Origin of the sequence: [Acidovorax] ebreus TPSY (genome assembly GCF_000022305.1) — a bacterium.
Classification (GTDB): domain Bacteria; phylum Pseudomonadota; class Gammaproteobacteria; order Burkholderiales; family Burkholderiaceae_C; genus Diaphorobacter; species Diaphorobacter nitroreducens.
Genome location: NC_011992.1, coordinates 3,702,996 through 3,758,881, shown reverse-complemented (window position 1 = coordinate 3,758,881; position 55,886 = coordinate 3,702,996). Strand labels below are relative to the sequence as shown.

Annotated in this window: 51 protein-coding genes (2 of these 51 cut by a window edge); 31 read left to right on the top strand and 20 right to left on the bottom strand. The window is 68.2% G+C overall.

What is annotated here, in order from left to right:
* The 16 genes from DTPSY_RS17575 to DTPSY_RS17500 all read left to right on the top strand — a co-directional run.
* Positions 1 to 1,385, top strand: partial view of a conjugal transfer protein TraG gene (locus tag DTPSY_RS17575; RefSeq protein ID WP_015914712.1) — the 3' portion only. It extends 619 nt beyond the left edge of the window; the window shows 1,385 of its 2,004 coding nt (coding positions 620-2,004); its start codon lies off the left edge, out of view; the stop codon is at positions 1,383 to 1,385.
* Positions 1,382 to 1,846: a ribbon-helix-helix protein, CopG family gene (locus DTPSY_RS17570; RefSeq protein ID WP_015914711.1), complete on the top strand. Its 465-nt coding sequence runs from the start codon at positions 1,382 to 1,384 to the stop codon at positions 1,844 to 1,846. The genes DTPSY_RS17575 and DTPSY_RS17570 overlap by 4 nt, the downstream gene beginning before the upstream one ends.
* Positions 1,843 to 2,877: a P-type conjugative transfer ATPase TrbB gene (gene trbB, locus DTPSY_RS17565; protein WP_015914710.1), complete on the top strand. Its 1,035-nt coding sequence runs from the start codon at positions 1,843 to 1,845 to the stop codon at positions 2,875 to 2,877. The genes DTPSY_RS17570 and trbB overlap by 4 nt, the downstream gene beginning before the upstream one ends.
* Positions 2,874 to 3,260 carry a TrbC/VirB2 family type IV secretion system protein gene (locus DTPSY_RS17560; RefSeq protein WP_015914709.1) on the top strand — a complete coding sequence of 129 codons (387 nt, stop codon included), beginning with the start codon at positions 2,874 to 2,876 and terminating at the stop codon, positions 3,258 to 3,260. Before trbB ends, DTPSY_RS17560 begins: the two co-directional genes overlap by 4 nt.
* Positions 3,257 to 3,529 (top strand): VirB3 family type IV secretion system protein, encoded by a 273-nt coding sequence (locus DTPSY_RS17555; RefSeq protein WP_015914708.1) that lies wholly within the window; start codon positions 3,257 to 3,259, stop codon positions 3,527 to 3,529. Before DTPSY_RS17560 ends, DTPSY_RS17555 begins: the two co-directional genes overlap by 4 nt.
* A 14-nt stretch (positions 3,530 to 3,543) precedes the next feature.
* Positions 3,544 to 6,015: a conjugal transfer protein TrbE gene (gene trbE, locus DTPSY_RS17550; RefSeq protein WP_015914707.1), complete on the top strand. Its 2,472-nt coding sequence runs from the start codon at positions 3,544 to 3,546 to the stop codon at positions 6,013 to 6,015.
* Entirely contained in the window at positions 6,012 to 6,767 is a 756-nt protein-coding gene (gene trbJ / locus DTPSY_RS17545; protein WP_015914706.1) for a P-type conjugative transfer protein TrbJ, read from the top strand. Before trbE ends, trbJ begins: the two co-directional genes overlap by 4 nt.
* Before the next feature lie 11 nt (positions 6,768 to 6,778).
* Positions 6,779 to 7,087, top strand: a complete 309-nt coding sequence (locus tag DTPSY_RS17540) for a hypothetical protein (RefSeq protein WP_015914705.1) — start codon at positions 6,779 to 6,781, stop codon at positions 7,085 to 7,087.
* Positions 7,084 to 8,436: a P-type conjugative transfer protein TrbL gene (trbL, locus tag DTPSY_RS17535; protein WP_015914704.1), complete on the top strand. Its 1,353-nt coding sequence runs from the start codon at positions 7,084 to 7,086 to the stop codon at positions 8,434 to 8,436. Before DTPSY_RS17540 ends, trbL begins: the two co-directional genes overlap by 4 nt.
* An 18-nt stretch (positions 8,437 to 8,454) precedes the next feature.
* Entirely contained in the window at positions 8,455 to 9,159 is a 705-nt protein-coding gene (gene trbF / locus DTPSY_RS17530; RefSeq protein ID WP_013519646.1) for a conjugal transfer protein TrbF, read from the top strand.
* The gene (gene trbG, locus DTPSY_RS17525; protein WP_015914703.1) at positions 9,156 to 10,148 is read left to right on the top strand and encodes a P-type conjugative transfer protein TrbG; all 993 of its coding nucleotides are present in this window, start codon (positions 9,156 to 9,158) and stop codon (positions 10,146 to 10,148) included. Before trbF ends, trbG begins: the two co-directional genes overlap by 4 nt.
* A 2-nt stretch (positions 10,149 to 10,150) precedes the next feature.
* A complete protein-coding gene (locus DTPSY_RS17520) occupies positions 10,151 to 11,422 on the top strand; it encodes a TraB/TrbI/VirB10 family type IV secretion system protein (RefSeq protein WP_015914702.1) in 1,272 nt (423 codons plus the stop codon).
* Entirely contained in the window at positions 11,419 to 11,664 is a 246-nt protein-coding gene (locus DTPSY_RS17515) for a DUF2274 domain-containing protein (RefSeq protein WP_015914701.1), read from the top strand. The genes DTPSY_RS17520 and DTPSY_RS17515 overlap by 4 nt, the downstream gene beginning before the upstream one ends.
* A 339-nt stretch (positions 11,665 to 12,003) precedes the next feature.
* The gene (mnmE, locus tag DTPSY_RS17510; RefSeq protein WP_015914700.1) at positions 12,004 to 13,407 is read left to right on the top strand and encodes a tRNA uridine-5-carboxymethylaminomethyl(34) synthesis GTPase MnmE; all 1,404 of its coding nucleotides are present in this window, start codon (positions 12,004 to 12,006) and stop codon (positions 13,405 to 13,407) included.
* Positions 13,408 to 13,494: 87 nt separating this feature from the next.
* Complete coding sequence (locus tag DTPSY_RS17505) at positions 13,495 to 13,986, top strand: Crp/Fnr family transcriptional regulator (RefSeq protein ID WP_041839105.1); 492 nt, start codon at positions 13,495 to 13,497, stop codon at positions 13,984 to 13,986.
* A 137-nt stretch (positions 13,987 to 14,123) separates the two neighbouring features.
* Positions 14,124 to 14,960: a hypothetical protein gene (locus DTPSY_RS17500; protein WP_015914698.1), complete on the top strand. Its 837-nt coding sequence runs from the start codon at positions 14,124 to 14,126 to the stop codon at positions 14,958 to 14,960.
* A gap of 35 nt (positions 14,961 to 14,995) precedes the next feature.
* On the opposite strand, the gene DTPSY_RS17495 is transcribed toward DTPSY_RS17500, so the two are convergent.
* Both DTPSY_RS17495 and DTPSY_RS17490 read right to left on the bottom strand, forming a co-directional pair.
* A complete protein-coding gene (locus tag DTPSY_RS17495; protein WP_015914697.1) occupies positions 14,996 to 15,550 on the bottom strand; it encodes an adenine phosphoribosyltransferase in 555 nt (184 codons plus the stop codon).
* Between the two features lie 70 nt (positions 15,551 to 15,620).
* Positions 15,621 to 17,606 carry a monovalent cation:proton antiporter family protein gene (locus DTPSY_RS17490; RefSeq protein ID WP_015914696.1) on the bottom strand — a complete coding sequence of 662 codons (1,986 nt, stop codon included), beginning with the start codon at positions 17,604 to 17,606 and terminating at the stop codon, positions 15,621 to 15,623.
* Between the two features lie 48 nt (positions 17,607 to 17,654).
* Between DTPSY_RS17490 and DTPSY_RS17485 the strand changes: the two genes are divergently transcribed.
* Genes DTPSY_RS17485 through DTPSY_RS17470 form a run of 4 tightly spaced genes read left to right on the top strand, consistent with a single transcriptional unit; the run spans position 17,655 to position 20,669 of the window.
* Positions 17,655 to 18,656, top strand: coding sequence for a KpsF/GutQ family sugar-phosphate isomerase (locus DTPSY_RS17485; RefSeq protein WP_015914695.1), 1,002 nt, complete (start codon positions 17,655 to 17,657; stop codon positions 18,654 to 18,656).
* Positions 18,656 to 19,234 carry a KdsC family phosphatase gene (locus tag DTPSY_RS17480; RefSeq protein WP_015914694.1) on the top strand — a complete coding sequence of 193 codons (579 nt, stop codon included), beginning with the start codon at positions 18,656 to 18,658 and terminating at the stop codon, positions 19,232 to 19,234. The genes DTPSY_RS17485 and DTPSY_RS17480 overlap by 1 nt, the downstream gene beginning before the upstream one ends.
* A complete protein-coding gene (gene lptC, locus DTPSY_RS17475) occupies positions 19,231 to 19,851 on the top strand; it encodes an LPS export ABC transporter periplasmic protein LptC (protein ID WP_015914693.1) in 621 nt (206 codons plus the stop codon). The genes DTPSY_RS17480 and lptC overlap by 4 nt, the downstream gene beginning before the upstream one ends.
* A 5-nt stretch (positions 19,852 to 19,856) precedes the next feature.
* Positions 19,857 to 20,669: an SDR family oxidoreductase gene (locus DTPSY_RS17470; RefSeq protein ID WP_015914692.1), complete on the top strand. Its 813-nt coding sequence runs from the start codon at positions 19,857 to 19,859 to the stop codon at positions 20,667 to 20,669.
* A 73-nt stretch (positions 20,670 to 20,742) separates the two neighbouring features.
* On the opposite strand, the gene rbp (DTPSY_RS17465) is transcribed toward DTPSY_RS17470, so the two are convergent.
* Together rbp (DTPSY_RS17465) and rbp (DTPSY_RS17460) are read right to left on the bottom strand one after the other, a co-directional pair.
* Entirely contained in the window at positions 20,743 to 21,210 is a 468-nt protein-coding gene (gene rbp, locus DTPSY_RS17465; RefSeq protein ID WP_015914691.1) for an RNA-binding regulator, read from the bottom strand.
* A 240-nt stretch (positions 21,211 to 21,450) separates the two neighbouring features.
* Positions 21,451 to 21,816, bottom strand: coding sequence for an RNA-binding regulator (gene rbp / locus DTPSY_RS17460; RefSeq protein ID WP_015914690.1), 366 nt, complete (start codon positions 21,814 to 21,816; stop codon positions 21,451 to 21,453).
* Between the two features lie 479 nt (positions 21,817 to 22,295).
* On the opposite strand from rbp (DTPSY_RS17460), the gene DTPSY_RS17455 reads away from it, so the two are divergent.
* From DTPSY_RS17455 to DTPSY_RS17425, 7 genes are all read left to right on the top strand, one after another.
* The gene (locus DTPSY_RS17455) at positions 22,296 to 22,874 is read left to right on the top strand and encodes a TMEM165/GDT1 family protein (RefSeq protein WP_015914689.1); all 579 of its coding nucleotides are present in this window, start codon (positions 22,296 to 22,298) and stop codon (positions 22,872 to 22,874) included.
* A 136-nt stretch (positions 22,875 to 23,010) separates the two neighbouring features.
* Positions 23,011 to 24,150 carry a homoserine O-succinyltransferase MetX gene (gene metX / locus DTPSY_RS17450; protein WP_015914688.1) on the top strand — a complete coding sequence of 380 codons (1,140 nt, stop codon included), beginning with the start codon at positions 23,011 to 23,013 and terminating at the stop codon, positions 24,148 to 24,150.
* Positions 24,147 to 24,731, top strand: a complete 585-nt coding sequence (gene metW, locus DTPSY_RS17445) for a methionine biosynthesis protein MetW (RefSeq protein WP_011807201.1) — start codon at positions 24,147 to 24,149, stop codon at positions 24,729 to 24,731. The genes metX and metW overlap by 4 nt, the downstream gene beginning before the upstream one ends.
* Positions 24,732 to 24,986: 255 nt before the next feature.
* Positions 24,987 to 27,011 (top strand): methyl-accepting chemotaxis protein, encoded by a 2,025-nt coding sequence (locus tag DTPSY_RS17440; RefSeq protein ID WP_015914687.1) that lies wholly within the window; start codon positions 24,987 to 24,989, stop codon positions 27,009 to 27,011.
* An 80-nt stretch (positions 27,012 to 27,091) separates the two neighbouring features.
* Positions 27,092 to 28,279: a GGDEF domain-containing protein gene (locus tag DTPSY_RS17435; protein WP_015914686.1), complete on the top strand. Its 1,188-nt coding sequence runs from the start codon at positions 27,092 to 27,094 to the stop codon at positions 28,277 to 28,279.
* Between the two features lie 82 nt (positions 28,280 to 28,361).
* On the top strand, positions 28,362 to 29,825 hold the full coding sequence (locus tag DTPSY_RS17430; protein ID WP_015914685.1) for a M20 family metallopeptidase: 1,464 nt from the start codon (positions 28,362 to 28,364) through the stop codon (positions 29,823 to 29,825).
* Positions 29,826 to 29,839: 14 nt separating this feature from the next.
* The gene (locus tag DTPSY_RS17425; protein WP_015914684.1) at positions 29,840 to 30,715 is read left to right on the top strand and encodes an alpha/beta hydrolase; all 876 of its coding nucleotides are present in this window, start codon (positions 29,840 to 29,842) and stop codon (positions 30,713 to 30,715) included.
* A gap of 67 nt (positions 30,716 to 30,782) precedes the next feature.
* Here the strand turns inward: DTPSY_RS17425 and DTPSY_RS17420 are convergent, their stop codons facing one another.
* From DTPSY_RS17420 to DTPSY_RS17395, 6 genes are all read right to left on the bottom strand, one after another.
* Complete coding sequence (locus DTPSY_RS17420; protein WP_238526553.1) at positions 30,783 to 32,084, bottom strand: GGDEF domain-containing protein; 1,302 nt, start codon at positions 32,082 to 32,084, stop codon at positions 30,783 to 30,785.
* Positions 32,085 to 32,433: 349 nt separating this feature from the next.
* Positions 32,434 to 35,268 carry an ATP-binding protein gene (locus DTPSY_RS17415; RefSeq protein WP_015914682.1) on the bottom strand — a complete coding sequence of 945 codons (2,835 nt, stop codon included), beginning with the start codon at positions 35,266 to 35,268 and terminating at the stop codon, positions 32,434 to 32,436.
* A gap of 5 nt (positions 35,269 to 35,273) precedes the next feature.
* Positions 35,274 to 35,996, bottom strand: a complete 723-nt coding sequence (locus DTPSY_RS17410; RefSeq protein WP_015914681.1) for a hypothetical protein — start codon at positions 35,994 to 35,996, stop codon at positions 35,274 to 35,276.
* Positions 35,989 to 37,416 (bottom strand): efflux RND transporter periplasmic adaptor subunit, encoded by a 1,428-nt coding sequence (locus tag DTPSY_RS17405; RefSeq protein WP_015914680.1) that lies wholly within the window; start codon positions 37,414 to 37,416, stop codon positions 35,989 to 35,991. The genes DTPSY_RS17410 and DTPSY_RS17405 overlap by 8 nt, the downstream gene beginning before the upstream one ends.
* The gene (locus DTPSY_RS17400; protein ID WP_015914679.1) at positions 37,416 to 38,144 is read right to left on the bottom strand and encodes a 16S rRNA (uracil(1498)-N(3))-methyltransferase; all 729 of its coding nucleotides are present in this window, start codon (positions 38,142 to 38,144) and stop codon (positions 37,416 to 37,418) included. The genes DTPSY_RS17405 and DTPSY_RS17400 overlap by 1 nt, the downstream gene beginning before the upstream one ends.
* Positions 38,145 to 38,211: 67 nt before the next feature.
* Positions 38,212 to 39,375 carry an aminoglycoside phosphotransferase family protein gene (locus DTPSY_RS17395; RefSeq protein WP_015914678.1) on the bottom strand — a complete coding sequence of 388 codons (1,164 nt, stop codon included), beginning with the start codon at positions 39,373 to 39,375 and terminating at the stop codon, positions 38,212 to 38,214.
* Positions 39,376 to 39,461: 86 nt separating this feature from the next.
* Between DTPSY_RS17395 and DTPSY_RS17390 the strand changes: the two genes are divergently transcribed.
* The 3 genes from DTPSY_RS17390 (at position 39,462) to rsmA (ending at position 44,134) form a co-directional block, all read left to right on the top strand.
* Positions 39,462 to 41,915: an LPS-assembly protein LptD gene (locus tag DTPSY_RS17390; protein ID WP_041838914.1), complete on the top strand. Its 2,454-nt coding sequence runs from the start codon at positions 39,462 to 39,464 to the stop codon at positions 41,913 to 41,915.
* A 63-nt stretch (positions 41,916 to 41,978) separates the two neighbouring features.
* Entirely contained in the window at positions 41,979 to 43,376 is a 1,398-nt protein-coding gene (locus tag DTPSY_RS17385; RefSeq protein WP_434060546.1) for a peptidylprolyl isomerase, read from the top strand.
* A complete protein-coding gene (gene rsmA, locus DTPSY_RS17380) occupies positions 43,373 to 44,134 on the top strand; it encodes a 16S rRNA (adenine(1518)-N(6)/adenine(1519)-N(6))-dimethyltransferase RsmA (RefSeq protein ID WP_015914675.1) in 762 nt (253 codons plus the stop codon). The genes DTPSY_RS17385 and rsmA overlap by 4 nt, the downstream gene beginning before the upstream one ends.
* A gap of 294 nt (positions 44,135 to 44,428) precedes the next feature.
* Here the strand turns inward: rsmA and DTPSY_RS17375 are convergent, their stop codons facing one another.
* The 10 genes from DTPSY_RS17375 to DTPSY_RS17330 form a co-directional block, all read right to left on the bottom strand.
* Positions 44,429 to 44,854: a barstar family protein gene (locus DTPSY_RS17375; RefSeq protein WP_011807186.1), complete on the bottom strand. Its 426-nt coding sequence runs from the start codon at positions 44,852 to 44,854 to the stop codon at positions 44,429 to 44,431.
* Between the two features lie 139 nt (positions 44,855 to 44,993).
* Complete coding sequence (locus tag DTPSY_RS17370) at positions 44,994 to 45,398, bottom strand: guanyl-specific ribonuclease (RefSeq protein ID WP_011807185.1); 405 nt, start codon at positions 45,396 to 45,398, stop codon at positions 44,994 to 44,996.
* A 154-nt stretch (positions 45,399 to 45,552) separates the two neighbouring features.
* Positions 45,553 to 47,862, bottom strand: a complete 2,310-nt coding sequence (locus DTPSY_RS17365; RefSeq protein ID WP_015914674.1) for an NADP-dependent malic enzyme — start codon at positions 47,860 to 47,862, stop codon at positions 45,553 to 45,555.
* Positions 47,863 to 48,028: 166 nt separating this feature from the next.
* Positions 48,029 to 49,495 carry a M81 family metallopeptidase gene (locus DTPSY_RS17360; RefSeq protein ID WP_015914673.1) on the bottom strand — a complete coding sequence of 489 codons (1,467 nt, stop codon included), beginning with the start codon at positions 49,493 to 49,495 and terminating at the stop codon, positions 48,029 to 48,031.
* Positions 49,492 to 50,748, bottom strand: coding sequence for a Zn-dependent hydrolase (locus tag DTPSY_RS17355; RefSeq protein WP_015914672.1), 1,257 nt, complete (start codon positions 50,746 to 50,748; stop codon positions 49,492 to 49,494). The genes DTPSY_RS17360 and DTPSY_RS17355 overlap by 4 nt, the downstream gene beginning before the upstream one ends.
* 80 nt (positions 50,749 to 50,828) lie before the next feature.
* Positions 50,829 to 51,536, bottom strand: coding sequence for an ABC transporter ATP-binding protein (locus tag DTPSY_RS17350; RefSeq protein WP_015914671.1), 708 nt, complete (start codon positions 51,534 to 51,536; stop codon positions 50,829 to 50,831).
* On the bottom strand, positions 51,533 to 52,312 hold the full coding sequence (locus DTPSY_RS17345) for an ABC transporter ATP-binding protein (protein ID WP_015914670.1): 780 nt from the start codon (positions 52,310 to 52,312) through the stop codon (positions 51,533 to 51,535). Before DTPSY_RS17345 ends, DTPSY_RS17350 begins: the two co-directional genes overlap by 4 nt.
* Positions 52,309 to 53,316: a branched-chain amino acid ABC transporter permease gene (locus DTPSY_RS17340; RefSeq protein ID WP_015914669.1), complete on the bottom strand. Its 1,008-nt coding sequence runs from the start codon at positions 53,314 to 53,316 to the stop codon at positions 52,309 to 52,311. Before DTPSY_RS17340 ends, DTPSY_RS17345 begins: the two co-directional genes overlap by 4 nt.
* A 2-nt stretch (positions 53,317 to 53,318) precedes the next feature.
* Complete coding sequence (locus DTPSY_RS17335) at positions 53,319 to 54,179, bottom strand: branched-chain amino acid ABC transporter permease (RefSeq protein ID WP_015914668.1); 861 nt, start codon at positions 54,177 to 54,179, stop codon at positions 53,319 to 53,321.
* Positions 54,180 to 54,262: 83 nt separating this feature from the next.
* Positions 54,263 to 55,468, bottom strand: a complete 1,206-nt coding sequence (locus DTPSY_RS17330) for an ABC transporter substrate-binding protein (protein WP_015914667.1) — start codon at positions 55,466 to 55,468, stop codon at positions 54,263 to 54,265.
* Positions 55,469 to 55,714: 246 nt separating this feature from the next.
* On the opposite strand from DTPSY_RS17330, the gene DTPSY_RS17325 reads away from it, so the two are divergent.
* On the top strand, positions 55,715 to 55,886 hold the 5' portion of the coding sequence (locus tag DTPSY_RS17325; RefSeq protein ID WP_041839103.1) for a FadR/GntR family transcriptional regulator. 701 nt of this gene lie beyond the right edge of the window; the window shows 172 of its 873 coding nt (coding positions 1-172); the start codon lies at positions 55,715 to 55,717; its stop codon lies off the right edge, out of view.

Here is a 55,886-nt window from a genome sequence, read left to right as displayed (position 1 = left end):
CAGCCTACAACCCGCTGCTGGAAGTCCGCCGTGGCGCGCATGAAGTGCGCGACGTTCAGAACATCGCGGACATCCTGGTCGATCCCGAAGGCGCGCTGGAGCGACGCAATCACTGGGAAAAGACTTCGCACGCGCTGCTGGTCGGCGCAATCCTGCATGTGCTCTACGCGGGCGAGGACAAGACGCTGCGCGGTGTCGCCAACTTCCTCAGTGACCCTGCCTGCCCGTTCGAGCTGACCCTGCACCGGATGATGACCACGCCGCATCTCGGCGATGGCCCGCATCCGGTCGTGGCCTCGGCGGCGCGTGAGGTACTGAACAAATCGGACAACGAACGCTCCGGCGTGCTGTCCACGGCCATGTCGTTCTTGGGCCTGTACCGCGACCCCACGGTGGCCGAAGTCACCTCGCGCTGCGATTGGCGCATCGCTGACCTGATCGCGGCCGAGCATCCGGTGTCGCTGTACCTGGTGGTGCCGCCTTCGGACATTTCGCGGACGAAGCCGCTGATTCGCCTGATCCTCAACCAGATCGGGCGGCGGCTGACGGAATCGCTTGATGGCTCCGACGGCATCGCGCGCCGCCACAAGCTACTGCTGATGCTCGACGAGTTCCCGGCCTTGGGGCGCCTGGACTTCTTCGAGACGGCGCTGGCCTTCATGGCGGGCTACGGCATCCGCAGCTTCCTCATCGCGCAGTCGCTCAACCAGATTGACAAGGCCTACGGCCCGAACCATTCGATCCTGGACAACTGCCACGTGCGCGTGACCTTCGCCACCAATGACGAGCGCACCGCCAAGCGCATTTCCGAGACGCTGGGCACCGCGACCGAGCTGCGCGCGCAACGCAACTACGCGGGCCACCGACTCGCGCCGTGGCTGGGCCACCTGATGGTGTCGCGGCAGGAGACGGCCCGGCCGCTCCTGACGCCCGGCGAAGTCATGCAGCTCCCGCCTGACGAGGCGGTGGTGATGGTGTCCAGCGTGGCCCCCATCAAGGCCAGGAAGCTGCGCTACTACGCAGACAGCAATTTCAAACGCCGCGTGTTGCCGCCGCCCGTGCTCACGGCCGGGCGCTATGCCGACGTGCCGCCATCGCGGCCCGACGACTGGAGCGGGCTGGCGATTCCCGCCGTGCCCGCCACACCGGCCACTGCGTCCACTGACGGCCTGGGCAGCGCCGACGACGACGGCGGCCCGCGCCGTCAGCCTGAGCTTTCCGAGGCCGTCGCCTACGACCCCGAGCAGACCACGCCCGCGGCCGACCTCGCGTTGCTCGATGACGACGACGACCTGCCGCTCCCCCTTCCTCGCCAGCTTGATCCGGCCATGCAGCGCACGGCCCGGCTGGCTTCTCTCGACCCCAACGACGGAATCGAGCTATGAGCCAGCACCGCTTGAATCTCTTCATCCAGCCCGAGCACGCCAAGCGGCTCGACGAGCTGGCCGCCAAGAAAGGCGTATCGAAATCCAGCATCGTCGCGGCGGCGCTCGCATCGTGGCTGTCGCCCGATGCCGCCGACCAGCGCGAAGCGGCGATTGCCAAGCGGCTGGATCGCCTGTCGCGCCACGCCGAGCGCATGGAGCGCGACCAGAACATCCAGATCGAAACGCTGGCGCTGTTCATCCGCTACTTCCTCACGGTGAGCACACCCGTGCCCGAGGCCCATCAGGACGCCGCGCGTGCCCAGGGCAAGGCGCGGTTTGAGCAGTTCGTGGAGCAGTTGGGCCGTCACCTGCTGCGCGGGCGCAGCCTGGTGCGCGACGTGGTGGAGGAACTGCACCCCGACCCGATGCGGATGGATGACGCGGCGGCAGTTGCCGAAGCGCAGGAGCGTGCCTCATGAGCGCCGCGCCTTCGTCCTTTGCCACCTCGCTCGACCGCCGCATTCAGATGCTGCGCACGGCGATGGGGCCGTTGATCGCCGCCGCGCTCGAAGACCCGGACGTGGTGGAAGTGATGCTCAATCCCGACCGGACGTTATGGGTGGATCGCCTGTCCTCGGGCCGCGCGCCGATGGGCGTGGAGCTGTCCGAAGCAGACGGCGAGCGAATCATCCGCCTTGTGGCCGCCCACGTTGGCGCAGAAGTACATCGCGGCCAGCCGTTGCTGTCCGCCGAGTTGCCCGAGACGGGCGAACGCTTCGAGGGCATCTTGCCGCCGGCTGCGCCGGGGCCGGCCTTCGCGCTGCGCAAGCGCGCCATCGGCGTGATTCCGCTGGAGCGGTACGTCATCGACGGAATGATGACCAGCGCGCAGGCGGGCTTTCTCGTTCGCGCTGTGCGCGAGCGCCAGAACGTGCTGATCGCCGGCGCTACCAGCAGCGGCAAGACCACGCTCGCCAATGCGCTGCTGGCCGAGATTGCCGCCACGGGCGACCGCGTGCTGGTGCTCGAAGACACGGTGGAACTGCAATGCGCGGCCCGCGACCACGTGCCGCTGCGCACGCGGGCGGGCGTGGTGTCGATGACCGAGCTGGTGCGCTCATCCATGCGCCTGCGCCCGGATCGCGTTGTCGTCGGCGAAGTGCGCGGCGCTGAAGCGCTGGATCTCATCAAGGTGTGGGGCACCGGCCATCCGGGCGGCATCGCCACGATCCACGCCGGCTCCGCGCTGGGCGCACTGCTGCGCCTGGAGCAACTGATTCTCGAAGTGGCGGTGAACCCGCCCCGTGCGCTGATCGCGGAAGCGGTCAATGTGGTGATCCACATCGCCGGGCGCGGACGCAAGCGCCGCATCGAGAGCATCGCCCGCGTCGTCGGCTTCGACGGTGCGGGCTACCGACTGGCGGATGCGATGGACGCGCCGTTTCCCGAGCTGCTGCCGCAGTCCGACCTTTCTTCCTTGTCCCCTGACCACTCTGGAGAACTGCCATGACGCACGTTGATGCTTTCCGTATTTCTGTATATCCGCTTTCCCGCCGCTCCAGCCCCGCACGGCTGGATGGCTTGGCTCGCCCGGCCATGCAAGGCTTGATGCTCGCTGCCTTCATGCTGCTGCTTGCGGGCACTGCGCAGGCCGCCGGCTCCTCGATGCCCTGGGAAGGCCCGCTGCAATCCATCCTCGAATCCATCCAGGGGCCGGTGGCGCGCATCGTCGCGGTCATCATCATCATCGCCACGGGCCTCGCGCTCGCGTTCGGTGACACGTCGGGCGGCTTTCGCAAGCTGATCCAGATCGTGTTTGGCCTGTCCATCGCGTTCGCGGCTTCGAGTTTCTTCCTGTCGTTCTTCAGCTTCTCGGGCGGGGCCGTCGTATGAGCGGCCCGGACACCTTCGCGGCCGGGTTCGAGGTGCCGCTGCATCGCTCACTGACCGAGCCGATCCTGCTGGGCGGTGCGCCGCGCACCGTGGCGATCGCCAATGGCACGCTGGCCGCCGCTGTCGGCCTGGGCCTGCAACTGTGGATTCCCGGTGTCGTGCTCTGGATCGTCGGCCATTCGCTGGCGATGTGGGGCGCGCGCGTCGATCCGCAGTTCATGGCCGTGTTCGCGCGGCACATCAAGCACCGCCCGTTGCTGGACGTGTAGGGGAGGACGCCGCGATGCTGAACCTCGCCGAATACCGCCAGCGCCCGGCCTTGCTCGCCGACTGGCTGCCCTGGGCCGGGCTGGTGGCGCCGGGCGTCGTCTTGAACAAGGACGGCAGTTTCCAGCGCACGGCGCGCTTTCGTGGCCCCGACCTCGACAGCGCGACGCAGGGCGAGCTGATCGCCACGTCGGCGCGCTTGAACAACGCGCTGCGTCGCCTGGGTTCGGGTTGGGCGCTGTTCATCGAAGCCGAGCGCCGGTCTGCCGCCGACTACCCGCACTCCGATTTCCCCGAACCGCTGTCCTGGCTGGTCGATGAAGAACGCCGCGCCGCCTTCGAGGATTCGGGCAACCACTTCGAGAGCGGCTATCACCTGACGCTGGCCTACCTGCCGTCCGAGGAATCCCGTGCCCGCGCCGCGGGCCTGCTGTATGAAAACCGGCCGACCGAAGGCGTGGATTGGCGCGAACGGCTGCACGCCTTCGTCGCTGAAACGGATCGCATCTTCGACCTGCTCGATGGCGTGATGCCGGAGATCGCATGGCTTGATGACAGCCAGACGTTGACCTACCTGCATTCGACCATCTCGACGCGCCGCTACCGCGTCGGCGTTCCCGAAGTGCCGTTCCACATCGACGCGCTGCTGACGGACTCCGCACTGGTCGGCGGCCTGGCGCCCATGCTGGGTGACCAGCACCTGCGCGTGGTGTCGGTGCGCGGTTTCCCGACTTCGACCTGGCCGGGGATTCTGGACGACCTCAACCGCCTGGGCTTCGCGTATCGCTGGAGTACGCGCTTTCTGTGCCTCGACAAAGCCGAGGCGGAAAAAGAACTCGCCCGCCTGCGCCGCCAGTGGTTTGCGAAAAGGAAGAACGTCATCGCGCTGCTGCGCGAGACGATCTTCCAGCAGGAAAGCCCGCTGGTCGATACCGACGCCAACAACAAGGCCGCCGACGCCGATGCTGCCTTGCAGGAACTGGGCAGCGATCAAGTCGCCTTCGGCTACCTGACGGCGACCGTCACCGTCATGGACGCGGACGCCGCCGTGGCCGACGAGAAGCTGCGGATGGTGGAGCGTGTGATTCAGGGCCGGGGTTTCGTGACGATCCCCGAAGCGCTCAACGCCGTGGATGCGTGGCTGTCCTCGCTCCCCGGCAATGCATACGCCAACGTGCGCCAGCCCATCGTCTCGACGCTGAATCTGGCGCACATGATGCCGGTGTCGGCGGTATGGGCCGGGCCGGAGAAGAACGATCACCTCGACGGCCCGCCGCTGATCGTGACGCGCACCGATGGCGCCACGCCGTTCCGACTGGTGACGCACATCGGCGACGTGGGCAACACTCTGGTGGTTGGCCCCATCGGCATGGGCAAGTCGGTGCTGCTGGCGACGATGGCGATGCAGTTCCGCCGCTATCGCGGCTCGCGCATCTTCGCCTTCGACATGGGGCGCTCGATCCGTGCGGCCATCCTGGGAATGGGCGGCGAGCACTACGACCTGGGCGCGGATGACGAGATCGCCTTCCAGCCGCTGGCTCGCATCGACCGCGAGGGCTACCGCACCTGGGCCAGCGAATGGGTGGAAGGCCGCCTGCTGCACGAAGGCGCGGCCGTCGGCCCCGACGAGAAGGCGGCCATCTGGTCTGCGTTGGGGAGCCTGGCCAGCGCGCCGGTGGAGCAGCGCACGCTCACGGGCCTGACGGCCTTGCTGCAATCGAATACCTTGCGCCAGGCACTCGCGCCCTACGTCCTGGGCGGTGCGCACGGCAGGCTGCTGGATGCCGACCACGACCGCCTCGGCACGGCCGACGTGCAGGCGTTCGAGATGGAGGAGCTGATGCACAGCAAGGCCGCTGTGCTCGCGGTGCTGCGCTATCTGTTCGCGCGCTTCGAGGAGCGGCTGGATGGTGCGCCCACGTTGCTGATCCTTGATGAAGCGTGGCTGTTCCTCGATGACCCGGTATTCGCGGCGCGCATCCGCCAGTGGCTCAAGACGCTGCGCAAGAAGAACGTCAGCGTCATCTTCGCTACGCAGTCGCTCGCGGACGTGAAGGACTCGGCCATCGCACCCGCAATCATCGAAAGCTGCGCGAGTCGGATTTTCTTGCCGAACCCGCAAGCGACCGAACCGCAGATTCGCACGATCTACGAAGGCTTCGGCCTCAACAGCCGACAGATCGAGATTGTCGCCACCGCGCAGCCCAAGCGCGACTACTACTACCAATCCCGCCTCGGCAACCGCGTGTTCGACCTCGACCTGGGGCCGGCGACGCTGGCCTTCGCGGGCGCTTCCACGCCGCAAGACCAGCGCGCCATTGATGAGGTTCTTGGCCGCGTGCCGCAGGACGCTGGCGTGTCCGGCTTCGCGGGCGCCTGGCTGCGCCATCGCGGCCTCGATTGGGCGGCTGACCTGCTGCCCTCGTTCCCCGGCCTCGCGCCGGGTTCCCTCCGTACCGCTGACCACCCCCAGGAGAACCAACCATGAAATTGCATACCCCCAAACTCGCCGCGCTGACCGCTGCCTGCGTGCTCGCCTTCGGCATCGCACAGCCTGCGCACGCGCTGTTCGGCGTCGGCGACATCGTGCTCGATCCGACCAATCTGGTGCAAAACACGCTCACGGCGGTTCGCACACTGGAGCAGATAAATAACCAGATCCGCCAGCTCCAGAACGAAGCGCAAATGCTCATCAACCAGGCGCGCAATCTGGCCAGCCTGCCGTCCAGTGTGGTCGGCCAGTTGCGCGAGAACCTGGCGACCACCCAGCGACTGATCGCGCAGGCCAAGGGCTTGGCCTACGACGTGACAAGCATCGACCGCGAATTCGCGCGTCTGTACCCCGAGAAGTACGCCGCCACGGTGAGCGGCAATCAGATGTACCTCGATGCGCAGGAGCGTTGGAAGAACACGCTCAACGGCCTGCAAACCACCATGCAGATGCAGGCCCAGGCGTCGCAGAACCTGAGCGATGACGAAAGCGTGCTGGCCGACCTCGTGGGCAAGAGCCAGTCGGCCGAGGGCGCGCTGCAAGCGATGCAGGCCATGAACCAATTGCTGGCCTTGCAGGCCAAGCAGTCCATCCAGACGCAGCGGCTCCAGATCACGCAAGACCGCGCGGCCTCGCTGGAACTAGCTCGGCAAGCGGCGGCCACGGAGCGCGGACGCGAGGTGACGCGCCGTTTCCTGGGTGAAGGCACGCCGTACACGCCGCAGCCCGTCAATTTCTACAACCGCTGACGGAGGCTGCCATGCAACGCACGCCCGTCGTGTTTGCCTTCGCCGTTCATGCGCTGGTGCTGGCCGGCTGTGACCGGCCGCAGCAGGTGCCGGTGAACGCGCTCGCCGCCGACCCGGCCCGGCTGCACGCGCTGCGCGCGCACGACGGCGCGTTTTGCACGCAGGTGGCTCAAGCCGACCTGCGGCGCTTTCTCTCGGGCCAGGCCGGGCCGGACGAGTACCAGACGCTGGCCGACCTGCCGCCGATCCCACCCAGCTTCGATGAACCCGCCGATGGCGGTGCGGCAGTCGCTCTGCTTGGGCAGGAGGCCTCGCCATGAACGACGTGACGGTCATCGACCGCTTCCTCGACACCTTCTCGCGCTACATCGACTCGGGCTTTGGCCTGTTGCACGGCGAAGTGGCGTTTCTGACCGCCACGCTGATCGTCATCGACATGACGCTCGCCGGGCTGTTCTGGGCGATGAGCCATGCCACCGGCCAGGGCGAGGACGTGATCGCCAAGCTGATCCGCAAGGTGCTGTACGTCGGCGCCTTCGCCTACATCATCGGCAACTTCAACTGGTTGGTCGGCATCGTGTTCCGCTCCTTCGCCGGGCTGGGCCTGACGGCCAGCGGCTCGACCTTGAGCATGGAGAACTTCCTGCAACCGGGCCGGCTGGCGAAGGTCGGCATCGACGCCGGGGCGCCGATCCTGAAACAGATCGGCGACATGGCGGGCTTTCCCGAAGTGTTCGTGAACATCACGCCCATCGTCGTGATGTTCCTCGCGTGGCTGATCGTCCTGCTGTGCTTCTTCGTGCTGGCGATCCAGCTTTTCATCACGCTGATCGAGTTCAAGCTAACAACGCTCGCGGGCTTCGTGCTGGTGCCGTTCGCGCTGTGGAACAAGACGGCGTTCCTGGCCGAGAAGGTACTTGGCAACGTGGTGTCGTCAGGCATCAAGGTGCTGGTGCTCGCGGTCATCGTCGGCATCGGCTCCGGGCTGTTCGCCGAGTTTCAGGTGCAGCCGGCCGAGCCATCCATCGACCACTCCGTGGTCGTGATGCTGGCCTCGCTGACCCTGTTGGCGCTGGGCATCTTCGGGCCGGGCATTGCGACCGGGCTGGTGTCCGGCGGGCCGCAGCTCGGCGCGGGTGCGATGGCCGGTGCCGCTCTGGGTGCGGCCGGTGCTGCTGTTGCCGTGGGCGCCGCAGCCACGGGCGTCGGCGGTGCAGTCGCCGCCGGGGCGCGCATGGCGCCCGCAGCCGCCAGGCTGGCGGGCAGCGGAGCGCGGGCCGCCACCGGAGCCGCCAGCAGCGCACGGTCAGCGTTTCAGGCGGGTTCTGCATCCGCTGGCGGTGGCCTCAGGGGCACAGCCGCCGGCGTGGGCAATGTCGCCAAGACCGGCGCACAGGCGGCCGGGCAGAAGGTGGCCGAAGGCGCGCGCTCGATGAGGGAGCATGTCGCTGCTGCCTTCCGGCCCGACGACGCCGGATCGGCTTCGGGGGCCGGCGCCGCGCAGGCGGCAAACGAGCCAACCCCATCCACTGCGCAACCCGCCTGGGCCAAGCGTCTGCATCGCAGACAGCAGCTCACCCATGCCGCGACGACTGCCGCCCACACGCTGCGCGGCGGCGATGGCGGTAGTTCCAGCCAGGGGCCAAGCCTTCGTGATTCCGATTCCTGATCCTCAAGGAGAACACCCATGCGATTCAAACGACCGCAGGTGCGCTACGCCGACACGCCGCAGCCTGCCACCCCATACCAGTCCGCCGCCCAAATCTGGGACGAGCGCATCGGCTCGGCCCGCGTGCAGGCGAAGAACTGGCGCTTCATGGCCTTTGGCTGCCTCACCTTGGCCGTGCTGATGGCCGGCGGGCTGGTGTGGCGTTCGGCGCAGTCCATCGTGACGCCCTACGTCATTGAGGTGGACAACGCGGGCCAGGTGCGTGCTGTCGGCGAAGCCGCCACGCCGTACCGGCCCAGCGATGCGCAGATCGCCTACCACCTGGGCCGCTTCATCGGCCTGGTGCGCTCGCTGTCCATCGACCCGATCGTGGTGCGGCAGAACTGGCTCGATGCCTACGACTACACGACCGACAAGGGCGCGGTCGTGCTCAACGAGTACGCCCGTGTGAACGATCCGTTCGCGCGCATCGGCAAGGAGTCGGTGACGGTGCAGATCAGCAGCGTGACCCGTGCCAGCGACACCTCGTTCAACGTGCGCTGGACGGAGACGCGCTTTGTGAACGGTGCGCTGGATCGCACCGAACGTTGGAATGCCGTGGTTTCCATCGTGCAGCAGACGCCGCGCACCGAGCAGCGCCTGCGCAAGAACCCCCTGGGCATCTACGTCAATGGGCTGTCATGGAGCCGCGAACTGGAAGGAAACGAAGGAGCAAAACCATGAATGATCTTTTCCGTAAATCCGCCTTGCCGGTGATGCTTCTGGCTTCGACCGTGCTGTTCTCTGGTTGCGCCACGCAGGGCAAGCCGCCGCCGTCCATTTCGCTCGATGAGCCGGTGCAGGCCCAGCCACTGCCGGAGCCGCCTGCGCCTGTGGAGGTGGTGGCCGTGCCGCAGGTGCTGCCGATGCCGGCGCAGATGAAACCTGTGCCGGATGCCAAGCCCGCCGCAGAACCCGCCGATGAAACCTTGCGGGTGTCCCGCGCCAACGCCGAGGCGCGCATTGCGCCCACGCGCGAAGGCTACGTCAATGCGATTCAGGTGTGGCCCTTCACGGATGGCGCGCTGTACCAGGTCTATGCGGCCGTGGGCCGCGTGACCGTGATCGCGCTCCAGCCCGGTGAGGAACTGGTGACGGTGGCCGCAGGCGATACCGTGCGCTGGATCGTGGGCGACACATCGAGCGGCAGCGGTGATGCGCTGCGCGTCAATGTGATGGTCAAACCGATCCGCTCGGGCCTCAAGACCAATCTGGTCATCACGACCAGCCGTAGGACGTACCTGCTGGAGCTGACCTCGACCGAGAAGACGTGGATGGCGTCGGTGTCCTGGGAGTATCCGAAGGACAAGATGCTGGCCTTGCAGCGCCAGTCGCAGGTGGCCAATGCCGCCGCGCCAGTCGATGCCGGGCTGTCGCTGGAGAAGATCCGTTTCCGCTACGCCGTCAGCGGCAGCAATCCGCCCTGGAAGCCGCTGCGCGCTTTCGACGACGGCGAGAAGGTCTACATCCAGTTTCCGCCGGGCATTGCCCAAGGCGAGTTGCCGCCGCTGTTCGTGATCGGCGCGCAGGGCGACGGGCAACTGGTGAACTACCGCTTCCGCGCGCCGTACTACATCGTGGATCGGCTGTTTGGCGCGGCCGAGCTGCGCCTGGGCGGAGACAAGGGCGATGTGGTGCGGATCGAGCGCACGGACGGCACGCGGAGGAACTGACCATGAGCCAGGACGACACTCCAGACCTTGCCGCGCCACAGGCGGGCAAGGTCGCGCCCGAAGCGGTGGCGCTGCGCGCCCAGCCGCGCCCGGTCACACGTTTGAACCGGCGCACGCTGGCCATTCTCGTCGGCGGCCTGTCGGTCGCAGTGCTCGGGGCCACGATTTGGTCGTTGCAGCCGCATCGGCGCGGGGCGGGCGAGCAGACCGAGCTTTACAACGTCGATCGCGTCTCGAAGTCGGAAGGGCTGGACGGACTGCCTGCCGACTACTCGAAGCTGCCGCCGAAGGTGCCTGAGCTGGGGCCGGCGCTGCCGGGCGACCTCGGCCCGGCCATCGTGCATTCTCAACAGCCGGTGACGCCAGCCTACGCACCGCCGGGACATGATCCGGCGGACGCCCGGCGCAAGGAGGCCGATGCAGCGGCGGGTTCGTCGGTGTTCTTCCGTTCGGGCAACCAAGGCAAGGCCACCGCGCCGGTCACGGCGCAAGCCGCTGCGGCTGCGCCCGGTAGTGCCTTGGCGGGCTTCGACCCGCTGGCCGCTGGCCCGGCCTCTACGGCGGCCCAGTCATCCGACCCGACCGCCGTGCAGAACCGGCAAGACCAGAAAGAGGCTTTCCTGAAAGGCGGCTCTACGGAAACCCGCAATTCCGGCAATCTGCAAATGCCGTCCTCGCCGTATCAGGTAATGGCCGGGACGGTGATGGCTGGGGCGCTGGTCACGGGCATCAAGTCCGATTTGCCGGGCGACGTGATCGCCACGGTGACGGAGCCGGTCTATGACTCGGCTACGGGCAAGTTCCTGCTGATCCCACAGGGATCGCGCATCCTGGGCAAGTACAACAGCCAGGTGAGCTACGGGCAGAGCCGCGTGCAGGTGGTGTGGAACCGCGTCATCCTGCCGGACACGTCATCGCTGAAGCTCGACAACCTGGCGGGCACCGACCCTGCCGGCTACGCCGGCCTGGAGGATGGCGTCGATTGGCATTGGGATCGCGTCTTTGCCGGTGCGGCGCTGACCACGTTGCTGGGCGTGGGCGCCGAACTGGCCGCGCCGGAGAACCGGCAGAACGGCAATCGCATCGTGATCGCTGGGCGCGACAGCGCACAGGACAGCATCAATCAGGTCGGACAGGAGATGACCCGGCGCAACATGAACATCCAGTCGACGCTGACCGAGCGGCCGGGCCTGCCGGTGCGCATCATCGTCAACCGCGATCTGGTGTTGCGGCCGTACCAGCCGATGTTCTTCCAGCGGGGGGCCATGCAATGAGCACGACCAAGAAGCTGCGGCTCGGGCCGCTGCCCAAGACCGAGAGCACGAAGCTCACGTTCTCCTGCCCGGCCAGCCTCAAGGCCGACCTCGACCGCTACGCCGCGCTGCACGCGCAGGCGTATGGCGAGGCGGTCGATGCCACGACGTTGATTCCCCACATGCTGGAGGCATTCATGGCCGGCGACCGGGGATTCAGGAAGGGAAGCGGGAGCAAGGCCGCACCGCCGAAGTCGGGTTGACGATACGAGCGTATCCGCCATCCGCTCACCAAGAAAGCGCAGCCCACTGGCTGCGCTTTCGCTTTTGAGGAGCCTTCTGGAAGTGCAGGACTATGATGACCGATGCGACCTTGCCTGCTGCGGTGCCCTTGCGCTTACCACCGCGAAGCGCCTATGCGGCACCTAGCTCGAAAAGCAGCAAGAGCACACAACGGCTGAAATCTAGCCTAACCTATTACCCCATAAGACCTTTTGCCCCGTTGCATGTCTGCATGAAAGACTTGACAGCGGACATTTTTCATGGCGCCGGGCGGGGCGCGGCTATCATGCGCTGCCCCTCTCCACCGCACCTGTAAGCCCATGCTGCCGCGCCATTCCGACCCCATCGTTGCCATTGCCACCGCGCCGGGGCGCGGCGCGGTCGGCATCGTGCGGGTCTCGGGCAAGCAGATCGGTGCACTGGTGCAGGCGCTGTGCGGCCGTGCGCTCAAGCCGCGCGAGGCCACCTATCTGCCGTTTCGGGATGCCGCGGGCCAGGCCATCGACCAGGGGCTGGCGCTGTACTTTCCCGCGCCGCACAGCTACACCGGCGAGGACGTGCTGGAGCTGCAGGCCCATGGCGGCCCCGTGGTGCTGCAGCTGCTGCTGGCGCGCTGCCTGGAGGCTGCCACGGGCGGCGTGCTGGACCGCCTGCGGCTGGCCGAGCCCGGCGAGTTCACCGAGCGCGCCTTCCTCAACAACAAGATCGACCTGGCCCAGGCCGAGGCGATCGCCGACCTGATCGACGCCAGCACCGAGGCGGCCGCGCGCGGCGCCAGCCGTTCGCTGTCGGGCGACTTCTCGCGCGAGATCCACACGCTGCGTGACGCGCTGGTGCACCTGCGCATGCTGGTGGAGGCCACCCTGGACTTTCCTGAAGAGGAAATCGACTTCCTGCGCAAGGCAGACGCGCGCGGGCAGCTATCGAATTTGCAGCAATCGCTGGCCCGCGTGATGCAGCGTGCCGGCCAAGGCGCGTTGCTGCGCGAGGGCATTAAGGTGGTGATCGCCGGGCAGCCTAACGCGGGCAAGAGCTCGCTGCTGAACGCGCTGGCAGGGGCGGAACTGGCCATCGTCACGCCGATCGCCGGCACCACGCGCGACAAGGTGCAGCAGACCATCCAGATCGAGGGCGTGCCGCTGCACGTGATCGACACGGCGGGCCTGCGCGAAAGCGACGACGAGGTCGAGCGCATCGGCATCGCCCGCGCCTGGGACGAGATCGCGGGCGCCGACGCGGTGCTGTTCCTGCACGACCTCACGCGCTGGGGCAGTGCGCAGTACCAGGACGACGACGCCGCCATTGCGCACACGCTCTCCACCCGGCTGCCCGCGGGCGTGCCGGTGGTCGACGTCTGGAACAAGGCCGACGCCGCCCCGCAGGCGGCGGCGCCTGCGCGCGAGGGTGAGAGCCAGGCGGTGCTGCTGTCCGCGCGCACCGGCCAGGGGCTGGATACGCTGCGTCGGCAATTGCTGCAAATCGCGGGCTGGCAGTCGGCTGCGGAGGGCGTGTACATCGCCCGCGCGCGCCACATCGAAGCCTTGCGCGCCGTGGACGCCCACCTCATGGAGGCGGCCGCGCAGCTGGAAAGCGACGGGCCGGCGCTGGACCTGCTGGCCGAGGAGCTGCGCCTGGCGCAAAACGCCCTCAACACCATCACGGGCGAGTTCACGTCCGACGATCTGCTCGGTGTCATCTTCTCCAGCTTCTGCATCGGCAAATAGCCGGCGCGGCGGGCGCGCAACGCCATGTGTAAGTAAGGGTAATGAGTGCTTGTGCAGATGACGGAGGCGCGTTACCGTTCGCGCCCGATGAATGCCATCACCGCTCCCTCCTCCAAAGTCGACCTTTCGGGTCTGATCCAGGCCATCACCCACGCGACGGCGGACGACAGCATGAACAACGTGCTCACCGCCGAGCAGTGGGATTGGCTGTCCGCCTACCTGTTGCCCATCAGCATCCCCTCGGGACAGGTGCTGTTTGCCAAGGGCACCAACGACCGCACCTTGTACCTGGTGGAAAGCGGCTCGCTCAGCGTGCACTTCGAGGACGAGAAGCAGCGGCTGCGCCTGGCCATCGTCGGCCCCGGCTCGATGGTGGGCGAGGGGGCGTTCTTTTCCCATCAGCCCCGCAGCGCCACGGTGCAGGCGGGCGCACCGAGCAAGCTCTGGAGCCTGCCGGCTCTGCGCTTTACGGAACTTTGCAATCGCCAACCGGCGGTAGCGCTGCACTTGGCGATGGCGGCCGGCGCCGTGCTGGCCAAGCGCCTGGGCAACCGCCGCCGCCGCATCGCGGCGACCTGAGCACGGCGCGCGAGCGCCACGCTTTGTGACCACAGCGCCCATCGCGGCGCGGCCGACCCTGCAACTGTCACGCCTCGGCCGAGGCGCGCGCAGTACACTTGCCGACGTTTTTTGAGCGCTTCTTCGCGAAGGCAAGCATGTCATTGTTCAGCTGGTTCACCCGCAAATCCAAGCCTCCGGTCGCGCGTGCGCGCCCGGCACCCGCCGCTGCCCAGGCCAACGGCGCGGCCCCGGCGCGCGCAGGCAAACCCCTGCTGGAGCCGCAACCCGCCGCGGCCCCCGAGCCCGCCACGGGCCGCAAGAACGAACGCATGGAGCGCCGCGAGCTGCTGTACACCGTGGTGCGTGACGCCATGGTGCGTGCCGGCGTGCTGTCGGCGGGGTACAAGTTCAAGGTGCTGTCGCTGGACCAGCGTGGGGCGCAGTTCCTGGTGATGATGGACTTGGCGCCGGAGTATGGGCGGGACATGGCGCGGCTGGGCGAGATCGAAACCCTGGTGACGCAGACCGCTCGTTCTCGTTTCGACATCCTGGTGACTGCCGTGTATTGGCGCACCAACGACCAGATCAGCACGGGCGTGCAGGTGCGCACCCCGGCGGCCCAGGCGCCTGCGCCGCAGGCTTCTGCCGCCCCCGCATCGCCCATCATTTCCGGGACGCCCCGGCCCGCCGCTGCCGCGTCGCAAGGAGCGGCACTACCCTCGCGTCCAGCGCCGCTGGTGCCACCCGCGCCCGCGCGCGCGGCGCCGCGGTTCGAGCCCATCGAGGCCGACGAGGTGGCGGCGTTCAAGCAGGCGCTCACCAGCGCTGTGGCGCGTGCGCCCGCGGCCGCGCCGGCTCTGGGCGTTACCACGCGCAGCGGCCCGCTGCTGCCGCCAAGCCCCGCGCCCACGGGGTTCGAGGACACCATCATGCCGGGGCAGGACGGCCGGTCGTCCGACCTCAGCTCCACGCAATACGGCGACCTGCGCTGAAGAACCGGCTGCGGGGACTGCGGCAGCCCAGCGGTCTAGTGGCCGCTGAAGTCCACCAGCGTGTACAGCGGCAGTCCGCTGGCACGCAGGCGTGCCGAGCCGCCGAGTTCCGGTAAATCCACGATGGCGGCGCCTTCCATGACGGTCGCGCCCAGTTTTTCCAGCAGTTTCTTGCCGGCCATCATCGTGCCGCCGGTGGCGATCAGGTCGTCGATCAGCAGCACCCGGTCGCCGGGCTGGACCGCGTCCGCGTGCAGTTCCACGGTCGCGCTGCCGTACTCGAGTTCGTAGGTTTCCTCGACGGTGGTGAAAGGCAGCTTGCCCTTCTTGCGGATGGGAACGAAGCCCACATTCAACTCATAGGCCACCACCGCGCCCAGGATGAAGCCGCGGGCGTCCAGTCCGGCCACCACATCGGGGCGCAGCGCGCGGTCCATGTAGCGGTGCACGAAGGCATCGATCAGCACGCGGAACACTTTGGGGTTTTGCAGCAGGGGCGTGATGTCGCGGAACTGCACCCCCGGCGCCGGCCAGTCAGGGACGGTGCGGATGTGCTGGCGCAGGTAGTCGTTGACGCTAAGGGCTGTCATGGGTGGGGCAAAAGAGAGAACGATTCGGATGTGCAGACCCTGCCGGGCACCGCCAGGGCGCACAGTGTAATCAGCCGCGCAGCAGCTTCTCCTCTGCCAGGCCCAGGGCGGTGGGATGGCCGGACAGCACCAGCGTGTCGCCTTCGGCCAGGGGCGTGCGGTCGTCGGGCGGGGACATGGCGCCGCTGGCGCGACGCACGTTGACCAGGCGCACGCCGATGCCATGCAGGGGCAGGTCGGCCAGCGGCTTCCCCACCACGGCGGCTCCCGCGGGCAGGGACAGGGAGTACAGCCGCTCCTGGTCGCGTTCGGACGGCGTGTCGTCGTCCGCCCCGTGGAAGTAGCCGCGCAGCAGGCCGTAACGTGCATCGCGCTGGTCTTGCACCAGGCGCAGCACGCGGCGCATGGGCACGCCCAACAACGCCAGTGCGTGGCTGGCCAGCATCAGCGAGCCCTCGATGGCCTCGGGCACCACCTCGGTGGCGCCGGCCTCCTGCAATTTTTCCAGTTGAGAGTCGTCCTGGGTGCGCACGACCACGGGGAGCTGTGGCGCGTGGGTGCGCGCATGGTGAATCACCTTGAGCGCGGCGGGAGTGTCCAGGTAGGTGACGACCAGGGCGGCCGCACGCGCCAGGCCCGCTGCCTTGAGCGCCTGCAGACGCGTGGCGTCGCCGAACACGACCGAGTTGCCCGCGGCGGCGGCCTGCCGCACGCGGTCGGGGTCCAGGTCCAGCGCCATGTAGGCGATGCCTTCGCGCTCCAGCATGCGCGCCAGGTTCTGCCCCGAGCGGCCGTAGCCGCAGATCAGCACGTGCCCGCTGGTGTTGATGGCCTGGCGCGCGATGGTGGTCACCTGCAGCGACTGCTGCAGCCAGTCGCTGGCCACCAGCTTCATGACGATGCGGTTGCTGTACTGGATGAGGAATGGCGTAGCCAGCATGGACAGCACCATGGCCGCCAGCACCGGGTTCATCAGTGCGGGCTGCAGCAGGCCGTGGACCTGCATGAGCGACAGCAGCACGAAGCTGAACTCCCCTGCCTGCGCCACGTACAGCGCGGTGCGCAGCGATACGCCCGTTGTCGTTCCCAACCCGCGGGCCAGCGCGACGATGATGGCCGTCTTGATCAGCAGCGGCGCGGCCAGCAACACGAGCACCAGCGACCAACGCTCCACCAGCACGTGCCAGTCGAGCATCATGCCCACCGTGATGAAGAACAACCCCAGCAGCACGTCGTGGAAGGGGCGGATGTCGGTGCCCACCTGGTGCCGGTATTCGGTCTCGGACACCAGCACGCCGGCGATGAAGGCGCCCAGGGCCAGCGAGAGGCCTGCCAGTTCGGTCAGCCAGGCCAGCCCCAGCGTGACCAGCAGCAGGTTAAGCATGAACAGTTCGTCGCTCTTGCGCCGCGCCACCTGCGTGAGCCACCAGCGCATCACGCGTTGGCCGCCAACCAGCAGTACCGCCACGAGTACTGTGGCCTTCAGCAGGGCGACCGCCAGCGCCGTCAGCAGTTGCTCGGGCTCGGACCCCAGCGCAGGCACCAGCACCAGCAGGGGAACCACGGCCAAATCCTGGAACAGCAGGATGCCCAACACCCTGCGCCCATGCTCGCTCTCCAGCTCGCCGCGCTCGGACATCAGCTTCACGACGATCGCTGTACTGCTCATTGCCAGCGTTCCGCCCAGCGCCAGTGCGGTCTGCCAGCCCATGTCCCACACGCCGCCGGTCAGCCGCGCCAGCAGCAGCAACCATGCGGAGAAGGCCGCCATGCACGCCAGCACCTGCAGCAGGCCCAGGCCGAACACGTGGCGGCGCATGGCACGCAGCTTGGGCAGGTTGAATTCCAGGCCGATGGTGAACATGAGGAACACCACTCCGAATTCGCCCAGGTGGCGCACGCCTTCGGAGTTCTGCGTCAAGGCCAGGGCATGCGGGCCGATGAGGATGCCCGCCGCCAGATAGCCCATCATCGGCGGCAACCGCAGGCTGCGGCATGCCACCACGCCCAGCACGGCGGCCAGCAGGTAAAGCAGGGTCAGGGCGAGAGAGGACATGTTTCATCGTAGCCGAGCCGCAGGTGGGCCGACCGATAGAATTCATCCATGCCTGTCGCTCCTGCCGCTTCCTCGTCTTTCAATGCCGAACAGGCCCTGCGCTTGGGACGCGAGACCGTCCGCACGGAGGCCGAGGCGCTGCATGCCATGGGCGAGCGCCTGGGCGGCGGCTTCGTGCAGGTGGTGCAGCGCGTGTTGGCAACCACGGGCCGCGTGGTGGTCATGGGCATGGGCAAGAGCGGCCACGTGGGGCGCAAGATCGCCGCTACCTTGGCCTCCACCGGCACGCCCGCGTTCTTCGTGCACCCCGCCGAGGCCAGCCATGGCGACCTGGGCATGGTGACCAACGGCGACCTGGTGCTGGCGCTCTCCAACAGCGGCGAAAGCAGCGAGATCACCGTGCTGCTACCGGTGCTCAAGCGCCTGGGCGTCCCGCTGATCGCGATGACGGGCGGGCTGCAGTCCACCCTGGCGCGCCACGCGGACCTGGTGCTGGACTGCAGCGTGCAGCGCGAGGCCTGCCCGCTGAACCTGGCGCCTACCACCAGCACCACGGCGCAGCTGGCCATGGGCGACGCGCTGGCGGTGGCGCTGCTCGACGCGCGCGGCTTTTGCCCCGAGGATTTCGCGCGGTCGCACCCCGGCGGTGCGCTGGGCCGCAAGCTGCTGACCCATGTGCGCGACGTCATGCGCGCGGGCGCCGACGTGCCGCACGTACCGCCCCATGCCAATTTCAGCACCCTGATGCGCGAGATGAGCGCCAAGGGCGTGGGCGCCACCGCGGTGGTAGACGATGCGGGCAGGCCCGTGGGTATCTTTACGGACGGCGACCTGCGCCGGCGCATCGAGGCCGGCGTGGACCTGCGCGAGACGCGCGCCCAGGACGTCATGCATGCCAGCCCGCGCACCATTGCAGCCGATGCCCTGGCGGCCGATGCGGCGCAGGCCATGGAGCACCACTCGATCACCAGCGTGCTGGTCACGGACGACGACGGCGTGCTGGTGGGCGTGGTGCACATCGGCGACCTGATGCGAGCCAAGGTGATCTGATGTCCCAGTCCAATGCCACGCCGCTGCCCCCCCTGCAACCGGCCCTGCAGTTCGATCCGCAACTCCTGCTGCTGGCGCAGCCGGTGCGCGTCGCCTTCTTCGACGTGGACGGTGTGCTGACCGACGGCGGCCTGTATTTCTCTGAAGTGGGCGAGACCCTCAAGCGTTTTCATACGCTTGACGGACACGGCATCAAGCTGCTGCAGCAGGCGGGCATCACGCCCGCGGTGGTCACGGGGCGTGATTCACCGGCGCTGCGGCTGCGCTTGAAAGCGCTGGGGGTGATGCATGCACGTTTCGGCACCGAGGACAAGCGCCCGGCGGCCGAGTCCATCCTGGCCGAGCTGGGCCTGTCGTGGCCTCAGGCCGCCGCCATCGGAGACGACTGGCCCGACCTGCCGGTGATGCGCCGTGTGGCCTTCGCCTGCGCGCCCGCACAGGCCCACATCGAGGCCCGCGCCGTCGCCCACCATGTCACCGCCGCGCCGGGTGGCGCGGGTGCGGCGCGGGAGTTCTGCGACCTGCTGCTGGTCGCCAGTGGCCGTTACGCCGGTCTGTTGGCCGCGCATGCCGCATGACCTCACGCCTCCGCCTAGCGTGGGAACGCCTGTCGCTCTACCTGCCCGTGCTGCTCATGGGGCTGCTGGCGCTGGGCTCCTGGTGGCTGGTGCGCAACGCGCCGCGGCCGCAGCAGCCGGCGCAGGAGCGCCCCGTGAGCCACGAGCCCGACTACTACATGCGCGACTTCGCGGTCAAAAGCTTTGATGCCACGGGCCGACTGCAGAGCGAGATCCGCGGCACCCTGGCGCGCCACTACGCGGACAACGACACGCTGGAGATCGACCAGGCGCGCATGCGCTCGGTGAACGAGGAGGGGCGCGTCGTCACCGCCCGTGCGAATCGTGCGCTGTCCAACGGGGACGGCAGCGAGGTTCAGCTCTACGGCAATGCCATCGTTACGCGCGAGGCGTCTGCCCCCGAAGGCCGCGCTCCGGTGCCGCGGCTGGAGTTCCAGGGGGAGTTCCTGCATGCATGGGTGAATGAAGAGCGCGTGCGCTCCGACCAGCCCGTGACACTCAAGCGCGGCGCCGACACGTTCACCGCCGACAGCATGGACTACGACAACCTGGAGCAGGTCATGCAACTGCGCGGCCGCGTGCGCGGCACGCTGATGCCCGCACCCGTGCGCCGTTGACCGAGATGGCGCGTTCGGCTCCGCAAGACCGCCCGCTGGTGTTGATCACTGGAGCCTCCAGCGGCATCGGCCAGGCGCTGGCCGAGCGCTACCACCGGGCAGGGTGGCGGTTGGCCCTTGTGGCGCGGCGCGTCGATATGATCGAATCTTGGGCTAGGGCAGTAGGGATAAGCGCGAATAGCTATGAAATATATAGCGCAGATGTAGCGCAGCCTGACAGCGTCATCGCGGCCTGCCACGCTTGTCTGGAGCGCCAAGGGCTGCCCGATGTGGTGGTGGCCAACGCGGGAATCAGCGTCGGGGTGGACACGGCGCAGCGCGGCGACCTCGATGTCATGGCGCAGACCTTTGCCACCAACAACCTGGGCATGGCGGCCACCTTTCATCCGTTCATTGATGCGATGGTCCGCCGCGGCAGCGGCCGGCTGGTGGGAATCGGCAGTGTGGCGGGTATCCGGGGCCTGCCTGGCCATGGAGCTTATTGCGCGAGCAAGGCGGCGGTGATCAGCTACTGCGAGAGCCTGCGGGGGGAGTTGCGCGGCACCGGCGTGCAGGTGGTGACGATCTGCCCGGGCTATGTGGATACGCCGCTGACGCGGGAGAACCGGTATGCCATGCCCTTCCTGTTGCCGCCGCAGGCTTTTGCGGACCGCGCGTTCCGTGCCATTGAGGCGGGGGCGACGTACCGGGTGATTCCCTGGCAGATGTGCGTAGTGGCCAAACTGCTGCGCATATTGCCGGATGCGTGGTTCGACCGGCTGCTGGCGGGACGGCCACGCAAGCATCGCGCGGGCGAGGGCCGATCTTCCAATCCCTGAGGCTTGGAAGGACAAAAGGCTCCCGAGGGAGCCTTGTGATGGTGGAGCGCGCTTTTACCCGCGCCTGCCAAAATCAATATCCGTTGTTGCCGCCACCGCCGTAGCCGCCACGGCCACCGCCGCCACCACGTGGACCGGAGCCGTAGGGGCTGCGAAAGCCGCCTTCGCTGCGGCCACCACCACCGCCGCCGTAGCCGCCACCACCGCCGCCGTAGCCACCACCGCCGCTGCGGCCGCCGCCGTAGCCGCCGCCACCACCACCAAAGCCGCCACCGCTGCGGGGGGGGCGCGCTTCCATGGGACGGGCTTCATTCACGACAATGCTGCGGCCGCCGAGGGACTGGCCGTTCATGCCATTGATGGCTTCCTGGGCTTCGGCATCGCTGCCCATTTCCACGAAGCCAAAGCCTTTGGAGCGGCCGGTGTCGCGCTCCATCATGACCTTGGCGCTGGTCACCGCACCGAACTGGCTGAAGGCTTGCTCCAGATCTTGGTCACGCACCGAGTACGGCAGATTGCCGACGTACAGTTTGTTGCCCATTAAGGGACTCCTCAAAAACAATGGAATGAGCGACGGAGTCCCGAACCCGCAGCCAGTTAATCACAATGACGCCCTATGCGCGAAAACTGACGGATCACCGCAACCTCTACGAGGCAATACCCTCGTCAAAACATTATGCGCCAGAACCTTTGTAAAGATGCAAGGGGTTTTCAACGCACGTGTCGTCAATCTGACGCAAAAAAAGGAGCCCTAAGGCTCCTTTTTTGACTCAGCGGAATATCAATAGCTGGAGCGGCCGCCACCGTAGCCGCCGCCATAACCACCGCCACCGCCGCTGCGGCCACCGCCGTAGCCACCACCGCCACCAAAGCCGCCGCCGCTGCGGGGCGGGCGGGGTTCCATCGGACGGGCTTCGTTGACCACGAGGTCGCGGCCGCCGTAGTTCTGGCCATGCGCGCCCTGGATGGCGGCCTGGGCTTCAGCGTCGCTGCCCATTTCGACAAAGCCGAAACCCTTGGAGCGGCCGGTGTCGCGCTCCATCATGACCTTGGCGCTTTGCACGGCGCCGAATTGGCTGAAGGTCTGCTCCAGATCCTGGTCGCGGAAGGTATAGGGCAGGTTGCCCACGTAGAGTTTGTTGCCCATGATCGGACTCCTAGAAAAAACATGAAATGCGATGGAGCCCGACGCAATCAACAAACCTGTGACGACTTCAAAGACGCGAAACTGACCAGACACCGCAGCGTGCACTTCCGCATGGCAGAACTGCACGGCCATTATCAAGCATTGCCATAACCCCAAAGATGTCGTAATTGCGCGCCTGCAACACTTTCCAGGGTAACTACTGTGTCTAGCTGGGCAAAAAGGTGCCTTCTTGCGCCGGATACAATCCTCCGCTGTCTTTGGGGAGTAGCCCTGCCCCGCGCGAGTCCGCTGCGACTGCGACGCGAGAGGATGCATGCATCAACAGACTTGGGGCCCTTGGGCGCCATGGTGTATGCGACCCGCTGCCACAGCGGGTCGGGCGAGACCATTGACCGCGTACCGATCCATCAGGCCGGAGTCGGAGCGTGGTCAATGCTGTCCGATGTACTTCCGGCCGGAAATCCTATTACGACCGCCCCATGGAAGCCTTCCTCGTCTCCACCGCCATCGTCACCCTTGCCGAGATGGGTGACAAGACCCAACTGCTGTCGCTGGTGCTCGCCGCACGCTTTCGCAAGCCCTGGCCCATCGTGCTGGGCATTTTCGTGGCCACGCTGGCCAACCACGCGCTGGCGGGCGCGGTGGGGTCATGGGTGACCACCGTGCTGGGGCCGCAGGTGCTGCGCTGGGTGCTGGGTCTTTCCTTCATCGCCATGGCGGTGTGGATGCTGATTCCCGACAAGCTGGACGACGACGGTGACGGTGCGGCGCCGCGCTTCGGCGTGTTCGGCACGACGCTGGTGGCGTTCTTCCTGGCCGAGATGGGCGACAAGACGCAGGTCGCCACCGTGATGCTGGCTGCGCAGTACAGCGCCTACTTCTGGGTGGTGGCGGGTACTACGCTGGGCATGATGCTGGCCAATGCGCCCGTGGTCTGGCTGGGGGATCGGCTGGTGAAGAAGGTGCCGATCCGCGTGGTGCACTTGGTGTCTGCGTTGATCTTCCTGGTCTTGGGCCTGCTGGCGCTGTTTGCGGGAGATGCGACGCCTTTGGCATAATGGCCCGCAGACGCGCCGATTTGCACCGCTTGCGGGCGCTTTACAAATCCAGCTAAAGACGTGACCGATCGACACGCCTGCCACCCCAGCACGCACCCGGACCCGGCCTCGTTGTTTAGCGAAGCCGGGTTTTTTCATGTCGTTCATCGCCACACCGCAAACCATGCACTTCGCCGAGCCCCTGCCGCTGCAGTCGGGGGCCTCGATCCGCGACTACACCTTGGCCTACGAGACCTACGGCACGCTCAACGCCGACCGCTCCAACGCCGTACTGGTATGCCATGCGCTCAATGCCTCACACCACGTCGCAGGCAGCTACGCAGGCCAGCCCAGGAGCGAGGGCTGGTGGGACAACATGATTGGGCCGGGCAAGTCTGTCGACACCAACCAGTTCTTCGTCATCGGCGTCAACAACCTGGGCTCGTGCTTCGGGTCCACGGGGCCCATGCACCGCCACCCGGACACGGGCGAGGTCTACGGTGCGGACTTCCCCGTCGTCACAGTGGAGGACTGGGTCGATGCGCAGGCGCGCCTGCTGGACCGCCTGGGCATCACGCAACTGGCGGCGGTAATGGGCGGCAGCCTGGGCGGCATGCAAGCGCTTTCCTGGACGCTGCAGTACCCCGAACGCATGCGCCACGCCGTGGTCGTGGCCAGCGCCCCCAACCTCACGGCCGAGAACATCGCCTTCAACGAAGTGGCGCGCCGGGCCATCGTCACTGACCCGGACTTTCACGGCGGGCACTTCTACCGCCACGGCGTGATCCCCAAGCGCGGGCTGCGCATCGCGCGCATGATCGGCCACATCACCTACCTGAGCGACGACGTGATGAACGAGAAGTTCGGGCGTCAGTTGCGCGAGGGCATGGACCTGAAATACAGCACGCAGGACATCGAGTTCCAGATCGAGAGCTACCTGCGCTACCAGGGCGACAAGTTCAGCGACTATTTCGACGCCAACACCTACCTGCTTATCACGCGCGCGCTCGACTACTTCGACCCCGCGCGCCAGCATGGCGGCAATCTGGCGCAGGCGCTGGCCGTGGCGCGTGCCAAGTTCCTGCTGGTGAGTTTCACCACCGACTGGCGCTTCTCGCCCCAGCGCAGCCGCGAGATCGTGCACGCGCTGCTGGAGAACCGCCGCGACGTGAGCTACGCCGAGATCGACGCCCCGCACGGGCATGATGCGTTCTTGCTTGATGACCCGCGCTACATGAGCGTGGTGCGCTCTTATTTCGATAGTGTTGCCAAGGGGCTGCAGGGAGGACAACCATGAGCGACCACGCCACCATGCAAGCCATTGCGCGCCTGGTGCCCGAAGGCGCGCGCGTGCTCGACCTGGGGTGCGGTGATGGCGCGATGCTGGACTACCTGCAGCGCGAACGCGGCTGCAGCGGCTACGGCATCGAGATCGCCGACGCCAACGTGCTCGCCTGCGTGCGCCGCGGCGTGAACGTGATCCAGCTCAACCTCGACGAGGGGCTGGCGATGTTCGGCGATAACAGCTTCGACGTGGTGCTGCAGATCGATACGCTGCAGCACCTGCGCAATGCCGAGGTGATGCTGCGCGAGACTGCGCGCGTGGGCAAGAGCGGCATCGTCGCCTTCCCCAATTTCGCACACTGGCCCAACCGCGTGTCGGTGCTGCGCGGGCGCATGCCCGTCACCCGGCGCCTGCCCTACCAGTGGTACGACACGCCCAATATCCGCGTGGGCACGTTCAAGGACTTCGAGGTGCTGGCGCACAAGAACAAGCTGCGCATCCTGGACGCCTTCGGCCTGCAGGACGGGCGCGAGGTGCGCTGGCTGCCCAATGCGCGTGCGGGCACGGCAGTGTTCCGTTTCGAGCACGACTGAGCGCACCGTCCAGCCTGGCGCGCAGGGGACATTTCTCGCCGGCGGGGTTTGTTGCTATTGAAAATGTAGCTATCAGCGCTTGATGGGCAAGCGCTAGCGGCTAAATTCCTCTGTTCCCGATGCCGGGCCTCTGGGCAGGATGCGTGGTACGTGAGACCGCGTAAGGGATATTGTGAATAGATGTAACGGCAGGCCTGCCGTAGATTTCCAGACAGACCGGGACGACCCGGCGCACCCCTTTTTCTGGAGACATGCATGGCCGCCGTTTCGCTTGCCCACCATTCCGTTGCCCGCCGGGTCACGCTGACCGCCCTGGGGCTTGTGGCCCTGGTGCTGGTGGGCGTGGGGCTGGCCCTGGCGGTTCTGACCGAACGCAGCACGCGGGCGCAGCTGGTGCAGAGCATTGGCGGCACCACCCAGGCCGTCGCCCATTCGCTGGATGCGGCGGACAACACCAACCGTGAGCTGGTCCAGGCCACCATGCGCGGCTTTCGCCGCTACTTCGAGGCCACCATGCAACTCGACGAGGGCGCGGGGGAGCTGCGCAGCTTCGGCGCGCTGGTCAACGAGGACTACAGCGCGGTGGACAAGTTCGCCAACGAGACCGGCGGCGTGGCCACGGTGTTTGCGCGCAAGGGCGACGACTTCGTGCGCATCACCACCTCGGTGAAAGATGCGCAAGGTCAGCGCCAGCAGGGCACGCCGCTGGACCGTGCCGATCCTGCCTACGCGGCAGTCGCCAAGGGCGAGCCCTACACCGGCATCACCGTGGTCGCAGGCAAGCCCTACATGGGCCACTACCTGCCGGTCAAGGACACGGCGGGCAAGGTGGTGGCGCTGCTGTTCATCGGCAATGACGTCAGCATCTTCCACGCCATGCTGCAAAAGCAGGTGGAGCAGACACGCTTTTTCGAGCACGGCGGCGTGTACGTGATCAACCCCGGCGCCGGGCTGGAGCAGGCCAGCTTCGTGTACCACCCCACGGCGCGGGGCCAGCGGGTGCTGGAGGCCTTCCCCCAGTCACGGGCGTTCTTCGAGGCGTTGGTGGCTGCGCCAGAGGGCTTCGTGCGTGACGCGGTGGCGGTGTATTCGCCTGGCGCGCAGGACCCTTGGGCGCTGCTGCGCAAGACACAGGGCGGATGGTGGGTGGTGGCCGAGGTGCCGGACGCCGAGGCCATTGCCGGCCAGCGCCACGTCACCTGGGCCGTGTGGGGATTGATGGCATTGGCCGTCGGCTTGCTGGGCGTGGGTCTGTTCGTGATGCTGCGCCGCGGCGTCAGCCAGCCGCTGACCGGGCTCACGCAGGCCATCACGCTCGTCGCGCAGGGCGACCTGACGCAGAGCTTCGAGACCACGCGGCGCGACGAGATCGGCACGCTGGTGCGGGAAGTGGAAGGCATGCGCCTGCGCTACGTGCAGATGCTGCAAGAGGTGCGCACGGCTGTGGACAGCATCGACACAGCCAGCGCCGAGATCGCCAGCGGCAACCAGGACCTGTCGGCACGCACGGAGGCCACTGCCGGCAGCCTGGCGCAGACGGCGCAAAGCATGGACCAGCTCACCGCCACCGTGCGCCAGTCCGCCGATGCGGCCCACCAGGCCAACCAGCTCGCGGCCTCCGCCGCGCAGGTGGCGGCCCGCGGCGGTCAGGTGGTGGGCGAGGTAGTGACCACCATGGACGACATCAACCAGAGCTCGCGCAAGATCGCCGACATCATCGGCGTGATCGACGGCATTGCCTTCCAGACCAACATCCTGGCGCTGAACGCCGCCGTGGAGGCTGCACGCGCCGGCGAACAGGGCCGCGGCTTTGCCGTGGTGGCGGGCGAGGTGCGCAGCCTGGCGGGCCGCAGCGCCGAGGCGGCGCGCGAGATCAAGCAGCTCATCCAGGCCTCGGTGGAGAAGGTGGAGACGGGCGCGCGCCTCGTGCAGGACGCCGGCAGCACCATGGGCGAGATCGTGGGCAGCGTGCAGCGCGTGGGCGACATCATTGGCGAGATCACGGCCGCAGCGTCCGAGCAGGCCGGCGGCATTGGCCAGGTCAACCAGGCCGTGGGCCAGCTGGACCAGATGACGCAGCAGAACGCCGCGCTGGTGGAGGAGTCCGCTGCCGCCGCGCACAGCCTGCGCGAGCAGGCGGCGCGCCTGGCCGCGGCCGTGCAGGTGTTCAGGCTGGGGCCGGCCCTGGGCGACGCGTCCCTGATTGCGGCACCTGCGCATGCCCCCGCGCCAATGGCTGAGGTGGCCGATCTGCGCGTGGGGGCCCTCGCGCTTACCTGAGTGCGGGCCTCGCCGGGGCGGGGCGGTTATCCTCGCGCGCTGCGCGCCTGGCCCGGGGCGCGCCCACCCTTGCCGTTTCCATGCCGTTCCTCGATGTGCCCACCATGCTGCTGATGACCGCGGCGGCTTCCCTCACCATGGCGGCATCCCTGGGCGCGGTGCGGCCGGCGCGCCGCGAGGGCATCAGCCTGTGGGCGGTGGGGCTGATGATGCACACCTCCACGTACGTGCTGTACGCCCTGCGCGGCCTGGTGTCCGACTGGGCCAGCATCGTCCTGGCCAACACGCTGCTGTCGGGCACGTTCGCCATGGTGCTGGCGGCCGTGCACCAGTTCCAGGGGCGGGAGTTGCCGTGGCGCCGCATGGCGGTGCCGGTCGCGGCGACAGCGCTGTTGTTTGCGTTCTTCATTGACGACTACCGCGCACGCATCGTCACGGCGGGCGTGGTGCCGCCGCTGCAGCTGGGCATGGTGCTGTGGTCCCTGTGGCGCGAGCGGCCGGCTGCGTCCCTGCGCGGCGCGACGCTGCTCAGCGTGGGCCTGGTGATGGAGGTACTGCTGCTGGGGGTGCGCGGAATGCTCGCAGCCACGCGCGACATACCGGTCGAGGGGCTGATGCAGGGCAACGCCATGCAGTCCATCACCTTCATGGCGGCCTTCGTGGTGGTGATCCTGAGTTCGCTGGGCTTCATCCTCATGGGCAAGGACCGCTCCGATGCCGACAACCGCTATTTCGCCGCGCACGATGCGCTCACGGGGCTGGTCAACCGCCGTTCGCTCATCATGGCGCTGGAGCGCGATGTGGCCCGCGCCGTGCGCCTGCGCGAGCCTTACGCGGTGATGCTGGTGGACATCGATCACTTCAAGTTCGTCAACGACAGCCATGGCCACCTGGCGGGCGACAGCGTGCTGCGCCATGTGGCGGACCTGCTGCGCACGCGCCTGCGGGCGCAGGACCTGGTGGGTCGCTACGGGGGTGAAGAATTCATGGTCCTGTTGCCGCACACCCCGCTCGGCGGGGCCCTGGAGCTTGCCGAGACGCTGCGCCGCGCCGTGGAGCGCTTGCCCTGTGTGGGCGGCGGCAAGGACATACCGGTGACCGTGAGCATCGGCGTGTGTGGCGGGCCCCTGCAGCCCGCGGACGGCTGGGACAGGCTCGTTCAGGGGGCCGACGAGGCGCTGTATGCGGCCAAGCTCGCCGGGCGCAACCGGGTGGAGTCCACGGCGCTGGCGGCACCGCGCCCCGCGCCCGCACCGGCGGTGGACTAATAGGGCGCCGTGCAGATCGCCGTCGCCGGGCGGCGGGTGTTGGCGTATCCTGCGCCTTTTGCGCACCGACAGAGGTTCCGCCATGAACGACCGCCTGCCCGCCGCCGCCCTGGATGCCGCACTCGCGCTGGAACGCGTGGGGCGGGTGTGGGACGAAGACATCCTGCGGCAGCTCACCGACTACATCCGCATTCCCGCCAAGTCGCCGGGCTTTGCGCCCGACTGGCGCGAACAGGGCCACCTGGAGACTGTGCTGCGCAACGCCGCGCAGTGGGTCGAGGCCCAAAAGGTGGCGGGCCTGCAGTTGGAGATCGTGCGCCTGCCAGGGCGCACGCCGGTACTGTTCTTCGAGGTGGCGGCCACCCAGCCGCGGTCCACGCAGACCGTGCTGATGTACGGCCACCTGGACAAGCAGCCCGAATTCGAGGGCTGGCGCAGCGACCTGGGCCCGTGGACACCCAAGTACGAGGACGGCAAGCTCTACGGCCGGGGCGGCGCCGACGACGGCTACGCGGTCTACGCCAGCGTGGCCGCGGTGCAGGAGCTCAAGCGCCAGAACGTGCCGCACCCGCGCATCGTGGGCCTGATCGAGACCTGCGAGGAGAGCGGCTCCGCCGACCTGCTGCCTTACATCGACGCGCTGAAGACCCGCCTGGGCGACGTGGCGCTGGTGATCTGTCTCGACTCGGGTGCGGGCAACTACGACCAGCTGTGGCTCACCACCAGCCTGCGCGGCATGGCCAGCGGCACGCTCAAGGTCCAGATCCTCACCGAGGGGGTGCACTCGGGCGACTCATCGGGTCTGGTGCCGTCGTCGTTTCGAATCATGCGCCAGGTGCTCGACCGGCTGGAGGACTCGGCCACGGGCCGCCTGCTGCCTGCGCACTTCCACTGCGAGGTGCCGCCCGACCGTCTGGCGCAGGCGCGGGCCACCGCCGCCATCCTGGGCGAGGAGGTCTACAAGCGTTTCCCCTGGGCGCATGCCGACTGCGGTGGCAGTACGGTGTTTGCCCTGCCCACCACCACCGACCCGGTACAGGCGCTGCTCAAGCGCACCTGGGAGCCCACGCTCAGCGTGACGGGGGCCGAGGGCTTCCCCGCCCTCAAGGATGCGGGCAACGTGCTGCGCCCCTACACGGCCTTCAAGCTGTCGTTGCGCCTGCCGCCGCTGGTGGACGCCGCCGCCTGCCTGCAGGAGATGAAGGCCGTGCTGGAGGACAACGCACCCTACCAGGCCAAGGTCACCTTCGCCCCCGATGGCGCGGCCAGCGGCTGGAACGCCCCGGCCATCACGCCGTGGTTCGAGCAGGCGCTCAACGCCGCGAGCCAGGCGCACTTCGGCGCGCCTTGCGGCTACATCGGCCAGGGCGGCACGATTCCGCTCATGAACATGCTGAGCCGCGGTTTCCCGACGGCGCAGATGATGGTCTGCGGCGTGCTCGGCCCCAAGAGCAACGCCCACGGCCCCAACGAGTTCCTGCACGTGCCCTACGCCAAGAAGCTCACCGCGGCCGTGGCGCAGGTGATCGCCAGCATGCCGGCCTGAAAACGCGCACGGCCATGCAGGAACTGAGCGAACCCACGCTGCGCCCCTTCACCGCCAGCGACGGTGAGAACCTCGCCGTACAGGACTGGCCGCTGCCCGCGCAGGAGCGCCGCGGCGCCGTGCTGCTGGTGCACGGCCTGGGCGAGCACGCGGGGCGCTACGAGGCCCTGGCCCAGCGCCTGAACGGCTGGGGCTTCAGCGTGCGCGGCTACGACCACTACGGCCACGGCGACTCCGGCGGGCCGCGAGGCGGCCTCACCAGCGACCTGCGCCTGCTGGCCGACCTGGCGGACCTGGTGGACGCCACACGCACGCGGCTGCGGCCCGGCGAGCCGCTGGTGCTGCTGGGCCACAGCATGGGCGGGCTGGTGGCGGCGAGCTTCGTGGCGCGGGGCGTGCGCCCCGTGGATGCGCTGGTGCTCTCGTCGCCCGCGCTGGCCACTTTCATGAACCCGCTGCAAAAGCTGCTGCTGGCCACGCTGCCCCGGCTGGTGCCCAACCTGCGCGTGGGCAACGGCCTGAACCCCGAACACCTGTCGCACGACCCGGCCGTGGTGGCCGCCTACCGGGCCGACCGGCGTTGCCACGACCGCATCAGCGCGCGGTTGGCGCGCTTCATTGCCGATGCCGGCCCCGCCACGCTGGCGCGCGCCGCGCGCTGGACGGTTCCCACGCTGCTGCTGTGGGGCGAGGACGACCGCATCGTCAATCCCGCGGGCAGCCGTGCCTTCGCGGCAGCGGCGCCCCCGGCCGTGGTGCATGCCCAGGGTTTTGCAGGGCTGTACCACGAGATCTTCAACGAGCGCGACGCGGCGCCCGTGTTCGCGCAACTGGAGTCGTGGCTGGAGCAGCGCTGCCCGGTGCGCCGGGCGCAGCCCGTGGCGGCTTGAGCCAAATCGGCCTGCAGCGCTTGTGTAGCAAGCGCTAGCAGCTACTTTTTTAGGAGTAAATCCGCCGTCAATGCGCCAGCAGCACGCGGTTGCGCCCCAGGCGCTTGGCGCCGTAGAGGGCCGCGTCCGCGCGCTGCAGCAGCGCGGCGGTGCTCTCGCCGGGGGCCAGTTCCGCCAGCCCGACCGACACCGTCAGAGACAGCTGCGTGCCGCCTGGCAGGGCCACAGGCGTGGCGGCCACGGTGGCGCGCACGCGCTCCAGCAGACGCGTGCCGTCCGCCGGGTGGGTATTGGCCATGAGCAGCAGGAACTCCTCGCCGCCCCAGCGCGCCAGGAGGTCGCTGGCCCGCACGCAGCCGTGCACCGTCTGCGCGAACGACTGCAGCGCCACGTCGCCGGCCGCATGGCCGTGCGTGTCGTTCACCGCCTTGAAATGGTCCAGGTCCAGCTGCGCCAGCAGCAGGGGCTGCCGGCTGCGCTGCGCGCGCGCATGCTCCAGCCGCATCATCTCCAGCATGCAGCGGCGGTTGGGCAGGCCTGTGAGCTCGTCGCGGATGGCCAGTTCGCGGATCTGCTCCACGGCGGCGGCCAGCTCGCGCTTTTGGCTGCGCAGACGGGCCCGCGCGCTGTGTACGCGCGTGGTGAGGAAGGTGCTGCTGGCCAACACCACCGCAATCATGACCAGGTAGGCCGCCGACAGCGCCGGGGGCTGGCTGTCGGGCGATAGCCAAGCCGGATGCCACCACTGCACCACGGCGCCCGCTGCACCAAAGGCCACCAGCCCGTAGAGCGCCACGCCCACCATCTGGCGGGGGGTGAGCCCGAAGACGCCGAACATCATGATGACCGCGAGAATGGGTGGCGCAATACCGCGCGCGGGGCCGGCGATCACATAGACGATCTGGAACAGTGTGAGCGACGGGTCGGCAAAGCGCCGGCTGGCGCCGCTGCGGATGAGCACGAACACCGTGGTGATGCCCGCGCCGCACGCCAGGGTCCACCAGTACACCGGCACGGGATCGGTCAGGCCTGCGGCGGCCACCAGGTGCATCGCCCCGATGCAGCCCAGCATCAGCAGCGCCGACAACCCCGCCATAGCCAGGCGGATGCGCTGATGGGGATCGGTCGTGATGAGTGCATCCAGCGTCCGCTGGGCAAGGCCGCGGCGGCCCGTGCGCGGTCTGAGAATAGGTAGTTGTCGTGAGCTGTAGGTCTGGCCTGCCAGGGGGGATGAGTTGTCCCGATGCCCTGTCGTGGGACGATGTTGCAGCCACTGCATCGCCTCCCGCCAGCTCTGCGGCGGTTGGCCGGGCAGCCACACCACGCAAGGGCCGGGCGCGGCCGCCAGTGCCTGGCGCTCCAAGTGCACGGTTCTCGATCAGCCAGTAGCGGCGGGGCGCCCGCACCTGAGCCGGCGCGCCAAACACGCGCGTGGGCAGGCTGCACAGGGCAGCCGCTACGTCGATGCAGCCCCCGGGCATTCAGAGTGAGCGAGCCGCCCAGCCACAACCGCGGCGCGAAGCGGGCGTTGCCCAGCACTTCCAGCCGCTGTGCGCGCGCAATGTCCAGCAGGGACTGCCATTGGCGTTCTGCCGCGTCGGCGCGCAGCCAGTCGCACAAAAAGGCCTATTGGGCGGGGCGCAACGTTGGCAGGCTCGTCCACGGTGCGCCGTGCCGCGTACGGCGCCTGTGCCCGTTGGGTTGCGTGCGCGGGGCGGTCATGCGCTGAGGGGTTTGAGCTCCGGCACGCCGCGCCGCTTGGCCACGGCGATGGGCGGCGCCCAGCGGCTGCCGGCGGGCTTCTTGCTGGTCACGAGGGTGATCTCGGCGGGCTCGAACACCTCCAGATTGTGTGTGATCGGCGTGGTCAGCACGTACTGCGCGCGCGTGCTGCGCAGGAAGTGGCCCACGAGCTGGATGTTGCGCACGTCCAGGTGGGCGAAGGGCTCGTCGATGAAGACGAAGCCGCCCGAGCCGCTTTCCTCGTCTTTCAGCAGGCCCACCAGCAGGATCAGCGACTTGATGACCTGCTGCCCGCCCGAGGCCTCGCCGTCGTTCAGCCCGATGCTGCCCTTGCCGTCGAAGGCGAAATGCACCTTCAGGCCCGCCTGGGCGAGCACGGTGTCGTCGTTCTCCAGCAGGGGGAGGTCGGCCGCCACTTCCACACCGGCCAGCTGGCCCAGCTCCTGGATGTTCTTGCGGTAGCGGCGCACGGTGCTGCGCAGCACCTCGATGTAGCTCTCGCGCGCGTTCAGCACCGCCGTGGCGGCCTGGGCGTTCTTGACCTGGTGGTCCGATAGGCTGGCCGCCTGCTCGCGCACCGTCACGTCCATGCGGCGGTGGCGTTCTTCCACGGTGGCGTCCTGCTCCCAGGTGCCTTGCTCCAGTTCCTGCTCCACGGCATGCAGGCGCAGCTTGGCCTGGGTGTCGTTCACGTATTCGTCGACCAGCGCGCCCATGGCGGCGGGCGTGATCCAGCGCGCCGGGAACTGCGCGCGCTGGGCCTGGCTGCGGGCCACGGCCCCCTGTTGCTGGCGGCGGCGCGCGCTCCACTCCTGCGCGGCGCGCTCGCTGTCGCCGCGCGCGCGCTGCAGTTGCGCCTCCAGGCGCTTGTGCTCGTCGTTGAAGGCGCGGTGGCGGTCGTGCGCGCGGGTGGATTCCTGCTCCAGGCGCTGCCACAGCTGGGCCGCGGCCACGCGCGCCTGCTTGGCGGCGGGCAACTGTTCGCGCGCCTGGGCAAACTCGTCGCTGCGGCGCGCCAGCTCCTCGGCGGCGCTGTGGCCTTCCAGGGCGCGGCGGGTGTCGGTGATCTGGCGCTTGAGGGCCATGAGCTGGTCCAGCACGGGTGCCAGCTGCGCATCGATGCGGGCCAGGTCGCGCTCGGCCGCGCTGCGGCGTGCCTGCACGGCGCTGGCGCCGAACTGGTGCTCATGCGCCTCCACCCACATGGAGCGCGCGCCGCGCCCGTCGTGCATGTAGGCCTGGGGCGTGATCCAGGTGCCGCCCAGCTTCTTGCCCTCGCGCGGGTCCGCCACGCAGCGCAGGTTCTGCAGTTGCTGCACCAGCCAGCGCGGCACGGGCGCGGTGAAGCGCACATGTTCCAGCAGCGTGCCGCTCTCGCCCTTCAGCGCCACGCTGCCCGGCTCGACGATGTAGTGGCGGTAGCGCTCGCGCTCGCCCAGCTCCCAGGCCTCGGTCAGATCGTCCGCCTGGTCCAGCAGCACCACCCAGCGGTGGCCGCGCAGCACACCCTCGATGGCGGCGCGCCAGCGCTCGTCCTGCACCTCCACGGTTTCGGCGACGAAGCGGTGGCCGATGCCGGCATTGGCCAGTTGTTTGCGAAAGCGCAGCACCTCGGGCGGCAGCGGCGGCAGGCTCTGGCCTTCAAGCGCGGCAAGCTGCGCGGCGGCCAGCTTGCGCCGCTGGGTGAGTTGGCTGCGCTCGTCCTGCAGGGCCGATTCCTTGTCCTGCAACTGGGCCAGGTGGGCCTGCAATTCGTCGGCATTGCTGCCCTTGTCCACCAGCGCCAGCAGCTCCTGCTCGCGCTGGGCCAGTTTTTCCAGCGGGGCTTCGTGGCGTGTGGCCTCGTCCAGCTGCGTGCGCGCCTGGTCGCGCTCTGCGCGCAGCTGCTCGGCTTGCTGCTGCGCGCGCGAGCCTTCCTCCAGCAGGTGCAGCAGGCGCTTGTTCTGCACCGCCTGCTCCGCCAGGGCCGCGCGGTGCTGGACCTTCTGGCGGCGCAACTCGCGCGATTGTTTGGTGAGCTGCTCGCGCTCGCCCCACCAGCCGAGCACGGGCAGCACCTCGGTGGCCAGGCGCTCGCGCTCGGCCAGGCGCATCTGCCAGGTCTTGTAGCTGGTCACGCGGTTGTGCAGTTCGGAGAGCTGCGCGCGGCTGTGGTCCAGCTCGCGCTCGGCCTGCGCCATCTCGCGCGCCAGCTGCTGCTGGTGCTCGCGCGCCTGGTCGTAGGCGTCCAGCACCTGCTGGTCGCCGAACACGTCGAACACCAGGCGCAGCAGCTCGCGCGGGCTGAATTCGCACAGCCGGTCGGTCTGGCCCTGCTCCAGCGAGAGCACGCGCGCAATCGCCGGCGACAGGCCGGCGGCGGCCAGCACGCGGCCCCAGGCCTCCACGCCCATGAAGCCCAGGTCCTTCTCGGGCATGTCCAGCAGCTGCTCGATGGAGACATCGCCCTCCACCAGGCAGTAGCGGCGCTGCCAGTCGCCCCCGTTCTTGTCGATGCGGCAGGCCAGCGTGACCTGGTCGCTGTAGAGCAGGCGGCGCGCAAACGGGCGGCTGGAGCTTTGCCGGCCCTGCGGCCGGTTGTCCACCACGGCGCGCAGCCAGGCGGTCTGCGCGCCCGCGTGGCGCGCATAGGTGCGGTAGTCGCGCGGGGCCGAGCAGCGCAGGCCCAGCAGGGTGCGCATGGCGTCCAGCAGCGTGGTCTTGCCCGAGCCGTTGGGGCCGGCAATCGTGATGATGGAGCCGTCCAGCGGCAGCGACACGCGCTGGCAGTAGTCCCAGTGAACGAGTTCCAGGGTTTGCAGGTGGAACATGGCGGTCAGTTCTCCTGCACCGTGGATGCTTCGTTATTCATAGCTTCTGGCGCTTGCTGTTCGGGCGTTAGAGGCTGATTTGGCTCGTATTCCGGCGCAGCCGCGCGCTCGCGCAGCAGCACGTCGGCCAGCGCGCCGTCCAGGATGCGCGGGGCGAGCACGTCGTAGTCCAGCAGCACGTCCAGCAGCGGCCCCTCGGCGATCTCGTCCTGGCGGCGCAGGATGAAGCCGTGGCGCTCCAGCAGCTTGAGGTTGGCGTCCAGGCGCAGCTTCTTACCCAGCTGCGGGCCGTAGTCTTCCAGCAGCGCCTTGTACGACAGCACGGGGCTGGCCACGCTGGCCTGGGGCAAGGGCTTGGCGCCGGGGAAGAAGTCGTTCTGCCCCGCGTCGGCCTCCTGCACGCGGCTGGTCTGGCGCTCGCGCTTGGGCAGCACGATGAGTGCCCACAGCACGATGAGCAGCGCCTGCGCGTCGCGCGGCAGCTCCAGGTTGTTGTTGGCGTTCAGGCCGGAATCGCCCATCACCCCGTTCTGCGCGGCGCTCAAGAGGGCCACGCTCACGTGGTCGGCGTAGATGCTGTCCATCCAGCGCAGGCCGGATTGGGCCAGGCGCTGCTCCACCTGGGCAAAGAGTTCGGCATCGACCAGCGCGCGCTTCACACGCGGGTGGCTGCGGGGCAGCCAGCGGCGCGTGAGCAGCTCGGCGATCAGCAGGGCGGCGTCATCCATTCTTCACTTCCTCGGTGCCCTGGGGGCTGTCGGGTTCGGCCGGCACCAGCCGGCCACGGCTGAGCAGCTCCACCTGGTGGTGGTCCAGCGGCTCGGCCTGCGGCTGCCATTCGATGCGCCACGGCTGGCGCGCCAGCTCGCCCGTCAGGCCCGGCAGCACGGCGGCCTGCGGATCGCCCAGCAGGGGCATGAGCTGGGCCTTGTAGGCCAGCTGCGCGTAGCGCGTGGCGCCGGGGCGCGGGCCCAGCAGGGCCTCGGCCGCGGTGCGGGCGGCATCGGCATGGCCGCCGTCGCGGGCCCATTCGGCGAGCAGCGCATTCAGGTCGCCCAGCTCGCGCGGCAGGGCCACGGCGGTCAGCGTGCCGGCGGGCGCGCTCTGCGCGTTGGGCAGGGCCTCGGCCAGCGCGGGCTGGGGGCGGTCGCGTTCGAACTCGGCCTCCACCACGTCCAGCAGCTCGTGCGGGGCCAGCGTGGCCAGTTGTGTGGGCTGGGCCACGGCGCCGTCCAGCAGGCGGTGCAGCTGCGGCGCGGCTTGCAGCCAGCGCTTCACGTCGGTGCTGGTGATGCCGGTGGTGCCCAGCGTCACGCGCTGGCGGTCCACCTGCTGCAGCGCACGGTTGAACTGGCTGGCCATGGCCAGCAGGCGCGACTGCGCCTGGCCCAGGCCGCGCGCCGCGCGCTCCAGCAGCAGGTGGCCGTGGCTGTTGCCGATGATGGCGGTGATGGCATCGGAGGCGCGGTCGATGAGCTGGGCTGCGCGGTCGTAGCGCTTGCGCGCCTCGCGCAGGCGGAACTCGGAGCCGCTGGCGATGGCGTCGGCAAACTCGCCGTGCAGGCGTGCCAGCTGCGCCTGCAGCAGCTGCACCTGGCCGGCATCCACGCTGCCCAGCTGGTTGGCGCCCACCACCTGGCCCAGCAGGGCGGCGAGTTCGCCGCCGTCGGCGTGGTCGTCCTCGGGCGCGGGGCTGGTCAGCGGCGCCAGCAGGCCGGCCACGCGCTGGGCCAGCGCGGGCAGGTGGTAGCTGCGCTGGGTCTCGTCCCAGGCGAGCAGGCCCACGTCGCGTAGGCGCTTGAGCACCGTCTCCAGCGCCTCGGGGCGCAGCGCGTGAAAGAGTTCGTCGATGCGTTCGCGCGGCAGTTGCGCGTCGCCCTGCGCCGCCAGCTGCAGGAACACCCACACGCGCAGCTGCACCAGCGCCGCGGGGCCGTGGAACAGGCCGCTCAGCGCCTGCGTGAGCGGCTGCTGGCGCGACAGGTGCCACAGCAGCGGGGAGTCCTGCGCGGTATCGTCAAAACTGTAGGCGTCGCGAAAGAAGTCCGCGATGGCGCCCATGCCTACGCCCATGCCTGCGCCCACGCCGTTGTCCAGCGCGTCATCACCGACCTGCAGCGCCAGGTCGTCCGGGACCAGTGCGCGCATCAGGCCAGCCCCAGCAGCGCCAGTGCCGCCACCGAGGCAGTTTCCGCCCGCAGCACGCGCGCGCCCAGGCTGGCCGGCGCAAAGCCCTGGGCCAGCGCGGCGTCTTCCTCCTGCGCGGTCAGGCCGCCCTCGGGGCCGTGCAGCACCCAGACGGCACCCGCCTCGGCTGCGGCCTCCCGCAGCGGGCGGCTGCCGCTGCGCAGCGACAGCAGCAGGCGCGCGGCGTCGGGGGCGAGTGCGTCGGCAGGGGGCTGGCGTAGCCAGTCGGCCAGGGACAGCGGCGCGTGCACGGAGGGCACGCGGTTGCGCCCGCATTGCTCGCAGGCCGCCACGGCAATCGCCTGCCAGTGCTGCTGGCGCTTGGCGGCGCGCTCGCCGGACAGCTTGAGCACGCTGCGCGCCGCGGCAATCGGCTGGATGCTCGCGGCACCCAGCTCGGTGGCCTTTTCCACCAGCCAGTCCATGCGCTCGTTGGCGGGCATGCCCACCACCAGGTGCACGGCGCGCGCGGCCTCGCGCTCCACGGCGCTGTGGCTGCCGACCTGCACCTGCACATCGCTGCGGCCCATGTGGGTGACGGTGGCGCTCCACTCGCCGCCCTCGCCGTTGAACAGCGTGACCGCGTCGCCCGGCTGCAGGCGCAGCACCTGCACATGGCGCGCGGCCGTCGGCGGCAGCGTGAGCTGCGCATCAGCGGCCAGGGGCAGGGGGCAGTGAAAACGGGGCATATCTTTCAAAAATAGTAGCTGCCAGCGCTTGGTGGACAAGCGCTGGAGGCTGATTTGGCTTGTAAACCTAGACGCGCCCGAAGGCGTAGCCCATGGCGGCCTGGGTGCCTTCCAGTTCGTCCACCAGCCGCAGCAGCGGCGACAGTTCGCGGTAGCGGCCGGCCGTCTGGCGGATGTAGGCGATGAAGCGCGGTGCGTCGGCCAGGTACTTGGGCTTGCCGTCGCGCAGCGTCAGGCGCGCGAAGATGCCGGCCACCTTCAGGTGGCGCTGCAAGGCCATGAAGTCCACCGCGCGGTAGAAGTCGCCGAAGTCCGCACCCCAGCCGCTGCCGCTCGCGGCGCCGAGAATGCCCGCACGCCGGGCCTTCTCCCAGTAACGCACTGTAATGTCGATGACGAAGTCTTCTTCCCAGCTGATGAAGGCGTCGCGCATCAGGCTGGCGATGTCATAGGTCACGGGGCCGTAGACCGCGTCCTGGAAGTCCAGCACGCCCAGGCGCTCGTCCGCACCCACCATCAGGTTGCGCATCATGAAGTCGCGGTGCACGTACACGCTGGGGGCCGCCAGGTTCTGCGCCACGATGGCGTCGAAGGCGCGGGCCAGCGTGGTTTGCTGGGCGTCGGTCAACGTGGCCTGGCGGTGGCGGGCGATGTACCAGTCGGGAAAGAGCTGCAGCTCGCGGCGCAGCAGCGGCTCGTCGTAGGCCGGCAGCACGCCGGGGCGCGAGGCGCGCTGCCAGTCGATGAGCAGGTCCACGGCCTGCAGGTACCAGGCGTGTGCGGCGGCCGGGTTGGCAGGGTCCAGGCGCTCGATGGCGGTCTGCGCGCCCAGGTCGGACAGCAGCATGAAACCGTGCGTTTCGTCCCAGGCCAGGATCTGGGGCGCGCGCAGGCCGGCCGCCTGCAGCAGCGCCTGCACCTGCACGAACGGGCGGCAGTCTTCCTTGTCGGGCGGCGCGTCCATGACGATGCGGCTGGTGCCATCAACAGCGTCCAGGCGCAGGTAGCGGCGAAAGCTCGCGTCCGCGGACGCCGGGCGCAGGGACTCGGGCCGCAACTGGAGCGAGGCGGCCAGCGGGGCCAGCCAGGCGTTGAAGGCTGCCTGGCGGGCCGGGTCGGTCCAGTGCACGGCGCTCGCATGCACGGCGCCCGTATGCACGGCGCCCGTGTGCACGGCGCCCGTGGCCGGCTCGGATGTGCCCGCCGGAGTGGGGGAAGAGGGGTGGCTCATGGATAATCGGATTCTACAAACCCGGCCTTCCCCGGCGGGGTGGCCCGCGGTGCCCGTGCCTAGCGGCCCGCCGTCCGTCGCAATCCATGGATCGTCTCCCCTTGCCCCACGCCCTGCACGTCCCGACGCACCGCCCATTCGCCGCGCCCCTGCCTCCGCGCCGCATGCTGGCGCGGCTGGCAGCCCTGATGCTGTGCGGCGTGCCACTGGCCGTGCTGGCCCAGGCACAGCCCGCGGCGGACGCTGTCCCGACCGAGCCTGCGCCAGCGCTGCGCTCCAGCCCGCGCCTGCAGGAGGTGCTGCCCTACGGCATCCGCCAGCAACTGCCGGTGTTCGTGCGCGGAGACCGCGTGACGGGCCAACCGGACATCCAGGCCACGATCGAGGGCAACGCCGAGCTGCGCCGCGGCGACACGGTGGTGCATGCCGACCGCATGCAATACGACGTGGCCGATGACCGCGCGCGCGCCAGCGGCAACGTGCTCATCAACCGCGCGGGCAACCGGTATGAAGGCTCGCAGCTGGACCTGCGCGTGGAGGCCTTCACCGGCTTCTTCAGCGACGCGCGCTACCGCTTCCTGGAGACCGCGGCGCATGGCGAGGCCTCGCGCGTGGACTTCCTCGACCGCGACCGTTCCGTGGTGCACAACGCCACCTACACCACCTGCGAGCGCACCGACGAGGCCAGCTGGCAGCCCGACTGGATCCTGCGCGCCGAGCGCATCCACCTGGACCGCGTGGAGGATGTGGGCACGGCCGAGAATGGCGTGCTGGAGTTCAAGGGCGTGCCGGTGCTGCCGATTCCGCACATCACCTTCCCGCTGTCGGACCGGCGCAAGTCCGGCCTGCTGCCGCCCACGCTCGGGCTGGACAGCGTCAGCGGCTTCGAGTACGCGCAGCCATACTACTGGAACATTGCGCCCAACCGCGACGCCACCATCACGCCTACGGTCATGACGCGGCGCGGCGTGGCCCTGGGCACGGAGTTCCGTTACCTGGAGCCGCGCTACAGCGGCGAGCTGACGGCCGACTACATGCCCAATGACCGGCTGCGCGACCGCGACCGCTGGGCCTACGGCATCAAGCACCGCGCTACCTTTGACACGCCCGCAGGCGGCGTGGGACTGGGCATCGACATCAAGCGCGTGAGCGACGACAACTACTGGCGCGATTTTTCCCAGCGCAACAGTGGCCGCAGCGGCGTGAACGACCAGCTCACCCAGCGCCTGCTGCCGGGCGACGCGACGCTGAACTGGGCGCGCGGCGAGCATTCGCTGCTGCTGCGCACCCTCAAGTGGCAAACGCTGCAGGACGTGAACGCGCCCATCATCCCGCCCTACGACCGCATGCCACAGCTGCGCTGGGAATACCGGCCGCTGCAGCTGGCCGGTGGGCTGGATGCGAGTGTCGAGGCCGACTACACCAGCTTTCACGCCGACCGCGCCTACACCGGCCAGCCCAACGCCAAGCGCAGCTACACCATGGCGCAGGTCAGCCGGCCGTTCCTGGCGCCGGCGGGTTTCATCACACCGCGCGTGCAGCTGCACAGCACGCACTATGAGTTCGATGCGCCGCTGGCCAACGGCCAGCGCACCGCCAGCCGCACGCTGCCCACGTTCAGCCTGGACAGCGGCCTGGTGTTCGAGCGCGACGCCCGCTATTTCGGCCGCGACTTCCTGCAGACCCTGGAGCCGCGCGCCTTCTATACCTACACCCCGTACCGCGACCAGCGCCTGCTGCCGATCTACGACACCGCGGTGAACGACTTCAACTTCGCGTCCATCTACACCGAGAACGCCTTTGGCGGACAGGACCGGCTGGCCGACAACAACCTGCTCACGCTGGGCGTGACCACGCGCCTGCTCGACCCCGACACCGGCGCCGAGGCCGCGCGCTTCGGCGTGGCACAGCGCGTGCGCTTTTCCGACCAGGAAGTCACCATGCCCGGCGGCTCGCCGGTGAACGAGCGGCTGTCGGACGTGCTGCTGGGCGCGGGCATCAACTGGACGCCGCAGTGGGGCTTCGACTCCACGGTGCAATACAACCCCAAGACCGGCCGGTCCCTGCGCACCACGGTGGGGGCGCGCTATTCGCCCGGCAACTACCGCACGGTGAGCGCGGCCTACCGCATGCAGAAGGTCACCGGCCTGATCACCGAGCCCAGCGAGCAGATCGATGTGGGCTGGCAGTGGCCGCTCAACGACCTGTGGGGCGACCGCGGCGACAAGCCCTCCTCTGCCGGGGGGCGCTGGTACAGCGTGGGGCGGCTGAACTACAGCCTGCAGGACCGCAAACTGGTGGACACCGTGGTGGGCCTGGAGTACGAGAGCTGCTGCTGGATCGGCCGCGTGGTGCTGGAGCGCCTGCAGCGCAGCGTCACGTCGTCCAACACCCGGCTCATGTTCCAGATCGAGTTCATCGGCTTCTCGCGCCTGTCGCTGGGCTCCAACCCGCTGTCCAGCCTCAAGCAGAATGTGCCGCGCTACCAGTTCCTGCGCCAAAGCGTGTCCACCCCCAGCCGCTTCACCCAGTACGATTGATCGCCTTGCGCGCCGCCCCGCTTGGGCGACGCGCCGCCTTGCACCATGAATTTGCACCACGCCATGAAACACCGTGCCTTGACCCTGGGCCTGGTCTGCCTGACCGCCGTCGCACCGCTGGTGCCCGTGAGCGCCCATGCGCAGGGGCTGCGCCCATCGGCCTCCGGCCAGCCGCGGCTGCCCTCCGCAGCGACGCTGCTGCCGCCGGCCGGGGCGACGGCCTCCAACGCGCCGCGGCAGGCGGACTACATCGTCGCCGTGGTCAATTCCGAGCCCATCACCAACAACGAGGTGCGCCAGCGCACCGAGCGCGTGGTGCAGCAGATCGCCAGCCAGGGCGGCAAGGTTCCGCCGCAGGAGCTGCTGGCCAAGGAGGTGCTGGAGCGCCTGATCCTGGAGAAGATCCAGGTGCAGCAGGCCAAGGAGACCGGCATCAAGGTGGACGACTATGCCGTCAGCCAGGCCGAGCAGTCGGTGGCGCGGCAGAACAGCATCAGCGTGGACGAAATGCACCGGCGCCTGGCCGCCGATGGCATCAGCAAGGAGCGCTTTCGCGAAGAGCTGCGCAACCAGCTGCTGGCGCTGCGCCTGCGCGAGCGCGACGTGGAGTCGCGCGTGCGTGTGAGCGACCTGGAGGTGGACCAGTACCTGCGCGAGCAGCGGCAGGCCGCCGGCCCGGGCAAGTTGGAACTCAACCTGGGCCACATCCTGGTGAAAGTGCCTGAGAACGCCGGCCCGGACGAGGTGGCCCAGCGCTCGGCGCGCGCGCAGGAGGCGCTGGCCAAGGTGCAGGCGGGCGGCGACTTTGGCGCCGTGGCGCGCGAGTATTCCGATGCGCCCGAAGGCGCCAACGGCGGACTGCTGGGCCTGCGCCCGGCCGACCGCTATCCCGAGTTGTTCGTGAACGCCACGCAGCAAGCCAGCGTGGGCAGCGTGGTCGGCCCTGTGCGCTCGCCTGCGGGCTTTCACATCCTGAAGGTGGTGGACAAGACCCAGAGCGGCGTGCCCACCACGGCCGTGCAGAGCCACGCGCGCCACATTCTGCTGCGCACCAATGCCAACCTGTCGGAACGCCAGGCCGCTGAGCGGCTGGAGGATCTGCGCGATCGCGTCGCGCGCGGCGGCGCCGACTTCGCGGCGCTGGCACGCGAGTATTCGCAGGACGGCAGCGCCAAGGACGGCGGCGACCTGGGCTGGGCATCGCCCGGGCGCTACGTGCCCGAGTTTGAAGAGGCGCTCAATGCCCTGCGCCCTGGCGAGATCAGCCGCCCCGTGGTGTCGCGCTTTGGGGTGCACCTGATCCAGCTGCTGGAGCGCCGCGAGGCCAAGCTCACCCAGCGCGAGCAGCGTGACATGGTGCGCGACACCGTGCGCGAAAAGAAGCTCGACGAGGCCTTCGCCACCTGGATCCAGGAAGCTAGGGGCCGGGCCTACGTGGAATACCGCGACGCTCCGCAATGAAGCACATCCCGCGCAAGCGCTTCGGCCAGCACTTCCTGAGCGACTCGGGCATCATCGATGCGATCGTGCGCGCCATCGCGCCCGAGCCCGGGCAGCCCATGGTGGAGATCGGCCCGGGGCTGGCGGCGCTGACCCAGCCGCTGGTCGAACGCCTGGGCCGGCTCACGGTGGTCGAACTGGACCGCGACCTGGCCGCGCGGCTGCGTCAGCACGGGCAGCTCGATGTCATCGAGTCCGATGTGCTGAAAGTGGACTTTGCGCAGGTAGCGCAAGCGCTGAATGCTCCCAAAATAAGAGTGGTCGGCAACCTGCCCTACAACATCTCCACGCCCATCCTGTTCCATCTGCTGGCGCACGTGCGGGTCATTGCGGACCAGCATTTCATGCTGCAAAAGGAAGTCATCGACCGCATGGTGGCCGCGCCGGCGACCAGCGCCTATGGCCGGCTGTCGGTGATGCTGCAATGGCGCTACGCCATGGAGAACGTGCTGTTCGTGCCGCCCGAGAGCTTCGATCCGCCGCCGCGCGTGGACAGTGCGGTGGTGCGCATGGTGCCGCACGAAGCGCCCGAGGCGCTGTCGATGCCCGTGCTGGAGGAGTTGGTGCAGGTGGCCTTCAGCCAGCGGCGCAAGCTGCTGCGCCACACGCTGGGCCGCTGGCTCGAAGCGCGGCAGTTTGCCGGCACGTTCGACACCCAGCGCCGGGCCGAGGAGGTGCCAGTGAGCGAGTACGTCGCATTGGCGCAAAAATGCTCCTGAAATAGGAGCTGCTCGCGCTTATCAGTAGGGTGCTAGCGCCCAATTTGATTCAAAGCGCAAAACCATGACCGGCCGGAGCAGGGCAGCGGCCGGTGACGCTTCATCACGCGGCCGTGAGCCAGTAGCCAGCGTTGAAGGGGCTGCTCATGCGCAGCGCCATGGGGGAGACGTCCACCAGCTTGTCGGTGGGCATCTTCTCGCCCACGGGATCGATCGCGATCTCTATGGCCTGGGAGGCGGCACTGCCGTGCTCCTCCTGCGCCCGTTCCGCCTGGCCGGCGGTTGCAGAACGGGCTACAGAAAAGAATAGAAGCAGCGGAACGGGATCTTGCGGTCGCCCCAGTAGTCGGCGGCATCGCGGAAGATGTCCAGCAGCTGCTCCCGGGCTTCCTTGTCGAACTTGGCCGTGATCGGGATCTGCTCCAGCACCACGATGAAGCCCGGCTGCGGGCCCGACTTGTGCAGCGGATCGGTCATGCAGTCGTACAGCGCGTCGAAGTTCTTGCCGAAGTGCGCCGGGAAGGTGAACTGCGTGGCGATCAGGTCCAGGATGTCCTGCTTGGACTGCGCATGTGCCAGGTTGGCATACAGGAAGTGGTGGCCCATGGCGCGCGCCGTGTCCTGCAGGTCGTGCACCCGGAAGGCACGGATCGACTGCACGATATTGGGGCGCACACCGCGCAGAAGCGTTTCCTGGTCTTTACGAAGTGGCGTTTCCATCTCCGTTGCTCTTTCTTTTAGAGGTCCACGAATAGAAGTATCCGACAGCCTGGCGAAGGCGGCTAGCGGAAGAAAAACCGTTGGTGCGATGCATCAGGGGCCTTGCCAGGGGATTTGCCGCAAGGGGCATTCCTGGCGTTCATTCCCTGATTTCTCGAAAGCTCGCGTAATGGTCGCTGGTGAAATAGCAGGCGTCCGGTGTGCGGGGAGCGCCCCCGCACACGATGCGCCGCGCTCCCCGGTGGCGCACGCCGGGCGTGCGCACCGTGTATTCGCGGTAATAGCCGCGTTTCTTCAGGGGGAGCAGACGCTCGCGGTTGCCGAATACCGAACCATCCTTGTCGTACGGGAACGGCCCACCCTCATGGATCAGCGCATAGGTAGCCCGCCCCTGCGGGGGGAGCTCAGCCAGCGAGATGGGAGGATTGGCGGCAGTGTCAGGGAGCTGCCGCGCGGACACCACCACGGGCGCAAGCGTGACCGCAGCACCCAGAACGCACGCCCCCATTGCCTTGTACGCCCGGATGGCGACAGCCTGCAACATCCACTACACCTTTCAGAAACTACGGGTTAACCCGAAATTTCGACCCGCTAGTGTGACAAAAAGGCGCACATAAGGCAAGCGCCTGCCCAAAAAATGGGCAGGAACGAAGGGCAATTGTCAGCGCCCACTCGTAGAGCGGCGCTTGTCATGGCCGTTATCGGGCCGCGTTGGCATCCGCCACGGTGAGGGCGGTCATGTTGACGATGCGGCGCACCGTGGCGCTGGCGGTGAGAATGTGCACCGGCTCGGCCGCGCCCAGCAGCACCGGGCCGATGGCGATATTGCCGCCAGCAGCGGTCTTGAGCAGGTTGTAGGAGATGTTGGCCGCGTCGATGTTGGGCATGACCAGCAGGTTGGCGTCGCCCGCCAGCGTGCCATGGGGCATGAGGGCCGAGCGGGCCTTGCCGTCCAGCGCCACGTCGCCGTGCATTTCGCCGTCCACCTCCAGCCAAGGCGCCTGCACGCGCAGCAGGTCCAGCGTCTGGCGCATCTTGACCGCGCTGGGCTGGTTGCTGGATCCGAAGTTGGAGTGCGACAGCAACGCTGCCTTGGGCTTGATGCCGAAGCGCATCATCTCCTCGGCCGCCATGATGGTGATCTCGGCGAGCTGCTCGGCCGTGGGGTCGTAGTTCACATGGGTGTCCACCACGAACACCTGGCGATCGGGCAGCAGCAGGCCGTTCATGCAGGCGTAGGTGTTCACGCCGGCACGCTTGCCGATCACCTGGTCGATGTACTGCAGATGGTGCGATGTGTGGCCCCAGGTGCCGCAGATCAGGCCGTCCACCTCGCCCTTGTGCAACAGCATCGAGCCGATCAGCGTCAGGCGCCGGCGCATCTCGATCTTGGCGATGGGCACCGTCACGCCCTTGCGCTCAGTCATGCGGTGGTAGGTTTGCCAGAAGTCGCGGTAGCGGTGGTCCTGCTCCACGTTGACCACGTCGTAGTCCTGGCCCTCTTTCAGGCGCAAGCCGAATTTCTCGATGCGCTGGGCGATGATGGCCGGGCGGCCGATGAGCGTGGGGCGCGCGATCTTCTCGTCCACCACGATCTGCGCGGCGCGCAGCACGCGCTCTTCCTCGCCCTCGGAGAAGGCCACGCGCTTCTTGGGAGCCACCTTGGCCGCCGTGAAGATCGGCTTCATCGTCGTGCCGGAGGCGTAGACGAAGGTCTGCAGATGGTCGCGGTAGGCGTCCATGTCGGCCACGGGGCGCTGCGCCACGCCGCTGTCGGCCGCGGCCTGCGCCACCGCCGGTGCGATCTTCATCATCAGGCGCGGGTCGAACGGCTTGGGAATCAGGTAGTCCGGGCCGAATGCCAGCGGCTCGCCGACATAGGCGGCAGCCACCACTTCGCTTTGCTCGGCCTGGGCCAGCTCGGCGATGGCATGAACGGCGGCGATCTCCATCTCGGTGGTGATCGTCGTGGCGCCGCAGTCCAGCGCGCCGCGGAAGATGTACGGGAAGCACAGGACGTTGTTGACCTGGTTCGGATAGTCGGTGCGGCCGGTGGCGATGATGGCGTCGTCGCGGACCGCCTTCACGTCTTCGGGCGAGATCTCGGGGTTGGGGTTGGCCAGCGCGAAGATCAGCGGGCGCGCGTTCATCTTGCGGACCATGTCTTGCTTGAGCACGCCGCCGGCCGACAGGCCGAGGAACACGTCGGCACCTTCGATCACCTCCGCCAGCGTGCGGGCGGACGTCTTCTGGGCGTATTGCACCTTGTCCTCGTCCATGAGCTCGGTGCGTCCTTCGTAGACCACGCCGGCCAGGTCGGTCACCCAGATGTTTTCCCGTGGAATGCCCAGCTTGACCAGCAGGCCCAGGCAGGCCAACGCGGCCGCGCCGGCGCCCGAGGTCACGAGCTTGATCTTCTTGGGGTCCTTGCCGGCCACCTTCAGGCCGTTGAGGATGGCGGCGCCCACGACGATGGCCGTGCCGTGCTGATCGTCATGGAACACCGGAATGCTCATGCGCTCGCGCAGCTTGCGCTCGATGTAGAAGCAGTCTGGGGCCTTGATGTCTTCCAGGTTGATGCCGCCGAACGTGGGTTCCAGCGAGGCAATGATCTCGATGAGCTTGTCCGGGTCCTTCTCGTTGATCTCGATGTCGAACACATCGATGCCCGAGAACTTCTTGAACAGGACGCCCTTGCCTTCCATCACCGGCTTGCCGGCCAGCGGGCCGATATCGCCCAGGCCCAGCACGGCCGTGCCGTTGGTCACCACGCCGACCAGGTTGCCGCGGGCGGTGTAGCGGAAGGCAGCGGCGGGGTCCTTGACGATCTCTTCACAGGGCGCGGCCACGCCGGGGGAATAGGCCAGTGCCAGGTCATGCTGATTGACCATCTGCTTGGTCGCAGCAATCGTGATCTTGCCGGGCTGGGGAAACTCGTGATATTCGAGTGCGGCACGACGCAGCAGGGCGCGCTTGTCGGTAGGGTTGTGGGCCGTGTTGTCGGACATCAAGCGTCTCCAATCGTCAGCGAAGGCATGGCCGACGTGGCGGCATGCGAGCACTGCGCCCCGTCGGCGGTATGTAAGGGGAGCCGATTGTAGGACGCGAGGCTGTCAGTCTGCCGTCAAGTGAAACACTTGTGATCGCAGTGCAGGCAGTTCCATGTGCCGGTGTTCACGCCGGATCGAGCGGGTATACCGGCCGGCGCACCCGCTTGAAAGGGAACCGCGCATAGTCCGATGTGGTTACGCCCGGGCTGTCGCACTCGACGAGACCCTCGGAAAGGGGCGTGAACACGGGCCGGCAGTACATGCGCGACTTGAGCAGCAGGAACCGGAAGCGCGTGGGGTCCAGCCCCACGCAGTGGAACACACCGAGGTCCCACGGCTCATGGGTCTGCTCGGACACCACGATCTGCGCGCTACCGGTATCGAACAACACCGTGTGCCCCATGTGGCAGCGCTGGCCCGTGTAGATCGGGCCCGTGACGGTATAGCTGCCATCGCTCACGGCGCGCACCGTGCCGTGCAGGCGCAGTGGCTTCTTGTGCAGGCCGATGCGGTCGAGTGGCACCTTGTTGCCAAGGTCGACGTCCACCTCGGCACCCTCGCCGGCTGCGATGAGCCGGGCCACGGCCTCCGGGTCGCACAGAGGCCCCATGGCGATGCCGGTGAGGCCCCGCTCCAGCGCGGCCTGCAGCACGTCCATGGTGTCGCAGGTGCCGCCCGACATGCAGTTGTCGCCGTGGTCGAGCAGCAGCACGGGGCGGGTGGCGCCTTGCGCCATGTCCTGCGCGCGGCGCAGAGAGTCTTCCAATGGGTCGCTGCGGTAGACATATTCCGTCCGCCGCTGCCATATCTGCCGCGCCAGCCCGTCTACGGCATCCTGGGTGGCGGCCGCATCCTCTGCGCGGCAGGTGGCGACGACGCTCACGCAGGGTGCCTCGATGTCGGCCAGCGAGAAGCCGCCGAACACGGAGACGGCGGGCAGCCCGCTACGTTCGAGGCCGCGCGCGGCCTCCACGGCATCGCGCATCGGGCCCTCAAGCGTGGTGCTGCGCAGCGTGTGGCTCATGAGCGGCAGGCGGTGCCAGCACACGCGAAAGTGCGCCTCGCCGCGCAGCATCTGCAGCAGCAGGCGACCTGCGTGCTCTCCGGTTTCGTACATGTCGATGTGCGGGTAGGTCTTGAAGCCCACCATCACGTCGGCGCTCTGCACCATCTGCTCGGTGATGTTGCCATGCAGGTCCAATGCCACGCCTATGGGCACGCCGGGCGCTGCAGCGCGCACGCGCGCGAGCAGATCGCCCTCCCCATCGTCTGTGTGCTCAGCCACCATCGCGCCGTGCAGGTCGAGCAGGATGGCATCGCAGCCGGGAGCTGCCTCGACGATGCGGCGCGTGAGCTCGTCGTAGGCCTTCGCGTGCACGGGACCGCTGGGGTTGGCCGTGGCGGACACGGGCGTGACCAGCGTGGCCCCCATACCCTCGGCCAGGTCGATGAAGGCCGCCATGGCCGTGCGCATGCCCTTGTTGGCGCGCAAGGCCGCCTCGCCAAAAGCCGGCGAGAACGCCTCCAGCGGTGTGGGCACGGGCGAGAAGGTGTTGGTCTCGTGGTTGAGCCGCGCAATCAGGATCTTCATGCCACCACCCCGGCACTGGCGAGCATGGCACGCAGCAGCACGTTGCAGCCGGCCTCCAGATGGGCGGGATCTGCGTCTTCGATCTCGTTGTGGCTGATGCCGTCGGCGCAAGGCACGAAGACCATCGCCGCGGGCGCCACACGCGCCACATAGACTGCGTCATGGCCCGCTCCGCTCACCACATCCATGCAGCTGTAGCCCAGGTCCGCGGCGTTGGCGCGCACAGCCTCCACCAGGTGCGGCGTGAACGGCTGCGGTGGGAAGTACACCACCTGCTCCACGCCGATGGCCAGGCCGCGCTCGGCGGCGATGCGCGCGCAGGCGGCGCGCAGCGCGGCATCCATGTCCAGCAGCTGGGCGTCGTCGGGCGCGCGCAGGTCCACGCTGAGCTTCACGCGGCCCGGGATCACATTGCGCGAGTTGGGGTGCACCTCCAGCGAGCCCACGGTGCCGCGCGCATGCGGCAGGCGGTCCAGTGCGATGCGGTTGACCTCGGCCACCAGCGCACTCGCGGCCAGCAGCGCATCCTGGCGCAATTCCATGGGCGTGGGGCCGGCATGCGCCTCCATGCCCTGCACGGTGACGTCATACCAGCGCTGGCCCAGCGCGGCCTGTACCACGCCGATCACGCGCTCATGGTTCTCCAGCACGGGGCCTTGTTCGATGTGCGCCTCGAAGTAGGCGCCCACGGCGGGTGCTGCGCCGGCCTGGCCCGCGTAGCCGATCGCGGCGAGGGCTTCGGCCACGCTCACGCCCTGGGCGTCACGCTGTGCAAGGGCATGCTCCAGCGTGAACGCTCCCGCGAACACGCCCGAACCCATCATTACGGGCACGAAGCGTGAGCCTTCTTCGTTGGTCCACACGGCGACCTCGATGGGGGCGCGGGTGCGCACGCCAGCGGCATTGAGCGTGCGCACTACTTCCAGGCCGGCCATCACGCCGTAGTTGCCGTCGAACTTGCCGCCGGTGGGCTGGGTGTCGATGTGGCTGCCCGTCATCACCGGCGCCAGGCTGTCGTCCGCGCCTGCACGGCGCGCGAAGATGTTGCCGATGGCATCGATGCGGATGCTGCAGCCGGCCTCGCGCGCCCACTGCACGAAGAGGTCGCGGCCCTGCCGGTCCAGGTCGGTGAGGGCGATGCGGCACACGCCACCTTTGGGGGTGCCGCCGATGCGCGCGAGGTCCATCAGCGATTTCCACAGGCGTGCGCCGTCGATGCGCAGCGCAGTGGCGGGGGATGTTTGCATGTCCATGAAAGAGTCCTTCACTGCTGTTCGCAGCGCGATGCGGCCTCCGCGCTTTTGGGGCGGACCACAAGGGCTGCCGTTGGATGTCAGGCCATGCCCACGCCGAGGTAGCGGTCCTTCACGGCGTCGTCTGCCAGGAAGTCCACGTTGCTGGCCTCATGCACGATGGCACCCTGCTCGATGACGTAGTGGCGGTCGGCGAGCTGGGTGCAGACCTCGAGGTTCTGCTCCACCAGCAGGATGGACACGCCCGCGGCCTTGATGGTCTGGAGCTGGGCCACGATCTCCTCGACGATCACGGGCGCCAGTCCCTCCACGGGCTCGTCCAGCATCAGCAGGCGCGGCGCGTTCATGAGCGCGCGGCCGATGGCCAGCATCTGCTGCTCGCCGCCCGAGAGCTGGCCACCGCCATTGGCGCGGCGCTCCTTGAGGCGCGGAAAGATGCGATAGACGTCGGGCAGCTGCCAGGGCGAATGCTTGCGCTGGCCCAGTAACAGGTTCTCTTCTACCGTGAGCAGCTTGAAGATGCCCCGGTGCTCCGGCACCAGGCAGATGCCGCGTTGTGCCACCAGATGGGTGGCCAGCTGGTGCACGGGCTCGCCGCCGAAGCGGACTTGCCCTTGCGTGGGCGCCATCACGCCGGCGATGGTCTTGAGCGTGGTGGTCTTGCCCGCCCCGTTGCGGCCCAGCAGCGTGACGAGCTCGCCGTCGCCGACATGCAGCGACACGCCCTGCAGCACATGGCTTTTGCCGTAATGCGCGTGAACGGATTCCACGGACAGCAATGTCTTCATGCCTTGCCTCCGGTGATCATGTTGCCCAGGTAGGCGCTGCGTACACGCTCGTCGTTGCGGATCTCGTGCGGCAGGCCCTCGGCGAGCACGCGGCCCTGCTGCATCACGGTGATGGTGTCGGAGATGTCCATGACGATGCCCATGTTGTGTTCGATGAGCACCACGGTGTGCTCGTCCTTGAGGCCCTGGATCAGTTGCTTCATCTCCTCGAGGTCGTCGATGCCCATGCCCGAGGTCGGCTCGTCGAGGAAGATCGCCTTCGGGCGCGCGGCCAGCGCCATGCCCACCTCCAGGCGCCGCTGCTGGCCGTGCGAGAGATTGCCGGCGGGGGTGTCGGCGTAGCGCGTGAGGCCCAGGCGTTCGAGCACGCTGGCCACCGTGTCGGCGCAGGAGCGCCGGCCCTCGGGGGCGTTCCAGCAGTCCAGCGCCTTCTTGGGGGCCACGCCCTGGGCGGCCAGGCGCAGGTTCTCGCGCACCGGCAGGGTGAGGAACAGGCTCGTGACCTGGAACGAGCGCGCCATGCCCCGGCGCACGCGCCGGTGGTCGGGCTCGCGCGTCACGTCGTGGCCGTCGAACAGGATGCGCCCGCCGCTCACCTGCTTGGTCCCCGTGAGCATGTGGAACAGCGTGGTCTTGCCCGCCCCGTTGGGGCCGATCACCGAATGCACGGTGTTGGCGCGCACCTTGAGGTTCACGCCGCCCAGGGCGACGAACTTGTCGTAGCGTTTCTCGACGCCCTGGGCTTCGAGCAGGATGGGGGATGCGGTGGTGCTCATGCCTGGCCTCCCTGGGTGTTGGCCTGGGACGCCGCCCCGTTGCGTTGTGCGTCGGCCCCGCCGCCCTTGCGGCGCAGCAGGCTCCACAGGGACTCGCCCAGGCCCCACAGGCCGCGCTGCAGCCCCAGGCTGACGACCATCAGCACCACGCCCAACAGCAGCAGCCAGCGCGGCCACAGCGTGGAGAGCCAGTCGCCCAGCAGCACATAGAACGCCGCGCCCAGCACCGAGGCCAGCAGGTTGCCCGTGCCACCGATCACGGTCATCACGAGGATCATCTCGCTCGTGTGGTATTCGGCATTGGACAGCGGCGCGATGCCGGTCATCATGGCGTGCAGCGCGCCGGCCAGGCCGGTGACGGCGCCCGAGATCACGAAGGCCTGCAGCTTGAGCAGGCGCAGGTCATAGCCCACGGCCGCGGCGCGCTCCTCGTTGTCGCGCACGGCCAGCAGCGTACGGCCGAACACCGAGTCGCACACGCGGCGCAGCAGCCAGAACGCCGCAAGAAACAGCACCGCGACAAAGCCGTAGTACTGCCAGGGCGAGTCCAGGGGCCACAGCGTCTGGCCGGCCACGGCCAGCGAGGGACGCGGAATGTCGAGCAGGCCGTTGTCGCCGCCCGTGAGACCCGTGGCGGTGTAGGCCAGAAAATAGAACATCTGCGCGAACGCGAGCGTGAGCATCACGAAGTAGGTGCCGCGCTGGTGGATGGCCACCCAGCCCACGATGGCTGCACCCGCGGCGCCCATGGCCACGGCGGCCAGCAGCGCCAGCGGCATGGGCAAGGTCCAGCGCGTGAGCAGCAGCGCGATGGTGTAGCTGCCCAGCCCGAAGAAGATGCCCTGCCCGAACGACAGCAGGCCGGTGTAGCCCAGCAGCAGGTTGCAGCCCATGGCGGCGAGCCCGAAGATCAGCACTTCGCTCGCGAGCGAGCCCGACTGCATGCACAGCGGCATGGCGACCACGATCGCCAGCGCGAGAAGGAAATGGGAATGTCTGGACATGTTCATCCTTTGCGGCCCAGCAGGCCGTGGGGGCGCAGCAGCAGCACGGCAGCCATGGCCACGTAGATCATGAGGCGAGCACCCTCGGGCCACAGCGTGCTCATCACGCTCTGCACGATGCCGATGAGCAGGCCGCCCACGAGCGCGCCGCCGAAGCTGCCCAACCCGCCCACGACCACGATCACGAAGGCCACGCCCAGCGCCTCGATGCCCATGAACGGCTCGGCGCCGCGGATCGGCGCCGCGAGCACGCCCGCCAGGGCCGCCGTGGCCGCGCCCAGCGCGAACACCAGGCTGAAGATGCGCAGCACGTTCAGGCCGAGCAGCGAGACCATCTCGGTCGACTCGCTGCCGGCGCGCACCGCGCTGCCCAGGCGCGTGCCTTCGAGCACCCACCACAGCAGTACCGCGAGCACGGCGGTGAAGCCGATCACGAACAACCGGTACTTCGGATAGACGAAGCTGCCCCACATCACCACACCCTGCAGCAGGTCGGGGACGGCCACGCTGTCGCCCAGCGGCCCCCATTGCAGGATCACGAGTTCCTGCACCACGAGCGCGAGGCCCACGGTGATGATGATGTGGAACTCATGGGCCTTGGCGTACACATGGCGCAGCATGAGCTTCTCGGTGAACCAGCCGATCGCGCCCACGGCCAGCGGCACCACGACCAGGGCGATCCAGAAGCTCAGGCCCCAGCGTGTCATCTGGTAGCAGAAATACGCGCCCAGCAGGTAGAAGGCTCCGTGCGCGAAGTTCACGAAGCGCAGCAGGCCGAACACGATCGACAGGCCTACGGCCAACAGGAAATACAGCATGCCGATGCCGATCCCGTTGATGGTCTGTAGCAGGTAGATGCTCATACTCGACTATCAAATAAATAGCTGCTAGCGCTTGCTGGTCAAGCGCTAGGCGGTCTTTTGGCTTGAGGCCCGGGGGCGGGCGGTCAGGCCAGCTTGCAGCCGGTGCGGTCGATGGGCAGGAAGGACTTGCCGGAACTGACCACGTCCACGTAGTCGTCCTTGTTCTTCATCTTGGCCTTGGCCTTGCCCTTGAGCAGGTAGTAGTTCTTGAGCACCTGGTGGTCGGCCTTGCGCACTTCCTCCTCGCCCGTGAGGCCCTGGTACTTCATGCCCTCCAGGGCTGCCACCACGGCCTTCTGGTCCACCGTGCCGGCCTTGAGGATGGCGTCGAGGAGCAGCTTGGTGCAGATGTACGAACCCGCCAGGCTGTAGTTGGGGTTGGACTTGAACGCGGCCTGGGTGCGCTTGACCAGGTCCTGGTTGAGCGGCGTGTCCACCGTGTGCCAGTACTGCGCGCCGAAGTACACGCCATCGCACAGATCGGCGCCCAGCGATTCGAACTGCTCCAGGCCCGAGGCCCAGGCGATCAGGATGGTCATGTTCTTGTGCATGCCAAAGCTGATGGCCTGGCGCAGCGCGTCGGACGACTGGGCGCCGAAGTTCAGCAGCAGCAGCACGTCGGGCTTGGCGGCCATGGCGTTGGTGAGGTAGCCGCTGAACTCCTTCTCGGTCAGCGAGTGGTAGCTGTTGCCCACGTGCTCGATGCCCTTTTCCTTGAAGATGTTCTTGGCAGCGGTCAGCAGGCCGTCGCCGAACACGTACTGCGGCGTGATGGTGTACCAGCGCTTGGCTTTCGGGTGCGCGTCGAGCAAGGGGCGCACGGTCTGCTCGATGGCGCCGAAGGTCGGTACCGACCAGCGGAACGTGGCGCCATTGCAGTCGGAGCCGGTGAGCTCGTCGGCCCCTGCGGTCGTGATGAAGATGCCGCCGGCCTTCTCGGCTTCCTTGCCCATGGCCAGCGCTTCGGACGACAGGATGCCGCCTGCGAAGAAGCGCGCGCCCTTTTGCTGAGCCGCCTCCTGCACCTTGCGCACCGCGGTGGCGGGCTTGCCTTCGGTATCGAGCAGCGTGTAGGCCAGCGGCCGGTCCAGGGCCTTGCCGTACTGCTCGATGGCGAGCTTCATTCCCAGGTCCGCGAACTTGCCGTTCGCGGCGAATGCGCCCGACATGGGCACGGGGCAGCCAAACTGGATCGCGTCCTTGGACTGTGCCCAGGCGCTGGCGCCCAAGCCCAGGGAGGCGGGCAGCGCGCCGAATGCGGAAAGTTGCAGGAGGTGACGTCGTTGCATAGGGGACTCCGTGGTGAGGCTGAAGAACAGTGGGTGGTACGGGTCTCAGAGCACGATGCATGCCAAATTTGTCGGAATGCGTGCACGCTCCTTAATTCATATTTATAGTGACAAATAAAATGAATATGACGCGTACAAACCCTAGACGCTTCCGGCATGCCCCTGGGCGGTGCATACTGCACCACGACAGCGAACACCGGGGTGGCGGTGGTGGTACCGGACTATCCCGAGGAAAGACAACAAGCCATGGCAACACAGAAGCCCGCTCCCCTGGCGATCAAGCAGCTCAAGCGCTCCGATCTCGTGGCCCAGGAGATCAAGCGGCTGATTACCGAGAAGAACCTGAGTCCCGGTGACCGCCTGCCGCGCGAGATCGAGCTGCAGGCGCAGTTCCAGGTCAGCAAGGGCACCATCCGCG

Bases quoted from the DNA above. Each gene is read 5' to 3' on its own strand.
- DTPSY_RS17435 (WP_015914686.1), top strand. From the start codon at position 27,092: ATGCCGTTCCTCGATGTGCCCACCATGCTGCTGATGACCGCGGCGGCT.
- DTPSY_RS17415 (WP_015914682.1), bottom strand. From the start codon at position 35,268: ATGTTCCACCTGCAAACCCTGGAACTCGTTCACTGGGACTACTGCCAG.
- DTPSY_RS17480 (WP_015914694.1), top strand. From the start codon at position 18,656: ATGTCCCAGTCCAATGCCACGCCGCTGCCCCCCCTGCAACCGGCCCTG.
- DTPSY_RS17335 (WP_015914668.1), bottom strand. From the start codon at position 54,179: ATGAGCATCTACCTGCTACAGACCATCAACGGGATCGGCATCGGCATG.
- DTPSY_RS17410 (WP_015914681.1), bottom strand. From the start codon at position 35,996: ATGGATGACGCCGCCCTGCTGATCGCCGAGCTGCTCACGCGCCGCTGG.
- lptC (WP_015914693.1), top strand. From the start codon at position 19,231: ATGACCTCACGCCTCCGCCTAGCGTGGGAACGCCTGTCGCTCTACCTG.
- DTPSY_RS17470 (WP_015914692.1), top strand. From the start codon at position 19,857: ATGGCGCGTTCGGCTCCGCAAGACCGCCCGCTGGTGTTGATCACTGGA.
- trbG (WP_015914703.1), top strand. From the start codon at position 9,156: ATGAATGATCTTTTCCGTAAATCCGCCTTGCCGGTGATGCTTCTGGCT.
- mnmE (WP_015914700.1), top strand. From the start codon at position 12,004: ATGCTGCCGCGCCATTCCGACCCCATCGTTGCCATTGCCACCGCGCCG.
- DTPSY_RS17395 (WP_015914678.1), bottom strand. From the start codon at position 39,375: ATGAGCCACCCCTCTTCCCCCACTCCGGCGGGCACATCCGAGCCGGCC.
- DTPSY_RS17500 (WP_015914698.1), top strand. From the start codon at position 14,124: ATGTCATTGTTCAGCTGGTTCACCCGCAAATCCAAGCCTCCGGTCGCG.
- rbp (WP_015914691.1), bottom strand. From the start codon at position 21,210: ATGGGCAACAAACTGTACGTCGGCAATCTGCCGTACTCGGTGCGTGAC.
- DTPSY_RS17490 (WP_015914696.1), bottom strand. From the start codon at position 17,606: ATGTCCTCTCTCGCCCTGACCCTGCTTTACCTGCTGGCCGCCGTGCTG.
- DTPSY_RS17505 (WP_041839105.1), top strand. From the start codon at position 13,495: ATGAATGCCATCACCGCTCCCTCCTCCAAAGTCGACCTTTCGGGTCTG.
- DTPSY_RS17570 (WP_015914711.1), top strand. From the start codon at position 1,382: ATGAGCCAGCACCGCTTGAATCTCTTCATCCAGCCCGAGCACGCCAAG.
- DTPSY_RS17515 (WP_015914701.1), top strand. From the start codon at position 11,419: ATGAGCACGACCAAGAAGCTGCGGCTCGGGCCGCTGCCCAAGACCGAG.
- DTPSY_RS17330 (WP_015914667.1), bottom strand. From the start codon at position 55,468: ATGCAACGACGTCACCTCCTGCAACTTTCCGCATTCGGCGCGCTGCCC.
- DTPSY_RS17345 (WP_015914670.1), bottom strand. From the start codon at position 52,312: ATGAGCACCACCGCATCCCCCATCCTGCTCGAAGCCCAGGGCGTCGAG.
- DTPSY_RS17405 (WP_015914680.1), bottom strand. From the start codon at position 37,416: ATGCGCGCACTGGTCCCGGACGACCTGGCGCTGCAGGTCGGTGATGAC.
- DTPSY_RS17375 (WP_011807186.1), bottom strand. From the start codon at position 44,854: ATGGAAACGCCACTTCGTAAAGACCAGGAAACGCTTCTGCGCGGTGTG.
- DTPSY_RS17520 (WP_015914702.1), top strand. From the start codon at position 10,151: ATGAGCCAGGACGACACTCCAGACCTTGCCGCGCCACAGGCGGGCAAG.
- DTPSY_RS17370 (WP_011807185.1), bottom strand. From the start codon at position 45,398: ATGTTGCAGGCTGTCGCCATCCGGGCGTACAAGGCAATGGGGGCGTGC.
- DTPSY_RS17365 (WP_015914674.1), bottom strand. From the start codon at position 47,862: ATGTCCGACAACACGGCCCACAACCCTACCGACAAGCGCGCCCTGCTG.
- DTPSY_RS17440 (WP_015914687.1), top strand. From the start codon at position 24,987: ATGGCCGCCGTTTCGCTTGCCCACCATTCCGTTGCCCGCCGGGTCACG.
- trbJ (WP_015914706.1), top strand. From the start codon at position 6,012: ATGAAATTGCATACCCCCAAACTCGCCGCGCTGACCGCTGCCTGCGTG.
- DTPSY_RS17390 (WP_041838914.1), top strand. From the start codon at position 39,462: ATGGATCGTCTCCCCTTGCCCCACGCCCTGCACGTCCCGACGCACCGC.
- DTPSY_RS17555 (WP_015914708.1), top strand. From the start codon at position 3,257: ATGAGCGGCCCGGACACCTTCGCGGCCGGGTTCGAGGTGCCGCTGCAT.
- DTPSY_RS17400 (WP_015914679.1), bottom strand. From the start codon at position 38,144: ATGCCCCGTTTTCACTGCCCCCTGCCCCTGGCCGCTGATGCGCAGCTC.
- DTPSY_RS17340 (WP_015914669.1), bottom strand. From the start codon at position 53,316: ATGTCCAGACATTCCCATTTCCTTCTCGCGCTGGCGATCGTGGTCGCC.
- DTPSY_RS17540 (WP_015914705.1), top strand. From the start codon at position 6,779: ATGCAACGCACGCCCGTCGTGTTTGCCTTCGCCGTTCATGCGCTGGTG.
- DTPSY_RS17455 (WP_015914689.1), top strand. From the start codon at position 22,296: ATGGAAGCCTTCCTCGTCTCCACCGCCATCGTCACCCTTGCCGAGATG.
- DTPSY_RS17485 (WP_015914695.1), top strand. From the start codon at position 17,655: ATGCCTGTCGCTCCTGCCGCTTCCTCGTCTTTCAATGCCGAACAGGCC.
- trbF (WP_013519646.1), top strand. From the start codon at position 8,455: ATGCGATTCAAACGACCGCAGGTGCGCTACGCCGACACGCCGCAGCCT.
- DTPSY_RS17360 (WP_015914673.1), bottom strand. From the start codon at position 49,495: ATGAAGATCCTGATTGCGCGGCTCAACCACGAGACCAACACCTTCTCG.
- rsmA (WP_015914675.1), top strand. From the start codon at position 43,373: ATGAAGCACATCCCGCGCAAGCGCTTCGGCCAGCACTTCCTGAGCGAC.
- DTPSY_RS17350 (WP_015914671.1), bottom strand. From the start codon at position 51,536: ATGAAGACATTGCTGTCCGTGGAATCCGTTCACGCGCATTACGGCAAA.
- metX (WP_015914688.1), top strand. From the start codon at position 23,011: ATGTCGTTCATCGCCACACCGCAAACCATGCACTTCGCCGAGCCCCTG.
- DTPSY_RS17430 (WP_015914685.1), top strand. From the start codon at position 28,362: ATGAACGACCGCCTGCCCGCCGCCGCCCTGGATGCCGCACTCGCGCTG.
- DTPSY_RS17385 (WP_434060546.1), top strand. From the start codon at position 41,979: ATGAAACACCGTGCCTTGACCCTGGGCCTGGTCTGCCTGACCGCCGTC.
- rbp (WP_015914690.1), bottom strand. From the start codon at position 21,816: ATGGGCAACAAACTCTACGTGGGCAACCTGCCCTATACCTTCCGCGAC.
- trbE (WP_015914707.1), top strand. From the start codon at position 3,544: ATGCTGAACCTCGCCGAATACCGCCAGCGCCCGGCCTTGCTCGCCGAC.
- metW (WP_011807201.1), top strand. From the start codon at position 24,147: ATGAGCGACCACGCCACCATGCAAGCCATTGCGCGCCTGGTGCCCGAA.
- DTPSY_RS17355 (WP_015914672.1), bottom strand. From the start codon at position 50,748: ATGGACATGCAAACATCCCCCGCCACTGCGCTGCGCATCGACGGCGCA.
- trbB (WP_015914710.1), top strand. From the start codon at position 1,843: ATGAGCGCCGCGCCTTCGTCCTTTGCCACCTCGCTCGACCGCCGCATT.
- trbL (WP_015914704.1), top strand. From the start codon at position 7,084: ATGAACGACGTGACGGTCATCGACCGCTTCCTCGACACCTTCTCGCGC.
- DTPSY_RS17425 (WP_015914684.1), top strand. From the start codon at position 29,840: ATGCAGGAACTGAGCGAACCCACGCTGCGCCCCTTCACCGCCAGCGAC.
- DTPSY_RS17495 (WP_015914697.1), bottom strand. From the start codon at position 15,550: ATGACAGCCCTTAGCGTCAACGACTACCTGCGCCAGCACATCCGCACC.
- DTPSY_RS17560 (WP_015914709.1), top strand. From the start codon at position 2,874: ATGACGCACGTTGATGCTTTCCGTATTTCTGTATATCCGCTTTCCCGC.